Below are 55,755 nucleotides of genomic sequence, written 5' to 3'. Positions count from 1 at the left end.
TCTTGGCCCAAAGGACATTTTTAGAAAACAATGTGCCCATCGGGATAGTATTGTCAAAAAACCGGTCAGGGTTTCTTGAAACCGGCGCAGGGGTCGTCGCGCGGGGTAACATCGGTGACGATCCATCGATCAAACGGCGGGGTGTCGTCTGGCTCGCCTTCGATTTGCCCGAGGCTGAAAACCGGCAAATCCGGGGCTGCTACCGCCAATGCCGCAGGAACGCCACGTAGCCTGTCGGCATGGCCCGAACCTGTTATCACCACCACCGGCCCGCCGGTTTCCTGCAATGCGGTCAGGGCCGTACGTGCAAATGCCGCATCGCGCAGCCTTTGTGCCTCAACCATTCCCGATAGCATTTCCGCCGGAAGCGCGTCGCAATGGGCGCGCAACTGGTCAGCCTCACGCGCGGCTTGCTCGGTTGCGGATAGAGGTTGGGCAAGACCGAACTTTGCGGCATCATCGCCGAACACAGCCGCCGCGCCGACCTTGACCGCGCGGCGCACCTCGTCGTGATCTAGCGCCGCGCCATAAAGCCGTGCCCCGCCTGACGCGGCAAAAATCGGGTGATACATTGCGTAATCGGGCCAGCCCGTCCCTGCCCAGCCCAGCGCCGCCTCCATCGCGGCTTTGTCTTTGCGGTCCACATCTTTGGCCGAAGCTGCCTGCGCCGGGGTCAGCATTTCAAACACGATTGCTTTGGGGGCCCAGCGCGCGACAAGGTCTGCTTGGGTCAGGTGATGTGTCGGGTTGTCATGGATTTCGCCCAAGATCACAATTCGCGCAGGCGAGACTGCGGGCAATTCCGCTACTGAAACCTGTTGTGCAGCCGCATTTGCCCCGAGAGAGGTCATCATCGCCAGCAAGATCGCACCATATTTCATCACAAGAAATGATGCACCTCGCGGTTGCGGGTTTCAAGACTGCGGCGCAGCTTTACATAGGCCGCTGCTTCCAACTGCCGCACCCGCTCTTTCGACAACCCCAGTTCTGTGCCCAAAGACTCTAATGTGCGGCAGTCATCGCGCAGTTTGCGTTCGGCAATGATAAACCTTTCACGCGGGGTCAACCCGTTCATCGCGCTGACCAACCAATTGCGCAGATGTGCGCGGTCATGGCTGTCTTCGACCAGATCGGCGGCTTGCATGCCGTCATCCTCAAGGGCGTCAATCCATTCACGCCCCTCATCCTCGGATGATTGGGTCGCATTCAACGAATAGTCCGAGCCGCCAAGCCGCCCGTCCATCATTTCAACATCCTGCACCGGAACACCGATTTCGCTTGCGATCAGCGCGCGCAACTGATGGCCATCAAGTGCCTCGCCGCGCTGGCCAGCCTCGCGCTCTATCTTGGCCTGCACCCGACGCAGATTGAAAAACAGCGCCTTTTGGCTGCTGGTTGACCCCGTGCGCACCATCGACCAATTGCGCATCACATAGTCCTGAATGCTCGCTTTAATCCACCAAACGGCATAGGTTGAAAACCGCACGCCACGGTCGGGGTCAAACTTGTCTGCCGCCTTCATCAGGCCCAAAGACGCCTCTTGGATCAGATCATTCATTGGCGCGCCATAGCGGCGGAATTTGGACGCCATGCTGATCGCCAGGCGCATATAGGCCGTGATCAACCGATGCAGTGCCGCCTCATCACGCCGGTCACGCCAGGCATAGGCCAGCCGCAATTCGGTTTCAGCATCCAGAAGTTCCGCCTTCATCGCTTGGCGCGACATGGTTTGGTCGCTATATCCAGCTTGTGCCATACTTAACCCCCAAGTGTTAACGCCGTTACAATATCTCTACGTATCCCCCCGCCGATTGGATCAATCCAAGTGACCAAAACCACGCTTTCCCCGCTTACAATCGTCACAGGTGGCGCAAAATCTGGCAAATCACGTTATGCAGAGGGGCTCGTTACTGCGACAAACCGCCCGCGCATTTACATTGCCACTGCGCGCATCTGGGATGATGAAATGCGCGTCAAAATCAACGCACATCGCACAGATCGCGGCACTGACTGGCAAACCATCGAGGCCCCGCGCGATGTCGCCAGTGCCCTCGGGCAGGCCCCTGCAAACAGCGTGGTGCTGCTGGATTGCGCGACGATGTGGCTGACCAATTGCCTGCTGGACGAAAGCGACCTGTCGGCCGAAACGGCAGGCCTGCTGACTGCACTGCGTACCTGTGCCGCCCCCGTGGTTGTCGTCACGAATGAACTTGGCTGGTCAATCGTTCCCGAAAACGCCCTTGCACGGCGGTTTCGCGATGCGCAGGGGCGGCTGAACCAGGAAATGGCCGCGCAAGCCGACCTTGTGGTCGCTGTCATCTCTGGCATTCCGCTGGCGCTGAAAGGAAGCTTGTGACGCGCTTTCACCTTGTCCGCCACGGGCCAACCCATGCCAAAACGCTGGTCGGTTGGTCTGACCTGCCTGCCGATCTGTCCGATACCGCAGCCATTGCCCGACTGGCCGCCCATTTGCCACTGGCGCCTGTCATCTCATCAACCCTGCTGCGTGCCACGACCACAGCCGATGCCATTGCGGGCACGCGCCCTCGCCTGCCGCATGACCCCGACCTGCGCGAAATTCACTTTGGCGATTGGGAGTTGCAGCATTTCACCGAAGTCCAGGACCAAGCCCACATTCGCCGCTTTTGGGAAGAACCGGGCACCATCGCCCCGCCGAATGGTGAAAGCTGGAAAACCGTTTGCGCCCGCGTCAACGCCGCGATGGGCCGCTTGCTGGACCATGACGACATCATCATCGTCGCCCATTTCGGCGCTATCCTGACGCAGGTCCAACGCGCCCTCGGCATCAGCGGGTATGAGGCCTTCAGCTATAAAATCGACAATCTCTCTGTAACCGAAATCACCTATGACGGTACATGGTCGGCCGGGCGCATCAATCACATTCCGTGATGAATACACGCACAAAGCTTTGTTTTTCTTGACCAACCCTGCGCGCTAAAACACCCTGAACCCAGACCGTTTTCAGCCACAACGCCCGTCCAAAGGATACCTATATGACCTATGACCTTGCCATCGGTGACCGCGCCTATTCCAGTTGGAGCCTGCGCGGCTGGCTGCTATTCAACGCCTTTGGCATCCCCGTCAAAACCCAAAAGGCGCGGCTTTATACTGATGAGCTGCCACAGCTTTTGGCGTATTTCCAACCTGCCCGTACTGTGCCGGTAATGCGCACACCTGACGGCGTTGTGGTGCCCGACAGCATTGCCATGGCCGAGGAACTGACCACCCGCCACCCCGAAGCAGGCCTTTTACCCCAAGATCCAAAGGCCCGCGCCGTGGCCCGTGTCTTGATGGCTGAAATGCACGCAGGCTTTACCGCATTGCGCACCCATTGCCCGATGAACCTGCGCGTCAGCTATACCGATTGCGCGGCCCCCGAGGCAGTCCTGGCCGATCTGGCGCGCCTTCAAACCCTTTGGGCGTGGGCGCGTTCCGAAACCGGAAGCAATACGCCGTGGCTTTGCGGCGATTACTGCGCCGCCGATGCGTTTTTTGCCCCTGTCGCGGGTCGTATCGCGGGCTATAACCTTACCGTTGGCCCCGAGGCCGCCGCCTATGTCGCGGCCCATCTTGCGCATCAACCCTTCCGCCAATGGCGCGCGATGGGCCATGCGGATGGCGCCGATCAAGACAATTACTTCCGCAGCTACCCTCGCCGCCCATGGCCCGGCCCCGCACCGCTCGCCGCCAAAGCTGTTGCGACCGGCCCCTCTATCAACGCCGCTTGCCCCTATTCTGATAAACCCGTCACGCATTTTATGGAACTGGACGGCCGCGTCTGGGGCTTTTGCAACGCTTTTTGCCGCGATAAAACTGTAGCCGACCCACAGGCATGGCCGAAATTCATGGCCCTCTGTAATTCTTAAGCCCGTTCACACTTCGTAAACCATTGCCCCGCTACAGCTTAACCAAGGTTAACAGGAGTTGGGGCAATGGTTGCGCGGGCCTATACAGTGGCGTTCGAAGGCGTCGAGGCGCGGATGGTTGAGGTGCAATGCGCCCTCGCCGCAGGCCTTCCGCAATTCGGCATCGTTGGTTTGCCTGACAAAGCCGTGTCCGAGGCCCGTGAACGCGTCCGCGCGGCCCTTGCGTCGATGTCCATCGCGCTGCCCTCCAAACGTATCACCGTTAACCTTTCGCCCGCCGATCTGCCCAAGGAAGGCTCGCATTTCGACCTTCCGATCGCTTTGGCGCTGCTCGCCGCCTTGGAAATCATCCCCCGTGATGCCGTTGAAAACACTGTGGCTTTGGGCGAGCTTTCTCTCGATGGCCGCCTCGTTCCCGTCATAGGCGCCCTTCCCGCCGCCATGGCCGCCGCCGAGCAAGACCGCAGCCTCTTATGCCCCCGCGCCTGCGGCCCCGAAGCTGCATGGGTCGGCGCGACCCAAGTCCTCGGCGCCGCCACTTTGGATGAAGTCGTGCGCCATTTCACCGGACAGGCCCCGATTACCCCGGCCGAGGCGGGCGAGGTTCAGCCCCAAACCCACAGCCGCGACTTTGCCGATGTCAAAGGCCAGGAACGCGCCAAACGCGCGCTCGAAATCGCAGCGGCCGGTCGCCACCACTTGCTGATGGTTGGCTCGCCTGGTTCAGGTAAATCCATGCTCGCGGCCCGTCTGCCCGGCATTTTGCCTCCACTTTCGGCTGCTGAAGCGCTTGAAACCTCAATGATTCACTCGCTCGCGGGCCTTTTGTCCGAAGGCGGCATCTCGCGCCAACGCCCATTTTGCGAACCACATCACACCGCCTCAATGGCCGCTATCGTGGGCGGCGGGCGTGGCGCGAAACCGGGGCAAATCAGCCTTGCCCATAATGGCGTCCTGTTTATGGACGAATTTCCCGAATTTCCCCGCACCGTGCTGGAAACCCTGCGACAGCCAATAGAAACCGGCGAAGTCGTGGTCGCCCGCGCCAATGCGCATATCCGCTATCCTTGCCGTTTCTTGCTGATTGCAGCCGCCAACCCGTGCAAATGTGGCTATCTGGCCGAACCTGCCCGCGCCTGCGCCCGTGTTCCCGTATGCGGTGAGGATTACCTCGGCCGCATCTCGGGCCCGCTGATGGACCGCTTCGATCTGCGGGTCGAGGTGCCGCCTGTGGCCTATTCCGACCTCGATTTACCCAATGCTGGCGAATCTTCCGCGACTATCGCTGCGCGCGTGGCTACCGCCCGCGCCGTGCAATCCAAACGCTATGCGGCGTCAATCGGCGTACGGGTGAATGCCGAAGCCGAGGGCGCATTGCTTGATACTTTCGCGACCCCCGACAGTGATGGAAAAGCCCTGCTTGCCCGCGTCGCAGAACGTTTCGGCCTTTCAGCGCGCGGGTATCACCGCGTGCTACGCGTCGCCCGCACCATCGCCGACCTAGACCATTCCGCCGAGGTTCGCAGCCGGCACATCGCCGAGGCCGTCAGCTTTCGCCTGTCAATCGGGCAAACAGACACATAGGGGAAGCGTCCTATCGCTGCCGGAAAATTTACCAGTCAACGTCAGATAGGCCATTTGCCACGGCCTATTCACGACAGCCTGAACCAACACAGCCACATACTGATTAGAAAAGGCCAGCCCGCCATCTATTGTACCTACGACTCGCACGGCACCGACAAATCGTAGAGCTCGAGTTCGGTTTTCAAAGTTGACCAGCAAAGCCAAAGCAGCGCCGACTAGTTGTTACCCGGTCATTGAAGGCCAGCAGACAAGTATCCGCGTCATCAGGCCTAAAGGCCAAGTTCCATCGAGCTTGGCCCCGCCAACCAAGGGCAGATCAACTTTTGGCCCGCTTTGCCTCAATCACTTCCCAGATTTTTGCCGCAGTATTGGTACCGTCGAATCGCTCCAATTCCTGTATTCCCGTCGGCGACGTGACGTTAATCTCGGTCAACCAATCGCCGATCACATCGATGCCCACAAAAATCTGGCCATTGTCGCGCAAGGTTGGCCCAATCCGCGCACAAATTTCGCGGTCCCGCGCGGTCAATTCCACTTTCTCGGCCCGCCCGCCGACATGCATATTCGACCGCGTCTCACCCGGCTGCGGCACGCGGTTGATTGCGCCTACCGGCTCGCCATTCACCAAGATCACCCGTTTGTCACCTTTGGAAACGGCAGGTAAGAATTTCTGTGCGATCAAAGGCTCACGATTTATCCCCGAGAACAATTCATGCAGGGATGACAGGTTCCGGTCATCCGGCCCCAAGCGAAACACCCCCGCCCCACCATTGCCATAGAGAGGCTTCAAGATAATATCGCCATGCTCGGCCTTGAACGCACGGATCATAGCCAAATCCCGCGCAATCAATGTCGGCGGCGTCAAATCGGGGAACCGCAAAACCAACAGCTTTTCGGGGAAATTGCGCACCCAAAATGGATCATTCACCACCAAAGTCTTGGGGTGGATCATGTCCAATACATGCGTTGTCGTGATATAGCCCATGTCAAAGGGTGGGTCCTGGCGCAGCCACACAACATCAAAATCGGCCAGATCGACCTCGATCTCGTCTCCGAAACTGACGTGATTGCCTTTCTCACGCCGCAACTCGATCGGGAAACCACGCGCTACAACACGCCCCTCACGATATGCCAACTTGTCCGGCGTGTAATAAAACAGCGAATGCCCCCGCGCTTGCGCCTCAATGGCGATCCGAAAGGTACTATCCGCATCAATATTCACTGATCCAATCGGATCCATCTGCAAGGCGACTTTAAGGCTCATAGTGCATCCCTTTTTGTAACGCCCCTACTTGCCGCATGGCTCGCCACCTTGCAATCCATCATCACGAATTGTTTTCACCCCTGAAACGCATTCTCCAACACTTCAATACGCCCGTATGCATCAACCAAGGCAACATCAAACCGGCATTCCGTAGCCTGCCCCGCCGGCTCACCTGCCAAAAACTCGGAAGCAGCACCATAAATCCGCGCCATTTGCCGCGATGTCAGCCTTGCCGCCGCTTTGGCATGCGTTGCAGCTTTTTTCACTTCGACAAAAACAACTGCCGCCCCATCGCGCATGACCAAATCAATTTCACCTGAAACGCCCCGCCACCGCGCCGCCGCCAAAATCTGGCCCACATCAAAATAGCGCCGTGCCACTGCATCTTCAGCAGCAAGCCCTGCATGATAAGATACCAATCCACTCATTCCTTATCCTCTTCCTTACTCAGCCGCAACGCAAGCTGGTACAGCTCGCGCCTGGGCAAATTCAGCTCTAGCGCCACGTCGGCCGCAGCATCTTTTACCGTTTTTACGGCCAACGCCGTCCGCAACCGGTCTTCCACGCTGTCGGCATCCAACTGTTGCGGGACGGCCCGCCCAACAAGCACAACAATTTCGCCTTTCACCGCCCGGCCATCAAAAGCACGTTGCACATCGCCCAAACGGCCGCGCGTCACCTCTTCGAAACGTTTGGTCAATTCGCGGCACACCACCGCCTCGCGTTCTTCCCCCCAAATTTGCACCATTTCATCTAACAGGCGGTTAACGCGTTTCGGTGATTCGTAAATAATAAGCGTCGCCTGCACCTCTCCCAGCTCTTTCAGCATTCTTGCGCGCGCACCGGCTTGGTTTGGCGCAAATCCGGCAAACAAAAACCGGTCGCTCGGCAGGCCCGAAACAGTCAATGCCGCCAACACGGCCGAGGCCCCGGGTGCCGCCAAAACCGGCAATCCTTCTGCAATGGCCGCACGCCCCAGCTGAAACCCCGGATCGGCCACCAAGGGCGTACCGGCCTCGGACGCGTAAGCCACGGATTTCCCTTCACTCAGCGCGCGCAGCAGCTTGGGCCGCATCATTTCGCCATTATGATCATGATAAGCAAAGACATGCCGATCACCCAGCGCGACGCCATGTATTTCCATCAGATGTTTCAGCGTCCGTGTATCTTCAGCAGCAAGCACATCGGCTTTGGCCAAAATATCCAAGCCCCGCAAGGTGATATCGCGCGCCGCGCCAATCGGCGTCGAGACAAAATACAACCCCGGCGCCAGCGGCCTTGGGTCAGGCCGGAACGCGCCGACCTTGTAAACGCCGCCTTCTGCATCATTTTGTTCAGAACACATCTGCCCAGCCCCTTCAAAAGTTTACTTCATTCCCCGAACCGCATAGGGTTGTCTTGTTTGCTGTACCACCGGAATGAGGGACCCGCATGTTGTCGTTTTTAAGTTCTGCCCGCAAGTCACTGAAAGCTGCGGTACTTACTGTTTCCGCCTTGGCTGTGGCCGCCTGTCAGCCCGTTGGTGTCGCCTCTGGCCCCTCAATTGATACCTCGGCCCCGGTGCCAGTTGCGCTGTTGGTTCCCAGCGGGTCCGGTTCGGCAGGTGATGACGTCCTCGCGCGGTCGTTGGAAAACGCTGCCAGACTGGCGATAGCTGATCTCGGCAATGTGAAAATCGATCTGCGTGTTTACAGCACAGCGGGTAAACCCGCAGGCGCGCAAGCGGCCGCAATCAGGGCGGTTGATGAAGGCGCAGGAATTATCCTCGGCCCGGTATTTGCGCAAAACGCCAATGCGGCAGGCGTGGCCGTTGCCTCGCGTGGAGTCAACGTGCTGTCCTTTTCCAACAACACCGACATTGCAGGCGGCAACGTCTTTGTGCTTGGCCCAACCTTTCAAAACACAGCCAACCGGCTTTCGACCTTTGCAGTCGGGCAAGGTAAACGCAACATTCTGGTTGTGAATGACCGCACCCCTGCCGGCGAAGTCGGCCGCGTGGCAATCGAACGCGGTGTCGCCAATGCAGGCGGCTCGATCGTGGGCCGCGTGGGCTATGAGTTCTCGCAAAACGGTATCGTCAATGCGGCCCCCGAAATTGCAGCGCAGGTCCGCAGCTCGGGTGCACAAGCCGTTTTCATGACCGCCGATACCGCCGGCGCGTTGCCGCTGCTTACGCAGCTTTTGCGTGACAACCGCATTGATCCCTCGGTCGCCCAGTTCATCGGCCTGACCCGTTGGGATATCCCGACCGCAACAACCGCTTTGCCTGGCGTTCAGGGCGGCTGGTTCGCGATGCCCGACCCTGCCCTGTATCAACAATTCCAGAGCCGCTACCAAGCCGCCTATGGCGAACAACCGCACCCGATCGCGGGCCTTGCCTATGACGGTATTGCTGCAATCGGTGCCTTGGTCAAACAAGGCAATTCCGGCGCCCTTACGGCACAGGCCTTGACCCAAAGCTCTGGCTTTGTTGGCGTCAGCGGCATTTTCCGCCTGCGCGGTGATGGCAGCAATGAACGTGGCTTGGCTGTTGCACAAATCCGCGACAATCAGGTGGTCATCATTGATGCCGCCCCCCGCAGCTTTGGCGGTGCCGGGTTCTGACCCGGCCCACCACTTCGCCCACCACCCAAACGGATACATCCTATGCCCCGCACCAAAGCGGCCCAAGCCATACCCGCCGGATCTTCGGCGGGTATCCCCTTTCCCAGTCTGCCTGACCTAGGCTTTGATGACCTGATCCTGCCGCCCGCGCAGATCATCGATGCCCAAGCCCTGTTTGATCGCATCAAGGCCGATATCACCAATGTTCAGCAAAGCGCCGGACGCGAGGCCCGCGCCATCGCCGTCCAGCATCTGGCCGAGGCCCGCGCCGCTGCCAACGCACGGCTGGAAAAGGCGTTTGGTGAAAGCCCGCATGCCGCGCGTGGCCTGATCCGTGCCAATGCCTGGCTAACCGACCGCATCGTTTGCACGGCTTTGCAAGTCGCCACCACTTTTCTGCATCCATTGCCAAACCCGACCGAATCCGAGCGCATCGCGGTTGTCGCCGTCGGCGGTTATGGCCGGGCCGAAATGGCCCCACAATCCGACGTCGATCTGCTGTTCCTGACCCCTTACAAGGTCACGCCCTGGGCCGAGTCGGTTATTGAGTCGATGCTCTACATGCTGTGGGACTTGAAACTGAAAGTCGGCCATTCCACCCGCACCGTGCGTGATTGCATCCGCCTTGCCCGCGAAGACATCACTATCCGCACCGCCTTGCTGGAACGCCGCTTTCTGGCAGGCGAAGAGCCACTCGCCCAAGACCTGCGCACGCGCCTTTGGTCCGACCTCTTTCGCAAAACCGGCCCCGAATTTATCGAGGCCAAACTGGCAGAACGTGCCGAGCGGCACAAGCGACAGGGCGGCCAGCGTTACGTTCTGGAACCCAATGTCAAAGAGGGCAAAGGCGGCTTGCGCGATCTGCAAACCCTGTATTGGATCGGCAAATACCTGCACGAAGTCCGCACCGCCTCGGGCCTTGTTCAGGCAGGTTTGTTGACCCAGGACGAGTACGACATCTTTGCCACCGCCGAAAATTTCCTCTGGGATGTGCGCTGCCATTTGCACTACATCACCAATCGCGCGATGGATCAGCTTACCTTTGACCTGCAAGTCGAGGTCGCGGCCCGCATGGGTTACACCGATACTACCGGCCGCCGCGCCGTTGAATATTTCATGCAGGATTACTTTCGACACGCCACCCGCGTGGGCGAATTGACCCGCATCTTCCTGACACAGCTAGAGGCGCGTCACGCCAAATCCGAACCCGCGCTGATCGGCCTGTTCCGCCGCCGCAAAAAGCTGAAATACGGCTTTGCACTGGAACAAGGCCGCATCGTTTTTGGCAGTGGCGGGGATTTGAAATCCGAACCGCTGAACCTTATCCGCGTCTTTGAAGAGGCCCTGCGCACCGGCTATCTGATCCACCCCGTCGCCATGCGCGCCATCGCCGCCAATCTGCATCTGATTGACGATGACTTGCGCGCCGACCGCGAAACCCAGCGCATTTTCCTCGACTTGCTGCTAAAACACGGCAACCCCGAACGCAGCCTGCGCCGGATGAACGAATTGGGCGTGCTATCGGCCATCATCCCCGAGTTTGAGCCGATCGTGGCGATGATGCAGTTCAACGTCTATCACCACTACACGGTGGATGAGCACACAATCCAATGTATCTCGACCCTTGCGCAGATTGAACGGGGCGAACTGATCGAAGAGCTGCCCGTCGCGTCAAACATCCTAAAGGAAGGCGTGAACCGCAAGGTTATTTTCATCGCCCTGTTGCTGCATGATATCGGCAAAGGCCGCCCCGAAGACCATTCTATCCTGGGCGCGCAAATCGCCCGCAAAGTGGCACCGCGCCTTGGGCTGACCCCCGACGAATGCGAAACCGTCGAATGGCTGGTGCGCAACCACCTGCTGATGTCGGACGTGGCGCAAAAGCGTGATCTGTCCGACCCGCGCACCGTGCGCGATTTTGCCAAAATGGTGAAAACCCGCAAACGGCTGGATCTGCTCTGTGTGCTGACGGTTTGCGATATTCGCGGCGTTGGTCCGGGAACATGGAACAACTGGAAGGCCATGCTGCTGCGCCAGCTGTACCGCGACACCACGACGGCGCTGGAAGGCGGCTTGGAAACCCTGAACCGCGAACACCGCGCCGATGCCGCCAAAAAGCTGCTGCGCGACCGGCTTTCCACATGGGATGCCAAAGCCGTGCGCGCCGAGCTTGGCCGCCATTACCCCGCCTATTGGCAAGGCCTGCCGACCGAAACCCAAGCGGTCTTTGCGACCCTGCTGCAAGACATCTCGTCTGATGAAATCCGCATTGACCTGCACCCCGATGCCGACCGCGATGCCACCCGCGCCGCCTTTGCGCTGGCCGACCACCCCGGCATTTTCTCGCGTCTTGCCGGGGCTTTGGCACTGGTCGGGGCGAACGTGGTTGATGCCCGCACCTATACTTCCAAAGACGGCTGGGCCACCGCCGTCTTTTGGCTGCAAGACAGCGAGGGCCACCCCTATGAGGCCTCTCGCCTGCCGCGCCTGCGCAGCATGATCGAGAAAACGCTGAAAGGCGAAGTCGTCGCCCGTGACGCGCTGAAAGACCGCGACAAGGTGAAGAAACGCGAACGCGAGTTCCGCTTTCCCACCCATATCACCTTTGATAACGAAGGCTCTGAAATCTATACGATTGTCGAGGTTGATACCCGCGACCGGCCCGGCCTGCTCTATGACCTCACGCGCACGCTGGCGGCCAATAACATCTATATCGCCTCGGCTGTGATCGCGACCTTCGGGGCGCAAGTGGTTGACAGTTTCTACGTCAAAGACATGTTTGGCCTGAAACTGCACACCATCGGCAAGCAAGACGCGCTAGAGCGCAAATTGCGCCAAGCCATCATCGATGGTGTCGAAAGGGCAAAAACATGAAGCCTATCAGACTGGTCTCCGGCTTCCTGACTGTGGGGGGCTGGACGCTGGCCAGCCGCGGCGTGGGCTTTGTCCGCGATGTGATGATGGCGGCCTATCTGGGCACCGGCCCTATGGCCGAGGCGTTTTTGATTGCCTTCTCCCTGCCCAATATGTTTCGCCGCTTTTTCGCCGAGGGCGCGTTCAACATGGCCTTTGTGCCGCTGTTTGCCAAAAAGCTAGAGGCAAACGACGACCCGCACGGCTTTGCCCGCGATGCGTTTTCGGCTTTGGGTGCAATTTTGATCGTGTTTACGATTGTGGGAACCATTGCCATGCCTGCGCTGGTCTGGGCAATGGCATCGGGCTTTGTCGGCGATGCGCGGTTTGATCTGGCCGTGGAATACGGGCGCATCAGCTTTGTCTACATCCTGTTCATCTCGCTGGTGGCGCTGCTTTCTGGGGTGCTGACCACACTTGGCCGCTTTACCGAGGCCTCGTTTGTGCCGGTCCTGCTGAACCTGATCTTTATCGCGGCCATGCTGGTCGCGGGGTATCTGGGCTGGGATATGGGGATAACGCTGGCATGGACCGTGCCGGTAACGGGTATTGCTCAGTTCGCTTTCGCATGGATCTGGGCGCGCAACGCAGGCTTTACCCTGACGCCGCGCTGGCCCCGTATCACGCCCGAACTGAAACGCCTTGCCATCATCGCAGCGCCCGCCGTGCTGTCGGGCGGTGTGGTGCAGATCAACCTGCTGGTCGGGCGGCAAGTTGCGTCCTTTACCGAAGGCGCCGTCGCCTGGCTCAGCTATGCCGACCGGCTGTACCAACTGCCCTTGGGCGTTGTGGGCATCGCGATTGGCACCGTTCTGCTGCCCGACCTGTCACGCCGCCTGCGCGCGGGGGATGAGGATGGCGGCCAGAACAGCTATAACCGTGGCACCGAATTTGCGCTGGCACTAACGCTGCCCTCGGCCGTGGCGCTGATCGTGATTGCACAACCGCTGATTTCCGTGCTGTTCGAACGCGGCGCCTTTGACGCGTCCGACACAAGCCCGACCGCATTGGCACTGGCAATTTATGGCATCGGCCTGCCTGCATTCGTGCTGCAAAAAGTTCTGCAACCCCTGTATTACGCCCGCGAAGACAGCCGCCGCCCCTTCAACTTTGCCGTGATCTCAATGGTCGTGAATTTGGCGATTGCGGTTGGCCTATTGCCGATTATCGGCTTTGCCGCTGCTGCATGGGCAACCACCCTTTCGGGCTGGGTTATGGCGCTGCAACTGTGGCTTGGCGCGCGCAAAATGGGCAAAGCCGCGCAAATTGACGCCCGCCTGCGCCGTCGCACGCCGCGCATCTTTGCCGCCGCACTTCTGATGGGCGCTACACTTTACGGCATGTCTTGGTTGCTCGATCCGGCCTTGCACACAGAGGGCTGGCGCTACGGTGCGCTGTTGCTCCTCATTGTCACGGGTGCTGTCAGCTATTTCGGCCTTGGCGCAGCGATCGGCGCGTTTCGAATGTCGGATTTCACCGGCTCCCTGCGCCGCAATCGCAGCTAAGGGGCAGCTCCCGCCATTCGTTGACGCATCCGCGTCGCCTCAATGTTGGGCCCGGCCGCAAACCTAACGGTTTGCGGCGACTGCTCTGCCAAGCCCACCCGCATCATCTATCCAAAAATATCCCCGCCGGAGGCACCAGCATCGGCCAATAAAAACACCTTCAAAAAAATGTTTTAACCAATATCCACATGAGTTCTTCGTAGCGCAAAGAAACAAGGCGGCAAAGGTTTCCCCCTCACCGCCTCTCATCACCTATACCGCTATGCCACTACGGCCCTTAGGCCGGGTCGGCGATCACATCTTGCCGCTGCTGGCCCAAGCCTTCGATCGACAGCTCGATCACATCGCCCGCCTTCAAATATTGCGGCGGCTTCATGCCCATGCCAACGCCGGGCGGCGTACCGGTCGAGATCACATCGCCCGGATGCAGCGTCATGAACTGGCTAAGATATGCGACTACATGCGCCACCCCGTAGACCATGGTCTTGGTAGACCCGTTCTGCATCTTCTTGCCATTTACCGTCAGCCACATGCTCAGGTTTTGCGGATCAGCCACCTCATCGCGCGTCACCAGATACGGGCCGATCTGGCCAAAGTTGTCGCAAGACTTGCCTTTGGTCCATTGCCCCGCGCGTTCGGTCTGAAAGGCGCGCTCGGACACATCGTTTGAAACACAATAGCCCGCGACATAGTTCATCGCATCGGCCTCGGTCACATATTTGCACTTGGTGCCGATAATCACACCCAGCTCAACCTCCCAATCGGTCTTTTCCGACCCGCGCGGGATAATGACCGGATCATTCGGCCCACAAATTGCACTGGTGGCCTTCATGAAAATCACCGGCTCGGGCGGCACGGCCATACCGCTTTCGGCGGCGTGGTCGGCATAGTTAAGTCCGATGCAAATGAACTTGCCCGTGCCCGCAACACAAGCCCCCAAGCGCGTACCGGCGGCAACCTCTGGCAGCGTCGCAGGGTCAATCTTTGCCAAATTCGCCAAAGCCGCATCCGATAGCGCACTGCCGCCAATATCATCCACATGGACCGACAGATCGCGGATCGTACCATCCGACGCCAGAATACCCGGTTTTTCCTGCCCCAATGGGCCGTGACGCAACAATTTCATCGTGGTTCCTTTTTGGTTAAACGTTCGACCAGCCGCCATCAATCACATGGGCCGCCCCGGTTGTCAGACTGCTATCATCCGATGCCAGATAGACAACCAAATTTGCAATTTCTTCGGGTGTGCCAAGCTTACCCATCGGTTGGCGTGCGATAAACGAGGCGCGGCCAGCAGCGTAATCGCCGCCCCCCAGATCACGCATCCGCTGTTCAAGCGACGGGCTGTCGATCGTACCCGGGCAAATCGCGTTGCAGCGGATACCTTGGGTGATGAAATCGGCAGCAATCGCTTTGGTCATCCCGATCACCGCTGCTTTGGTCGCGCCATAAACATAGCGGTTCGGCGCAGCGATAATCGACGAGGCCACAGATGACATATTGATGATAGACCCGCCGCCATTCGCCAGCATCGCTGGCAAAAACGCCCGCGTCACGCGGTGCATCGATGTCATGTTCAAATCGACACTAAAGGCCCAATCGTCCTCATCACAGTCCAGAATTGTTCCGTGCGCCACAAAGCCCGCGCAGTTGAACAGCGCATTAATCGTTCCCACGCGCGCGGCCATCGCCGTTACCGCTGCAGGGTCGCGCACATCCAGCAGATGCGTTTCAACCCCTTCTTTGGCCAGCGTTGCCAAAGTGTCAGGATTGATATCCGTCGCAATCACCTCTGCGCCTTCCCGCGCCATGGCAATCGCTGCCGCACGGCCAATCCCCTGCCCTGCCGCTGTCACAAATGCCCGTTTTCCCGAAAGTCTACCCATCAACCCTCTCCCCCAAGACTGATCTGCCGCCAAAGTACCATACCAGTTATTAGGGCCATGATTTCGCCCCCCATGTCAACCGAAACTGCGCGCTTTGGTCAGAAATATTTGCCAAATCACCCCAATCGCACCGCAAGTCGCAATGCGCCATCAATGGCCTGGCCTTTCGGCGCAACAATTGCAGCTTGCACAGCTTCTGGCAAAAACGGCGCGTAATGCGGGCCAACGCCGCCCGACAGGCACAAAACATCAGGCGCAGCAAAGCCCATAACTGAAAGCGCCCGCGTCAAATACGCAGCCCCTTGCTGCATCAGCGCCACACCAACGGCATCCCCCGCCTGCGCTGCCGCCACAACATCAGGGGCAAAACCCGCATAATCGACAGACCGCGCCGTCGCAGCAAAGGCCACCAAGCCACGCGGATCACGGCCAAACCCTGCAAAGCACGCCTCGGTCAACGGTGAAAAGGCCTCTATCCCGTCATGCGCCAGCAAGACCCGTTGCAACAAAAGCCGCCCCAGCCATGCCCCCGAGGCATCATCAGACAGTTGAAACCCCCAACCACCAATACGCCACGCCTGCCCGCCGCGCTGCCCTGCCACAATCGTGCCAGTACCCAGTGCCAGCAAAACGCCGTCTGCCCCCGCCAAAGCGCCCTCAACCGCGATGGTCCGATCCTCGGTCACGCAGATTTGAACAAAGGGGAATTCAGCAGCAACGCGGGCTGCATCTTGGGGCGATTGCACATCGGCAAGGCCAAAATGCGCCACACCACGCAGCACCTCGGGCAGGCCAAGCCCCAGCTGTGCTGCGGCCCGCGCCAGTGCATCGCGCAGATTGGCAACCGCCTGATCAAAATCCGACGTCACATTTGCCGGGCCGCCGATGGCCTGCGCCAAAACGCGGCCTTGGCCATCAGCAATGACCAACCGGCAACCGGTGCCGCCGCCATCACAGCCAATGACAAAAGGCGCCATGCCTATTTCTTGGCTTCCAATGCCGCCAAACGTGCCGAGAGCGCCTCGTTTTCCTCACGCGCTTTTTGTGCCATCGCGCGGACAGCATCAAATTCCTCGCGCGTGACGAAATCACGCCCGGCAAGCCAGCGGTCAACCATGCTGCTCATCGCGGTTTCGGCCTCGGTTTTCGCACCTTGGGCAACGCCCATCGCATTGGTCATCAATTGCGACATATCGTCAAAGAACTTGTTACGTGTTTGCATCGGGGCCTCCTATGGCTGCCGCTCATCAAACGGCTGATCGAGATTACCCCCCTTATATGGCGATCTCACGCCGCAGGGGCAAGCGGCTGCGGCGAATTGGTTGACATCGCGCCTGCCGCGCCCGAAAACCCCCTCCAACTGCCTCGCATAAGGACCAAGCCATGCACGGCTACCTCCCCTTTCCCAATATCTCGCCCGAGCTGTTTTCGATCAGCATCGGCAGCATGACTTTTGCACTGCGCTGGTATGCGCTGGCCTATATCGCAGGTTTGCTGATCGGCTGGCGCTTGGTGCTGAACGCAATCGCCACGCCGCGGCTTTGGGCAGACAGCGCCCCGATGACCGCCGAACAAGTGGAACGCCTGCTGACTTGGGTGATCATGGGGGTGATTTTGGGTGGCCGGTTCGGGTTCGTGCTGTTCTACCAGCCCGGCTATTATCTGGCGCACCCGCTAGAGGTGCTCATGGTCTGGCAAGGCGGCATGTCGTTTCATGGCGGGTTCTTGGGTGTGGTTGTGGCCGCATACCTGTTTTTCCGCTCTGAAAAAATCCCTTTGCTGCCCGCCGCCGACCTGCTTGCCCTTGCCGCCCCGCCCGGCCTGCTGTTGGGCCGCATCGCCAATTTCATCAACGCCGAGCTGTGGGGCCGCCCAACCAACATGCCTTGGGCCGTGGCCTTTCCGGGCGAGGCTGCGCAATATTGCCCAGATGTGACGGGCATTTGCGCCCGCCATCCCAGCCAGATCTATGAGGCAGGGTTAGAGGGGCTACTGCTGGGTGCAGTGTTGCTCTGGCTGGTCTATCGCCGCAACTGGCTGCACCGCCCCGGTCAGGTAATGGGGCTGTTTTTTGCGGGCTATGGCGCTGCGCGGTTCTGTGTCGAGTTTTTCCGCCAACCCGATGCGCAATTCGTGACCGAGGGCAACCCGCTCGGCCTTGCGTTCCATGCGGGCGGCTACGGGTTGACGATGGGGCAAGCCCTGTCCCTGCCGATGATCTATGTCGGGCTGGTGCTGATTTGGTGGGCGCGTCGTGGCAAATCCTGAAACCCCATTGGACTCCCTGCTCAAGGCGCAAATCGCCGCCCAAGGCCCGATTACGCTGGCCGAGTTTATGGCGACCTGCCTGTTGCACCCTGAACATGGCTATTACACCACGCGCGACCCGCTGGGCCGTGCAGGCGACTTTATCACCGCACCCGAAATCAGCCAGATGTTCGGCGAATTGCTGGGGCTTTGCCTTGCCCAGGCTTGGGTAGACCAAGGCGCGCCGGACCGTTTCATTCTGGCCGAGCTTGGCCCCGGACGCGGCACTTTGATGGCCGATCTTTTGCGCGCCACGCATAAGGTGCCCGGCTTTCACGCCGCCGCCAACCTGCATTTGCTAGAGGCATCACCCAGCCTGCGCGCCCTGCAAAAACAAACACTTGCCGCCTATTCCGTCACGTGGACCGACAGCATTGACGCAGTGCCAGACGATGCCCCGCTGTTCCTGATCGCGAATGAGTTTTTTGACGCGCTGCCAATCCGGCAATTCACCCGCCACATCGACGGCTGGTGCGAAACCATCGTCGGCGTCGCGCAAGACCAGCTGGTCAAAGGCTATGCCGCGCCGGTCGCGCTGCCCGCGCTGGCGCACCGCCTCGATGATACCAAACCCGGCCAAGTGATCGAGACGCGCCCCGATGCCACGCCGATCATGGCACGTATCGGTGCGCAAATCAGCGCACACGGTGGGGCGGCGCTGATCATCGATTATGGCAACTGGCGCTCGAACGGCGACACGTTGCAAGCCATGCGCAACCACGCCTTTGCCGACCCGTTTGCAGCCCCCGGCCAGGCCGATCTGACCGCCCATGTCGATTTTGAGGCGCTCGCGCAGGCGGCCGCACCTGCCGTGGCAACAGGTCTGACCGATCAGGGCGCTTTGCTGGCACGCTTGGGTATTGGCGCCCGCGCCCAGCTTTTGTCGCGCAATCTTAGCGGCGCCGCGCTTGAAAATCATCTAGGGGCCACACAACGCTTGACCCGCGCCGAGGAAATGGGAAGCTTGTTCAAAGCGCTGGCCCTTTATGCCCCCCAACACCCAGCGCCCGCGGGGTTTGACTGATATGCTGGAAATCATCACCTCTGAGGCATTGCTGCCAACCCGACACGGGTTTTTCACCCGCAAAGGTGGGGCTTCATCGGGCATTTTTCACGGGCTGAATTGCGGCCCGGGCAGCACTGACCTGTCCGAGGCTGTCGATATTAACCGCGCCCGCGTGGCCGCCTATATGGATGTGCAGCCCAACCACTTGCAAACTGTGCATCAGGTGCATTCCCCCGATGTCGTCACCCTGACCGAACCGCTGATTATCCGCCCACAAGCCGATGCAATGGTGACGGCCGTGCCGGGCCTCGCGCTTGGCATCCTGACCGCCGATTGCCAACCGGTGCTGTTTTCCGACCCCGACGCAGGCGTGATTGGCGCGGCCCACGCGGGCTGGCGCGGGGTCAAAGATGGCGTGCTCGAGGCCACACTGGACGCGATGGAGGCACTGGGGGCCGACCGCGCCAACATCACCGCTGTCATTGGCCCCTGCATTTCCCAAGCCGCTTATGAGGTGGGACCGGAGTTTGTCGAAAGCTTTATCGATGACAACCCCGAAAACAGCCGCTTTTTTTCGGGCGGCAAGGGCGACCGCGCATTGTTCAATCTTCCGGTTTTCGGTCTGTCAAAACTGCGCAAAGCGGGCATAGGCCATGCTGAATGGTCAGGCCATTGCACCTATTCGGACCCCGAGCGCTTTTTTTCTTACCGCCGCACCACCCATTTGGGCGAGGCAGACTATGGTCGCCTGATTTCAGTGATCCGGCTGTAAACCAAAACCGGAATACGGCCAAATCGCGGCATATTTTGCCGCGCCGCAGCCGCAAATCCGTTGACGCCGCTTTGTGGGCCACCAATTCCACGTGCCCCAGCCAATAATTCACCCTTATTTTATGGCGCAATCGGGATTGCACAAAGCTGCCAAGGTTGACCCCAAACCAAGCGCTCTATTTTCCCAAAACCGGTGCCACCGTCAAATCCGTGCCCCAATGCTCAGGCATATTGCCCCGAACACAGACGAATACGCAGATGCAGGAGCAGATTATGACAAAACGCCGCTGGCTCAAATCCGTCATCGCCGCTAGCCAAGCGCCGACACCGGCTATGCCGTTTCAGCGTGCCAACCGGCGCAAGCCAACCATGCTCAAATCTGCGGCCTCTGGCCCGTCAACACAACAAGGTACACCCGTGAATCGTTAGACACCCCGCCAGATAGGCGCGGCAGCCCCCGTCATGCGCCATCGCCGATCACGTTCACGAAATCGTGGCCCAGATTAAAAATCCGGCCCCAATGCCTTCATAGTTTGGCCACATTTCTCACGTTAAAAGTACGCTCAATTTATGTTCGGGCATGGTCGCCCAATTCAAAGTAAATACGAGTTTAACTTTGACACTCAGCAACAATTTTGTCACTCTGTGCGTGTGACACAATTGATTGTGGCGCAAGACGGAAGTTCGGGCGGATCATGTGGTAAGACCGAAGGGCAATCGTGCCCAATGCACCCTTACCGCCCAAACAGCCAGGTTTCAAAAAGGCGGCCCTGATATACTCCTCTGGTGTATCGCGAAGGGGCCGCTCCTTTTGTGTCTGAAACTGATTTCAGATTTAGCAGCCAGTTTCCGGGCTGAAAATCCGCAAACGGCCTAAGCGTCGCGATTCAGCCGTGCTTCCAAAACTTCAAATGGCACGCCCGGCTCATCCTTGGCCCCACGGATCACAAGGCTGGTTTTCACACTTGCCACATTTTCGGCCTTCAGCAATTCACCAGTCAAAAAGCTTTGAAACGTCGAAAGATCAGGTGCCACGCATTTAAGAATAAAGTCGATCTCGCCGTTCAGCATGTGGCATTCGCGCACCAAAGGCCAGGCGCGGCACCGCGCTTCAAAAGAAGACAGATCGCCTTCGGCTTGGCTATGCAGCCGCACCATTGCAAAAACCTGCACTTCGAATCCCATTTCGCGCGCATCAATATCGGCGTGATAGCCTTTGATATAGCCCGCTTCCTCTAACGTGCGCACGCGGCGCAGGCAGGGCGGCGCCGAAATACCAACGCGTTTTGCCAATTCCACATTGGTCATCCGGCCGTCTGCCTGCAATTCTGCAAGGATCTGGCGGTCGATAGGATCCAGTTTCGAGCCAGCCATAACGTCAATTCCTTTTGTATCGCAAGTCATCTTGGCGGACCTTATGTTTTCCAGCCGGTTTGCGCAATAATGTTTCAACCTTGCGCAACAATTTATCATCCTCCACCCGGCCTCCTGTTGCCGTGGCACAAAGGGGTTTTCGCCCCCGCCCGCAGCGCCTATATGGAAAAGACAACAATTCCTTGGGGGCATAATGGCCGAGACACGTCACAGCAAAATTCTGATCATCGGCTCCGGCCCCGCAGGCTATACCGCCGCCGTTTACGCCGCACGTGCGATGACAAACCCGATTCTGGTCCAAGGCTTGCAACCGGGTGGCCAGCTGACCATCACCACCGAAGTCGAAAACTGGCCCGGCGACAGCCATGTCCAAGGCCCCGACCTGATGGTGCGGATGGAAGAACATGCAAAGGCGATGGGCGCCGAGGTGATCTCGGATTACATCTCCAGCCTGGATCTGTCCAAACGCCCGTTTACGGCACAAGCCGATAGCGGCACCACATTCACCGCAGATGCCGTGATTTTGGCGACAGGCGCACAAGCCAAATGGCTGGGACTGCCGTCTGAGGAAAAGTTCAAAGGTTTTGGCGTTTCGGCCTGTGCCACCTGCGACGGTTTTTTCTATCGCGGCAAAGAGGTTGTGGTAATCGGTGGCGGCAATACGGCTGTTGAGGAAGCGCTGTTCCTGACCAATTTTGCCACCAAAGTAACCCTGATCCACCGCCGCGACAGCCTGCGCGCCGAAAAGATCATGCAAGACCGGCTGTTCAAGAACCCCAAGGTGCAAGTGCTTTGGAACCACTCGGTTGAGGAAGTTCTGGGCGATACCTCGCCACTGGGCGTCACAGCGGTGCGGGCCAAGAATGTAGAAACCGGCGAGACTACCGATGTGCCTTGCGCCGGTTTCTTTGTTGCCATCGGCCACGCGCCGGCCTCAGAGCTGGTTAAGGATCAGCTCGAGTTGCACAATGGCGGCTATGTTAAGGTAAAACCGGGCAGCACGCTGACCTCTATTCCCGGCGTTTTTGCTGCGGGCGATTTGACCGACCACGTTTACCGTCAGGCTGTCACCTCGGCCGGAATGGGCTGCATGGCGGCGCTTGATGCCGAACGGTTCCTGGCCGAGCAAGACGAAGCCTAAAGAAAAAGGCCGGACCCAATTGGTGCCCGGCCTTTTAACCAAATTTTAGTGAACACTCACAGGCGCCAGATCATGGTCGCGCGCCAAATCGAATGCCATCCGCTTGTTGGCAACCAAGGCCAAACGCTCGCCATTGCCGCGATGCACCGCGAAAATCTGGGTCAGGCCCTCGGCTTGATCTTGCAACTCAGACGGCAAATCTGCCACCTCGACCGGGCGCACATAGACAATGCGGTCAGCAGTTTCGGTCATTTTGTCAAAAGGTGTTGTCATAAATCGTACTCCTTACCGACGATCAATAGGAATGGTTTGCACAACGACATCCGGCATGGCGCGACGTAATTCGATGTGCAGTAACCCATGTTCAAGCCCCGCACGCGCAACCTCGACCCCTTCGGCCAAGACGAAAGACCGCTGGAAAGCCCGCGCCGCGATACCCCGATGCAAGAAAAGACGCTCAGACTCATCCTCGGCCTGACGCCCGCGCACCACCAACTGACGATTCTCAACCGTGATGCCCAGATCATCTTCGCGAAATCCGGCCACGGCCAGTGTGATGCGATATTCGTTTTCAGACACAGCCTCGATATTAAACGGGGGGTACCCCTCAGCTGCAGTCTTGGCGGTGCGTTCGACCAGCCGTTCCAGCTGTTCAAAGCCCAAAAGATGGGGATGCGCCCCAAAGCTTAGTTTTGTCATCGACATGTCCTTTTCAAAGCGACAGTTCGGAGTGGCGGGCCCCGTAAGTGAGCACCCTTGTAATGTGAATATGGGGTGCAAAATCGAAGGCTGCAAGTGGCACGCCCCGGTTTGCACCGGCATATCCCACCGTAGTTTTCGCACATTTATTAAACTTCTTCGCTATAGTGCGATTCAAATGGAATAAGCGACTCGGTAACGACACATATATGAACGCCTCAAACGAACTGAAACACGATGATATCATGCGCATTCGGCTGGCGGTTTTGCAGCGCGAACATCGCGATCTGGATGAAGCAATTGTCGCGGTCGAGGCCAGCGTCAACCCGGACCAGTTGATGCTGCGGCGGCTGAAAAAGCAAAAGCTGGCGTTGAAGGAACGGATTGTGAAGATCGAGGATGAGCTGATCCCCGATATTATTGCCTGACGCAGGATAAGGCAGCGGGGGCGCTCGCGCCCCCCTTGGCCTGACGGCCAATTCCCCCCTGAGGATATTTGAGCCGAACAGAAAGCGGATTTGCGCGAATGGATTTCTGTGGTTTGGCTGGGTATTTGGGTGCCATTCCATCTTGCCCCCGCACTTGCCAACGCTATAGTGCCTGCTTTCTGAGGGCCTGAACAAGGAACCGGCTTATGGCTATCGACGTTGGGATCATTATGGGCAGTCAATCGGATTGGCCCACCATGAAAGAAGCCGCCGCGCTGTTGGATGAGCTTGGCATTCCTTATGAGGCGAAAATCGTTTCGGCCCATCGCACCCCTGACAGGCTGTGGTCTTATGGCAAATCGGCCGTTGATCGCGGGCTGAAGGTGATTATCGCAGGCGCAGGTGGGGCGGCGCATTTGCCTGGTATGATGGCCTCCAAAACCCGCATTCCAGTCGTTGGTGTGCCGGTGCAGACCCGTGCGCTTTCGGGGGTTGATAGCCTGTATTCCATTTTGCAGATGCCGCGCGGCTTTCCGGTGGCGACCATGGCAATCGGGTCGGCGGGGGCCGCGAATGCGGCACTGATGGCGGCTGGCATATTGGCGCTGAATGACCCGGCTTTGGCGCAGCGGCTTGATACATGGCGCGATGCGCTGTCGGCCTCTATCCCCGAGGAGCCGAGCGATGACTGAAGTTTTGGCGCTTGGCGCGACGATCGGCATTCTTGGCGGTGGTCAGTTGGGCCGCATGCTTTCGGTTGCGGCAGCGCGGCTGGGCTATAGGACCCATATCTTCGAGCCGGGCGCGAACCCGCCTGCGGCTGATGTTGCGCATGCGGTCGCCACAGCCGGTTATGATGATGCGGCTGCGCTGACGGATTTTGCCTCGGCCGTTGACGTTATTACCTATGAGTTTGAAAACATTCCCACTTCGGCGCTGGATTTGCTGGAATCCTTGCGCCCTATTCGCCCCGGCAGGCGCGCTTTGGCGATCAGTCAGGACCGTATTGCCGAGAAAGATTTTTTGACCGGTTTGGGCCTGACCGTGGCCCCCTATGCCGCTGTGCAAACGGCGGCTGATCTGGATGCGGCGATTGCCAAGATCGGCTGCCCTGCCATTCTGAAAACCACCCGTCTGGGTTATGATGGCAAAGGGCAAGCGCGGATCATGGCGGCAACCGATGCGGCGGCGGCACTTGCGGCGATGAACGGTGCCGATGCGGTGCTTGAAGGGTTTATCGACTTTACACATGAAGTGTCGGTGATTGCAGCCCGCGGCATGGATGGCTCGGTTTCGGCCTATGATCCGGGCGAAAACGTGCATCACAGCGGCATTTTGCACAGCACGACCGTGCCTGCCAAGCTAACGCCAAGCCAGCGTACGGATGCGGTTTTGTTGGCCGCCCGCATTCTGAACGCTTTGGACTATGTTGGCGTGATGGGGGTGGAATTGTTCGTCACCGCACAAGGCCTGATCGTGAATGAAATCGCGCCACGTGTCCACAACTCGGGCCATTGGACGCAAAATGGCTGCACAGTTGATCAGTTCGAACAGCATATTCGCGCAGTTGTGGGCCTGCCTTTGGGGGATGGCACGCGTTTTGCCGATGTGACGATGGAGAACCTGATCGGCGCCGATATGGACCGGGTGCCTGCGATCCTGGCCGAGAAAAACGCCGCCCTGCATCTTTATGGCAAGCCCGAGGCGCGGCCGGGCCGCAAGATGGGCCATGTCAACCGCATCACGCGCGGCATCAGCTAGGGGTTACAGCGCCCGCACCATACGCAGGCGCCGGTGCTGTAGCGGATCATCGGGGGCGGGTTCGAACAGCTTTTCCACCACAAAGCCTTGGCGCTGCCAAAACGCAAAACCGCCCGGGTTTGCCTCTAGCACCGCCACCAACTGCCGCGTGGCCCCGCGTGCCCGCGCCAGTTGCGTAAGCTCTGTCAATATCCTTTGTCCCACCCCCTGCCCCCTTGCCGCAGGGTCCAACAGCAATAGCCCGATATAGGCATCATCCGCATTGGGATAGCCAAAGCCCATATCCGCAATGCCGTATAATTGCCCGTCCGCTTCGGCACCGCGTTTTGCCGATTGCGCGACATCACCCCCCGGCACAACATCAGCAAAGAACGCCTCAACCGTGGCCATGTCGGGCGCATGGCCATATTCAAGCTGGATATAATCGGCTGCACGCTTGCACAAATCGAACACTGCATCGCGATCATTGCACAAATTAATCGGCCGGATAGACATGTTTTCCAACATCAGGCCTATTTTACCAGCAATTCCAACGGGTCATACAGCAGCGAGTCACCCCATGCCGCCTGCACCAAACTATCAGGCTTGAACCGTATGCCTGCCATCTCGCTCTGGCTGAAAAACCGGCGCTCGGTGACGATGCCTTCGGGGTCGCACCAATCGGCATCCAATGCTCCTGCCGCGATGGTACAGCGGAAATACACATCCACCTGATGAAACCCCTGCTCGGGGGCGTGAAACTCGTTCACCAAGGCCGGCGCGCCAACAGCCACAGTCAGGCCGGTCTCCTCGTGCACTTCGCGGATCAGGTTATCGGGCAAGCTGGCACCAAGCTCTACCCCGCCCCCCGGCGCGCACCACAAATCCGAAATGCCGCCACCATAGGCATTAACCAACAACAGCCGATCTTGCTGCAAGATCAGCGCCCGAACGGCCAGACGAGGAGAACGCGTTTTCATTGCCAAAGCCTGCAACTGCCCAACGCAATTGTCCAGCGCCAAGCATTGCAATTCGCACGGCGTAGCCTAGGGTGCAGGCATGAAATTCCTCACCCTTATCGCCCTAATCGCAGCCCCGATACCAAGCCTCGCCAGCCCGGCCGATTGCGTGGTGCTGCTGCACGGGTTGGCCCGCAGCGAAACCTCGCTGTTGCCGATGGAAACCGCGCTCAAGGCGCAAGGGTTCACGGTTATCAACCAAGGCTATCCCTCAACAACCGCGCCCATCGTCACGCTGGTCGAAGAAAACGTCATCCCCGCTGTCGCCGCCTGTGGCCGTGCGCGCACGCATTTTGTCACACATTCCATGGGCGGCATCCTGACCCGCGCCTATCTGGCCCGCTACCGACCCGAAAACATGGGCCGCGTCGTGATGTTGGCGCCGCCCAACCACGGGTCGGAACTGGTTGATATCCTTGGCGACCTATCGCTGTTTCAATGGATCAACGGGCCAGCGGGGGCCGAGCTTGGCACCACCGCGACCTCTACGCCAAACCAGCTACCGCGCCCCGACTACCCGCTGGGTATCATCGCGGGCACGGTCAGCCTTAACCCCGCCGCCGCCCTGATGATCGACGGGCCCGATGATGGCAAAGTCTCGGTCGAAAGCACCAAACTTGATGGAATGACCGCCCATCTGACGCTACCGGTCAGCCATACATTTATGATGCTGAACCCTCAGGTCATCGCGCAAACCATTGTTTTCCTGCGCCAGGGAGCCTTTGCACCCGACCTGCCGCTGGCCTCGGCGGTTCAGATCACTCTCGGCCAAATCAAGCCTTAACTAACTGCGGCGCCCGCCAAAACTCGCCAATCCCACGCCCCCCAATACCACCACCGCCGCCACGCCAAAGCGCCAGGTCAACGGCTCACCCAGCAGCAGCGCACCCGCTACTGCCGCCAAAACCGGCACCGAAAGCTGCGCCACGCCGGCACGCGACGCGCCCAACTGCGGCACAACCGCATACCACAACGCATAGCCCATACCCGACATCACCGCCCCCGAAAGCGCTGCCAACAGCGTCGCCGCCAGTGTCAACGCCGCAAAATCAAGGCGCCACAGCGCCACAATCAGCATCACCGGCACCGCGAGGCAAAAATTCGCGGCCGTCGCCGCCAAAGGGTCACGTGCGCCCCGCCCCGCCAATGAATAAATCCCCCAGCCAATACCCGCCGCCGCCATCAACAACGCAGGCTGCACCGCTACCGCCTGCCCTGCTGGTGAAACCAGCCACACCAAACCGCCAAAGGCCAGCCCGGCCCCCAACCACCGCAGCAAGGGCACGTTTTCCCGCGCCAGAACAGCACCGCCGAACATGGTCACCTGCACCATCCCAAACAGTATCAGCGCACCAATGCCTGCCGCCAAATCCACATAAGCCAAGGAAAACCCGAACAAATACACCAACAAACCAATCACGCCCGGCGCGCGCCCGGCCCAACCCGGCCAAACCGTCCTACCGCGCAGCAACACCAAAAGCGCCAGAACCACCGCCCCCGACAACAGGCGCAACACGGCAAAATCCAACGGGTCCATCCCATATTGCGCTACCGCCATCCGGTTCAAAACCGAATTCGCCGCAAAAGCAGCCATCGCCAGCGCCGTCACCCAAAACAACCGCATTCCCGCTTCCTTGCCTCTGCAGCCCAACACGCCGCCCCAATTTCATCTTGGCACAAATACCTGAAAACACCTGCCCCGCAATCGGCCTCACAAACACTTGCGCGACAACCCATAACGAAAAAGAGCACCCGCAAAGGTGCCCTTTCCCAATTGTCCCGCAGAGGGGGTAGATCATTTCATGCAAAGCATGAAATTACATCATGCCGCCCATACCGCCCATGCCGCCCATGTCTGGCATGCCGCCACCGGCGCCGCCGTCTTTGGATGGCTTGTCAGCGATCATCGCTTCAGTGGTGATCAGCAAGCTTGCAACCGAAGCCGCGTCTTGCAGAGCTGTACGCACAACCTTAGCAGGGTCGATAACACCAAACTTGAACATGTCGCCATATTCGTCGGTCTGGGCGTTATAGCCGAACTTCGGATCGTTGGACTCGCGCACTTTGCCAGCCACAACCGAACCATCAACACCAGCGTTCTGTGCGATCTGGCGCAGCGGTGCTTCCAGTGCTTTGCGAACGATGTTGATGCCGTTGGTCTGGTCAGCGTTTGCGCCTTCCAGGCCCAGCAATGCTTTGCCAGCCTGAACCAGAGCAACACCGCCGCCAACAACAACGCCTTCTTGTACGGCCGCGCGGGTCGCGTTCAGGGCGTCATCAACGCGGTCTTTGCGCTCTTTCACTTCGATTTCCGACATGCCGCCAACGCGGATCACAGCAACACCGCCAGCCAGTTTGGCCACGCGCTCTTGCAGTTTTTCTTTGTCGTAGTCCGAAGTGGTTTCTTCGATCTGGGTGCGGATCTGGGCAACGCGTGCTTCGATCTCGGCCTTTTCGCCAGCGCCATCAACGATGGTGGTGGTGTCTTTGGTGATGGTCACTTTCTTGGCGCGGCCAAGCATGTCCATGCCAACGTTTTCCAGCTTCATGCCGAGGTCATCGGAGATAACCTGACCACCGGTCAAGATCGCGATGTCTTGCAACATGGCTTTACGACGATCGCCGAAACCAGGTGCTTTAACAGCCGCGATTTTCAGGCCGCCGCGCAGTTTGTTCACAACCAAAGTTGCAAGCGCTTCGCCTTCAACATCTTCGGAAATGATCAGCAAAGGCTTTTGCGACTGGATCACTTGCTCCAGCAAAGGCACCATTGGCTGCAACGAAGACAGTTTCTTTTCGTGCAACAGGATCATCACGTCTTCAAGGTCAGCAACCATCTTGTCTGGGTTGGTGACAAAGTATGGGCTCAGGTAACCACGGTCGAACTGCATGCCTTCGACAACTTCGGTTTCTGTTTCCAGACCCTTGTTTTCTTCAACGGTGATAACACCCTCGTTGCCGACTTTCTGCATCGCGTCCGCAATCTGACGGCCGATTTCAGCTTCGCCGTTGGCCGAGATTGTACCAACTTGCGCAACTTCTGCGCTGTCCGAAACCGGACGAGCAGCCGCTTTGATCGCTTCAACAACAGTCGCTGTTGCCAGATCGATGCCGCGCTTCAGGTCCATCGGGTTCATGCCAGCCGCAACCGACTTCAGACCTTCGATGATGATCGCTTGAGCCAACACGGTCGCAGTGGTGGTGCCGTCGCCAGCCTCATCATTGGTACGGGAAGCAACTTCCTTGACCATCTGCGCGCCCATGTTCTCGAACTTGTCCGAAAGTTCGATCTCTTTGGCAACCGAAACACCGTCTTTGGTGATGCGTGGTGCGCCGAAAGATTTTTCGATCACAACGTTGCGGCCTTTCGGGCCCAAAGTTACCTTTACCGCATTGGCAAGGGTGTTCACGCCGCGCAACATACGGTCACGGGCATCGGTATCAAATTTGACGTCCTTAGCAGCCATTTTGCTTGCTCCAGTTTGTCTTGAATTTCAATTGATTAGCGTATCACTTGTAGGGTGCGCTTCAGCGCACCGCCGGTCAAAGGCCTCAGCCGATGATCCCCATGATGTCGCTTTCTTTCATGATCAGAAGTTCTTTGCCTTCCAGCGTCACTTCTGTGCCCGACCATTTGCCGAACAACACGCGGTCGCCAACCTTTACAGCAGGGGCGATCAGCTCGCCGCTGTCTTTGCGTGCGCCCGCGCCTACGGCGATCACTTCGCCTTCGGCAGGTTTTTCTTTTGCGGTGTCGGGGATGATCAGGCCGCCCTTGGTTTTATCTTCGCCTTCGATGCGGCGAACCAACACTCGGTCATGCAGCGGTGTAAATGCCATCTGAGAACACTCCCTTAGGTTCCAGGTTAAAATCGATTAGCACTCAGTCACCCCGAGTGCTAACGACACTTACCTAGGCAGAGTCCCTCAACCTGTCAACACATCGCTGATTAAAAATTTTTCGTCATTTGCAAAGCCCGGCAGCCCATGGCAATTTTGCGCTTCACGCTGTTCCTTTCCCGCACAAGGCCCATCAAATGCTGCGCATTGCCCTCGCCCTTTCATTGCTTTTTGGCGTTTCCGCCGCCCGCGCCCAATGTATGGGCGAAAACCTGATCGACGCGCTACCGCCTGCCGATCAAACCGCCCTGCTCACTGCCGCCCATTCAGCGCCCTTTGCCACCGGCAACCTGTGGCAAGCCACGCGTGGCGATGAAACCCTTTATCTCACTGGCACCTTTCACCTTGATGATCCCCGCCATGACGCGATGATGGAACAGCTTTTGCCGCTTTTGGCCCAATCCAAAACCCTGCTGGTCGAGGCTGGCCCGAAAGAAGAGGCCGAATTGCAAGCAAAGCTCGCCTCTGACCCAACCGGCATGATGGAAATGGCAGGCTCTGGCCTGAAAGAGGCCCTGTCACCCGAGGATTGGCAGGCTCTTACCGCGGCCTTGCTGCAACGCGGCATCCCCTCCTCGCTGGCCGAAAAGCTGCGGCCTTGGTTTGTGTCGATGATGTTGGCCATTCCGCCTTGCGCCTTGCAGATGGCCGCCAAAGGCGGCGGGCTGGATAAGCGCCTCATCGATGCCGCAACCGAACGCGGCATTCCTGTTGCTGCGCTAGAGCCGTTCGACACCGCCCTCGGGCTGTTCGACGGACTGAGCCAAGAGGAAAAACTCTTGATGATCCGCAACGCCCTGCAGGTCGAACAAAACTCCGAGGATTTTCTGACCACCACAGCCGATGCCTTCTTTGCCGGTGAAAGCCGCCTGATCTGGGAATATTCGCGCCGCATCGCCAATGCCCTGCCCGGTGCCACGCCTGCCGCAACCGATGCCGATTTCGCCAAATCCGAAAAGGTGCTGATGGCCGATCGCAATGCCGCATGGATTCCGCATATCGAGGCCGCATTGAAAAACGGCCCCGCCCTTGCTGCCTTTGGCGCGCTGCATCTTTCGGGCGATCAAGGCGTGTTGGCCCTACTTCAGGCGCGCGGTTTCACCATCACCGCACTGGCCAATTAACCCGCGCGGGCCGCGTGACAAACCCGCCGCCCGCGCCTATAAAGCGGCAAATCGAACAGCACACAGGTTTGCAGCAATGACCACACTCGTATTCGGCCACAAATCCCCCGACACCGACAGCACGGGCTCGCCCATCATCTGGGCCTGGTACCTGACCGAGGTTCTCGGCACCCCCGCCAAACCTGTTCTGCTGGGCGAACCCAATACCGAAGCCGCCTTTGTGCTGAAACACTGGGACCTCGCAAAACCCGAAATCATCGCCGATGTTTCGGCCTCCGATACCTGCTGGATCGTCGACACCAACAACCCAGCCGAGCTGCCAGCCTCGATCAATGACGCAAATGTTGTGGGCATTATCGACCACCACCTGCTGGTCGGTGGCATCAAAACCAAAGCGCCGATTGACATCACAATCCGCCCTCTGGCCTGCACCGCCACCATCATGCATGACCTGATCGGTGATGCGCTGTCACGTGCACCGCGTGCCATCAAAGGCGCGATGCTGTCGTGCATCATCTCGGACACGCTGCAATTCCGCAGCCCGACCACCACGCCACATGACCGCGCTGTGGCCGAAAATCTGGCAGCCGATCTGGGTGTCGCTATCCCCGAGCTTGCAGACGCACTTTTCGCTGCAAAATCTGATGTTTCGGCCTTTTCCGATGCCGAACTGCTGCGCATGGACAGCAAGGAATACACCGTCGCGGGCAAGGATTTGCGCGTCTCGGTTCTGGAAACCACAGCCCCCGCCGTTGTGCTTGACCGCAAAGCCAGCCTGATGGCCTCGATGAGCACTGTCGCCGCCGAGGATGGCGCCGATCAGGTGTTGCTGTTCGTGGTCGATATCATCAAGGAAGAGGCGACCCTGCTGGTGCCCAACGACCTTGTAAAACAAATGGCCGAGGCGTCCTTTGGCGTCACCGTCACCGGCGATACGGTCGTTCTGCCCGGCGTGATGAGCCGCAAAAAGCAAATCATCCCCGCGCTGAAACTCTAAGCCATCCGCACCTTTGGTTTTTCGGCGAAGACCCTGATTTTTCGCCGAAAATCACCTCCCCCCGATACTGGACCCAATATGCCCCAAATCCTGACCAGCTTTGCTGAAATCGCCCCCAAATATCGCGCCCTGTTTTGCGATCTTTGGGGCTGCGTGCATGACGGCGTAAAGCCATTTCCGGCGGCCGTAGCAGCTTTGCAGGCGTTTCGCGCCCAAGGCGGTGTTGTTATCCTCGTATCAAACGCCCCCCGCCCGAAACCCAGCGTTTTGCAGCAACTTGACCGTATCGGCGTGCCCCGCGATGCCTATGATGAGGTGATAACCTCGGGCGACGCCACGCAATATGCCTATCTCTCGGGTGCGGTCGGAACTCGCGTGCACCACATCGGCCCTATGCCCAAAGATCAGGCCTTCTTTGATGAATTCGCCGATCCTGCACTGGCAAAAATGGCCGCCGCAAACCCGATCGAGCGCGTTCCCCTTGATCAGGCGACAGGTATCATCTGCACCGGTCCCAACGCGGAATTTGATGAAACCCCTGATGACTATCGCCCCGCGTTCCTCTATGCCAAAACCAACGGCCTGAAGATGCTTTGCGCCAACCCTGATATCGTCGTCGATTTCGGTGACAAACGCATCTATTGCGCTGGCGCTTTGGCCCAGCTTTATGAGGAAATGGGCGGCGAGGTGCTGTATTTCGGCAAACCCCACCCCCCTATCTATGACCTCGCACGCCGCCGCCTAACGGCCTTGGCCGGCGAAACCTTGGATGCCGACATCCTTTGCGTCGGCGATGGCATCAACACAGATGTGCTTGGCGCCATGCAAGAAAACCTCGACAGCCTGTTCCTGACCGAGGGGCTGTGCGTCGGCCAATTCGGCCCTGCCGACAATCTGGATGCCGCCGCTCTGGATGCCTGGCTTGCCACCGAACAGCGCAATCCGACCTATGTCATGGGCATCCTGCGCTAGTCCTACACGCAAGATTGTTGCAAATAAAGTAGTGCAATCGAAAATAAATTACCAACACGATTGCGCTGCACTGCGGCATTTGCTATGTTTTCCCGGTGATGCCTAATTGGGACAACATAGGGATTCGGTCATGCTTGATAATCAACCACGCGGAACCATCTGCATCGAAGATATTGAAATCGGCATGTCCCGCCATCTCTATAAAACCGTCACCGACCGCGACATCGAACTGTTTGCCGAGGTTTCGACCGACCGGAACCCCGTGCATCTGGATGATGCCTATGCCCAAGACACGATATTTGAAGGCCGCATCGCGCATGGAATGCTGACCGCCGGCCTGATTTCAGCGGTGATCGGCGAGCAACTTCCCGGCCATGGTGCGGTCTATCTGGGCCAAAGCCTGAAATTTATGGCCCCCGTCCGCCCCGGTGATCGCGTCTATGCCGAGGTGAAAGTCACTGCGATAGATATCGGTCGCCGCCGTGTTACCCTTGAAACCCATTGCACAGTGGGCGATACCGTGGTGCTAAAGGGCGAAGCACTGGTTTTGGCGCCAAGCCGCAAGTTTGATTGACATCGGGCATCGCCCGTAAGGACGGGCATGCAGGTTTATCAACATTGGCAAGGGATTTCCCCCGAACACCGCGGCGCATCCGTTGCGATGGGCAATTTTGACGGCGTTCACCTTGGCCACCAACACGTCATCTCGCTTGCAGCACAGCATGGCCCCTTGGGAATTGTGACGTTTGAACCCCACCCCCGCAGCTATTTCGCCCCGCACTCCGCCCCGTTTCGCCTGATGAATGCCGAGGCCCGCGCCAACCGCTTGGCCAAACTGGGCGTCCAAACCCTGTTCGAGCTGCCTTTTGACGCCACCCTCGCCAGCCTGTCACCGCAAGCCTTCGTGACGCAGGTTCTGGCCGATGGCCTTGGTGTGTCGCATGTCACCGTCGGCGCCGATTTCTGCTTTGGCCAAGGCCGCAAAGGCACCGCCGCCGATTTGAAAACCCTATGTGCCGAACAGGGCATCACGGTCCATCTTGCCGATCTTGTGCAGGTGGATAACACCGATATTTCCTCAACCCGCATCCGGCAGGCCTTGTCAGACGGCGACACCAGAACCGCCAGCCAAATGCTGGGCCATTGGCACCGCATCGATGGCGCGGTGATCCATGGCGAAAAGCGCGGGCGGCAACTGGGCTTTCCCACCGCCAATATGGATGTGACCGGCCTGCACCTGCCCCGAAATGGCGTTTACGCCGTTTATGCCGATGTGCTGACCGGCCCGCAAAAAGGCCATTACCTTGGCGCCGCCAACCTTGGCACCCGCCCGATGTTTGGCGAAAACCGCCCCAACCTTGAAACCTTTCTCTTTGATTTCAAAGGCGATCTTTATGGCCAGCACTTGTCCATCGCCTTTGTCGAATGGCTGCGTGGCGAGGAAAAGTTCGACAGCCTTGATGCCCTAGTCACCCAAATGCACGCCGATTGCGACCGCGCGCGCAACATTCTGCAGGCTGTAAAATGACCGAAAAACTGCCCCCTATCGCCGCCGCCACCGGCCTGCGCCCGCGCTATTGGGAAACTGTGCCGCTGAAAAAGATGTCAGGCGCAGAATGGGAGGCGCTGTGCGATGGCTGCGGCAAATGCTGCCTGAACAAGATCGAATATGAAGACAATGGCGAGGTTGCCTTTACCCGCGTCGCCTGCCGCCTGCTTGATGGCGATAGCTGCCGCTGCTCCAACTACGCGACCCGCCACAAATATGTGCCGGAATGCGTGCAGCTTACCCCCAAAAAGCTGGAACAAATCGCCTATTGGTTGCCCACCACCTGCGCCTATCGTTTGGTCCATGAAGGCAAACCCTTGGCCGATTGGCACCCCCTCATTTCCGGCGATCCGGAATCGGTGCACCTCGCAGATGCCTCTGTGCGCGGCTGGACCGTGCCGGAATCGCAGGTGGATGAGGAAGACTGGGAAAACTATATCATAGCGGAGCGTCCCTGATGTTTTTCGCCTCAGACAACGGCGCGCCCATCCCGCAGCCGATCATGGATGCCCTGACCCGCGCCAACACCGGCCAAACCCTGTCTTACGGGGCCGATGCACCGATGGCCCACTTGCGCAGCCAAATCCGCGACGTATTTGACGCGCCCGAGGCCGAGGTTCACCTTGTCACCACCGGCACCGCCGCCAATGCGCTGGCGCTGGCGCTTTACACCCCGCCTTTCGGCGCCGTTCTCTGCCACCGCCGCGCCCATATCGCCGAGGATGAATGCGGCGCGCCCGAGTTTTTCAGCGGCGGCGCCAAGCTGCTTTTGGCCGAAGGCGCGCATGGCAAAATGACGCCCGATACGCTGGCAGCCGCCTTGGCGCAAACCGACGGCTCGGTGCATTCGGTGCAGCCCTCAACCCTGTCCCTGACCAACGTGACCGAGGCCGGCACCACCTATTCGGTTGCCGAAACCACCGCCCTGACCGCGCTTGCCAAGTCGGCGGGCCTTGCCACGCATCTGGATGGCGCCCGCTTTGCCAACGCGCTGGCCGCCACCAACGCCAGCCCCGCCGATCTGACGTGGCGCGCAGGTGTTGATGTGCTGACGCTGGGTGGCACCAAAAACGGTCTCTTGGGGGCCGAGGCGATTGTCCTCTTTGATCCCGCCAAGTCATGGGAGCTGGAGCTGCGCCGCAAACGCGCGGGCCACCTCACCTCAAAAATGCGCTATGTCGCGGCACAGCTTGGGGCATGGTTTGAAAACGGCTATTGGCTGGAATTGGCCCGCCATTCCAACGCGATGGCCGCCCGCCTTGCCACAGGTCTAGGCGCGATTGACGGCGCAGAGCTGCTGCATCCGGTGCAGGCCAATATCGCCTTTGCCCGCCTGCCCGCTGCCGCCCATGCCCGCGCCAAAGCGGCTGGGGCGGTTTATTACGACATGGGCGACGGATTGTGCCGCCTTGTCACCGCATGGTGCACCACAGCGCAAGAGGTTGACGCGCTGCTAGACGCCTTTCGCGGCTAACAGCGCCCGCGCCTTACAGCTTGCCTGCCAGATACAGATCCAGGTCCTCTAGCCGGTCCTGGCCCCAAAACTTCTCGTCGCCAACCACATAGAACGGCGCACCGAACACCCCGCGCGAAACGGCCTCTTCCAGATTGGCGGCATAGGTCTCGGCCCCTGCCAACATCCCGCGATCGGCAAGCCCCGCATCAAACCCTGCCGCCGTCAGCGCCGCGCGGATCACCTCATCCTCGGCGATGTTCTTTTCTTCCGCCCAGCAGGCCCGCGTGATGGCATGGACCAAACCGCCCAAATCCCCACCACCCGCCGCCTGTGCCGCAATAATGGCATAGGATGACGGCGCGGGGTTGGTAGGGAAAAACATCGGCGCAGGGGTCATCGGCATCGCCAGTTTGGCCGCCTGCCGCCGCATTTCCTGCACGCGATAGGCCTTGCGGCTTTCATGCCGGTCCTTTGGCGCCTGCCCGCCGGTGCGGCCAAACAGCGCCACCACATCCAACGGCTTATACGCAATGCTTGCCCCATGCCTTGCGGCGATTTCTTCCAGCCGTGTGCCCGCCAAATAAGTGAACGGGGAAATAGTGGCAAAGTAGTAATCAATATGGGTCATTTTAGCGCCTCTCCGGCTGTCCAAGGTTTGCGCCGACCCTAGCCCGATGATAAGCGGTGTCAATGCCACCCGAATCCCTGCTGCCACTGCTCAAAGGACGAACCCATGGCCACCAGCAATGAACCCAAGTTAATCTCCGGCAATGCCAACATGCCCTTGGCAACCGCCATTGCGCGGCGCATGTCACTGCACCGTGGCATGAGCGTGGGATTGGTTGACGCACGGGTGGAACGGTTCAACGATGGCGAGATTTTCGTCGAAGTGTTCGAAAACGTCCGTGGCGAGGATATGTTCATCATCCAGCCCACCTCGAACCCTGCCAACGACAACCTGATGGAACTGCTGATCATGACCGACGCGCTGCGCCGTTCATCGGCCGCGCGCATCACCGCTGTGATCCCCTATTTCGGCTATGCCCGCCAAGATCGCCGCACCAAGGCCCGCACACCGATTTCATCGAAACTGGTGGCGAATATGATGGTCGAGGCCGGCATCGAACGCATCCTGACGCTCGATCTGCACGCAGCCCAGATTCAGGGTTTCTTCGATATTCCGGTTGATAACCTCTACGCCTCACCGATCTTTGCGCTCGACATCATGTCGCAATTCAAAGGCTCGATGGCGGATACAATGGTCGTGTCGCCCGACGTAGGCGGCGTGGCCCGTGCACGCGAATTGGCCAAACGCATCGGCGCCCCCCTGTCAATCGTTGATAAACGCCGCGAAAAGGCCGGTGAAGTGGCTGAAATGACGGTGATTGGTGATGTCACGGGCAAGAAATGCATTATCGTCGACGACATGTGCGATACGGCGGGCACCCTGTGCAAAGCCGCCGAAGTGCTGCTTGAAAACGGTGCGTCCGAGGTTCACGCCTATATCACCCACGGTGTGATGTCTGGCCCCGCAGTCGCCCGCGTGACCAATTCCGTGATGAAATCTTTGGTTATCACCGATTCCATCGCCGCCACAGATGCCGTCAAAAACTGCCCCAACATCCGCATCCTGCCAACCGCACCAATGTTTGCCCAGGCTATTTTGAACATCTGGAACGGCACATCCGTGTCCTCGCTGTTCGAAACTGAAACCCTTAGCCCGATTTACGAAGGCATGTACCGCAGCTAAAACGCCTGCGGTCCGTTGAATGTGCCCCCCTACAAACGGGGGGGCGCCTGCCTAATCCAGCACCCAATCATCCGCATCGCGCAGGCTGCCAATCGCGGTCCAATCCGCGCGGATACGGGCCACTCGTGTATCGCCCCAGGTGCGAAACACCAGATGAAACCCCTCGGCCGTCACTTCCTCGCTTGTAATATCGACCCGCGAATTGGTCGCGCGGTCCATATCCCACATCGAAATCGAAACCGTGACCACCGGCACGCCGACAAAAGCCTCCGAAAACGTCACAACATGGCGGCTTTCGCGCGGGCCATTCCCGGTCCACATCGCGCCGCCATCGGCAAAATCTGAAAACAACACAGGCGAGCCCTGCTCGATGCCCAAACTATGGGCCAAAAATCGCTTCATTCCAAATCGTCCCACTGCTTTAAATCCCAAAGCCCCGCGACAGAATAGATGCAGCCCAGAAAATCACTAGTCCAAATCACTAGCCCCAATCACGCGGCCAAACCCAAGGCCCCCCTGCCCGAATAAAAAAGGCCCCGAACAACGTCGGGGCCTTTTCAGAATTTTATCACGGGCTTAGTGCGCTTCGTGGTTCCGCAAAACCATCATATCCTGCACCAGCTTTTCCGCTGCATCCTTATCCTCGGGCAATGCCATAGCGGCCAGCTCGCGGGCTTGTTCGATCATGCCATCCAGCACAGTGCCAGACAGATCATCGACTGCAACAGCTTGCTCGGCCAGAACCGAAACACCTGCCGCCGTGATTTCGGCAAAACCGCCGGTCACAGCAAACGCCAATGTTTGATCGGCACCAACTGCCTTCAGAATGCCGGGGCGCAAGGTGGTGATGGTGGGGGAATGCCCCTCCATCGCCGTCATGTCGCCATCAGCGCCCGGAATCTGGACTTCGACCGCCTGAAACGAGGCAAGCCGCTTTTCCGGTGATACCAGGTCGAATTGCAAAGTCGCGGCCATGTCGCCCCCTTATGCCGCAGCTGCAGCAAGACGCTGCGCTTTGGCGATAACATCATCAATGTCGCCAACCATATAGAAGGCAGCTTCTGGCAGGTGGTCATATTCACCAGCAACCACAGCTTTGAACGAAGCGATGGTTTTTTCCAATGGCACCTGAACGCCGTCGGAACCGGTAAATACCTTTGCCACGTCGAAAGGCTGGCTCAGGAAACGCTCAATCTTACGCGCGCGGGCAACGGCCACTTTGTCGTCTTCCGACAATTCGTCCATACCCAAAATCGCGATGATATCCTGCAACGACTTATAGCGCTGCAAAGTCTGCTGAACAGATGTTGCCACCGCATAATGCTCTTCACCGATGATCAGCGGGTCAAGCAGACGCGAGGTCGAACCAAGCGGGTCCACAGCCGGGTAAATACCCTTTTCCGAGATCGAGCGGTCCAGAACGGTCGTCGCGTCCAAGTGGGCGAACGAGGTTGCAGGCGCAGGGTCGGTAAGGTCATCCGCAGGTACGTACACGGCCTGAACCGAGGTAATCGAACCGTTTTTGGTCGATGTAATACGTTCCTGCATGGCGCCCATGTCGGTTGCCAGTGTTGGCTGATAGCCCACAGCCGAAGGAATACGGCCAAGCAGAGCCGACACTTCCGAACCAGCTTGGGTAAAGCGGAAGATGTTGTCCACAAAGAACAAAACGTCCGAACCGGTGTCATCACGGAACTGTTCCGCCAGGGTCAGACCCGACAAAGCAACCCGCATACGCGCCCCTGGAGGCTCGTTCATCTGGCCATACACCAGCGCAATTTTCGACTTTTCCAGATCATCGGGAACGATAACGCCGGATTCGATCATCTCGTGGTAAAGGTCGTTGCCTTCACGGGTACGTTCACCCACGCCAGCAAACACCGACACGCCCGAGTGCACTTTGGCGATGTTGTTGATCAATTCCATGATCAAAACGGTTTTGCCAACGCCCGCGCCGCCGAACAGACCGATTTTACCACCTTTGGTGTAAGGTGCCAAAAGGTCGATAACCTTAATGCCGGTCACAAGAATTTCGGTCTCGGTCGACTGTTCGGCAAAGGTCGGTGCCTCACCGTGGATCGAGCGACGCTCTTTCGTGCTTACCGGGCCTTTTTCGTCAACCGGGTCGCCGGTTACGTTCATGATGCGGCCCAGTGTGGCCGAACCAACTGGAACCGAAATCGGCAGGCCTGTGTCGGAAACAGCTTCGCCACGAACCAAACCTTCGGTCGCGTCCATAGCAATCGCACGAACAGTGCTTTCGCCAAGGTGCTGCGCAACTTCAAGGATCAGTTTCTTGCCGTTGTTGGTTGTTTCAAGTGCGTTCAGGATGGCCGGAAGGTCACCCTCAAACTGCACGTCCACGACAGCGCCGATTACCTGCGTAATCTTACCGGCTGCTTTTGGTGCTTTCGCCATGTCAATACTCCGTTAAGCGGGTCAGAGCGCCTCAGCGCCCGAGATGATTTCAATAAGCTCTTTGGTGATCGCAGCCTGACGCGAGCGGTTGTAGATCGTCGTATACTTGTCGATCATATCGCCGGCGTTGCGGGTTGCGTTGTCCATCGCACTCATCCGGGCACCCTGTTCCGAGGCCCCGTTTTCAAGCAAAGCGGTAAAGACTTGCGTCGCTACACCGCGCGGCAACAGGTCGGCAAGGATGCCTTCCTCTGACGGCTCGTAATCGTACAAAGCAACTGCATCGCCTGCATCCGCCGCATCAAACTTTGCGGGAATTACCTGCTGCGCAGTTGGGACTTGGCTGATAACCGATTGGAAACGGTTAAAGAACAGCGTCGCCACGTCAAACTCACCCGCGTCAAAGCGTGTCAGAATGTCTTTGGCAATCGCCTGCGCTTGGGTATAGCCCACCCGCTTCACCTCAGACAGGTCAACGTGACCGATCATCAATGACGCGAAATCGCGCTTCAGCTGTTCCCGGCCTTTTTTGCCAACGGTCAAAATCTTGACCGTCTTACCTTTGCCCAGCAGTTCCTGCGCCTTCAACCGTGCCATCCGCACGATCGAAGAGTTGAAACCGCCACAAAGGCCGCGTTCAGCCGTCATCACCACCAGCAGATGCACCTTGTCCTCGCCGGTCCCGGCCAAAAGCCGGGGCGCCGAGGCAGAGGTGCCAACCGAGGCCGCAAGCCCCGCCATCACTGCTGTCATCCGCTCGGCATAGGGCCGACCAGCTTCGGCAGCTTCCTGCGCGCGGCGAAGTTTCGCCGCGGCAACCATCTGCATGGCTTTTGTAATCTTACGAGTATTTTTGATACTCGTGATCTTGTTTTTTAAGTCCTTTAGGCTCGGCATCTACCTACCCCTTTAGGCGAAATCTTTTGCGTATGCATTCAATGCGGCTTTGATCTTGTCCTCAAGCTCGCCCTTCACCTTACGGTCGTTGTTGGTGATATCCGCCAACAGATCCGCATGGTTAGAACGCAGGTGCTTCAGCAAGCCAGCCTCATAACGACCAACATCTTTTACCGCGATTTTATCAAGGTAGCCCTTGGTACCGGCAAAGATCACGCAGACAATTTCTGCGCCTGTCAGCGGTGCATACTGTGGCTGCTTCATCAATTCGGTCAAACGCGCACCACGGTTCAGCAACTGCTGGGTCGAGGCGTCAAGGTCGGAACCAAACTGCGCAAAGGCCGCCATTTCGCGGTACTGCGCCAATTCCAGCTTAACCGGACCAGCCACCGATTTCATCGCATCCGTCTGAGCAGACGACCCAACGCGCGACACCGACAGACCGGTGTTCACAGCGGGGCGGATGCCCTGATAGAACAGTTCGGTTTCAAGGAAGATCTGACCGTCGGTGATCGAAATCACGTTTGTCGGAATAAACGCCGAAACGTCGCCGCCTTGGGTTTCAATGATCGGCAGCGCGGTCAACGAACCCGAACCATGATCTTTGTTCAACTTCGACGAACGCTCCAACAGGCGCGAGTGAAGATAGAAAACGTCGCCAGGATAGGCTTCGCGGCCTGGTGGGCGGCGCAAAAGCAGCGACATCTGACGATAAGATACAGCCTGCTTGGACAAATCATCATAGATGATCAGCGCGTGGCGGCCATTGTCACGGAAGTGTTCGGCAATCGAGGTCGCGGCGTAAGGTGCCAGGAACTGCATCGGTGCCGGATCAGAAGCGGTCGCAGCCACAACAGTGGTGTATGCAATCGCGCCGGTTTCTTCCAGCTTCTTCACCAACTGCGCAACAGTCGAACGCTTTTGGCCGATAGCTACGTAAACGCAGTACAGCTTTTTGCTTTCGTCATCGCCAGCGGCTTTGTTGTAGGACGCCTGGTTCAGAATGGTGTCCAGCGCGATGGCTGTTTTACCTGTCTGACGGTCACCAATGATCAATTCGCGCTGGCCACGGCCAACGGGGATCATCGCGTCAACCGATTTCAGGCCGGTTGCCATTGGCTCATGCACCGACTGGCGCGGAATGATGCCGGGGGCCTTAACGTCTGCAATCGCACGCTTTTTCGCGCCGATCGGGCCTTTGCCGTCGATCGGGTTACCCAGACCGTCAACAACACGGCCCAGCAGCTCGTCACCAACTGGAACGTCCACGATCGACTTGGTGCGCTTGACAACGTCACCTTCTTTAATCGCGCGGTCATCGCCGAAAATAACGATACCGACGTTATCGACTTCGAGGTTAAGGGCCATACCGCGGATACCACCGGGGAATTCGACCATCTCACCTGCCTGAACCTTGTCCAGACCATGAACACGGGCGATACCATCGCCTACGCTCAATACGCGGCCAACTTCGGCCACTTCGGCTTCTTGGCCAAAGTTTTTGATCTGGTCCTTCAGGATCGCAGAAATTTCAGCTGCTTGGATACCCATTTATCCGACCTCTTTCATTGCATTCTGGAGAGCCGCGAGCTTTGCCTTAACCGACGTATCGATCATGGTAGAACCCAGCTTTACGATCAGACCACCGATGAGGGATTCATCGACAGCGGTTTTCAGTTTCACATCCTTGCCGACACTGGCTTTCAGTGTCGCGGCAAGGCTTTTCGCCTGTGCAGCGCTCAGCTTGACGGCCGAAGTCACCTCAGCGGTCACCTCGCCTTTTTCTTCGCTGATCTTGTCTTGCACAATCTTGGTCAGATGCGGCAACACAAACAGACGGCGTTTTGACGCCATCAATGCCAATGTATTGGCGCTCAGGGGTGAAAGCCCCATTTTCGCGGCAATTGCTGCAATCGCTTTTGCCTGATCCGCGCGGGTGTATACCGGCGAGGCGATCAAGGCATTCAGGTCGGCAGAGCTGCCCAAGGCCGCATCAAGGGCGTCAATGTCACCCTCCAGCGTCTTGATCGCTTTGCTTTCCTTCGCCAGCTCGAACAGAGCAGTGGCGTAGCGTGCAGCAATGCCGGAGGAGATCGAAGCTGATTCTGACACGTCATCCCTTCCGAAATTAGGCCCCGTTTCACGTCACATAAAACAAGGGCATCCTATGGCGCATACACATGCATGCGTCTGAATTTTGAAGGTGTGTAGCAGAGGCGGTTTTCTGCCGCAACCATGAAGAAATAGTAAATTGCCTGTGATCTGCGCTAACATGTCGCGCTGCATCTAAACAGCATCATCCCAACGCCGAAAACAAGTTCAATCTGTAGTTTTGCCCCGAAAGGCGCCGCCCCGCCTGCCCGAATATGAAAAACTTATGCCGGTTTCACAAAACAATGGCCCCAAGGGGCGGCATCATGATTCTGGTTTGGGCGCCCCTTTCGCTCTCGCAGTTCAGGTGCAACAATTTACCGGCTTCAAACTCAGGCAGCAGCCCTCTCGCCAATCGCGCAGCATGGGCCGCATGCGATGTGCATCACCGCCCGCACGGCGAATCAGCAGGCGCGCGTCCATGCCATGCGGTATGGTTCAGTCACCCGTCGGCGCTTTGCCCCGCAGCGCAGGTTCGGGCGCGCCTTGGCCCATGCCCTCCAGCACCCGCAACGGGCGGCGCACCACAGCCCCCAAGCCCCCCTGCACCGGCGCGCGCTGCTGCTTTGACACCTCGACGATCAGCACGCCACCGGTCAGCAAGGCCGAACACCGCCTGCCGTTGCGCTCAAAGAAATCGGATGTCCGCAGCCAGAACGGATGCCCCGAGGGCGGCCCAAACAGCGCCGATGTGCTGTGCTCGATCGTGAAGTCATGCTGCTTTAATTGCGTTTCCAGCTGGCGCATCGAAAAAGGGCGGCCAAAACCGAAAGGCGTTCCATCGCGCCGCGCCCACAGGCCCGAACGTGACGGCACGATAAACAGCGCCCGCCCGCCGGGGCCAAGCACCCGCGCGGCCTCTTCCAAGACAAAAGACGGCTGCTCCGATGTTTCAAGCCCGTGCATCATGATCAGCCGGTCCACAATTCCTGTGGCCAGCGGCCATGCGGTTTCTTCGCACAGCACCGCCACATTCGCCATGCCCGCAGGCCAGGGCATCACCCCTTGCGGCGCGGGCATCAACGCCAGCACCCGCCGCGCATCGGCCAGATAGGGCCGCATCAATGGCGCGGCAAAGCCAAAGCCGACAACCGTTTGTCCGGCGGCCGAAGGCCACATCCGCACCACCGTATCCCTGATCGCACGCTGCGCCACGCGGCCCAGTTTGGTCCGATAATAGAAATTGCGAAGATCCAGCACATCAAGATGCATTGCAGCCAAGGCCTTTTTCGGGCGAAGTTAACATAACAATACCGAAACCGAGGCAAAAGACCATGGCACTTGAAATCCTGACCATCCCCTGCCTGAAAGACAATTACGCATATCTCATCCACAACGCGGCCACGCAGGAAACCGCGCTGGTAGACATCCCCGAGGCCGCTCCCATCCTTGCGGCCCTTGCGGCCCGCGGCTGGCAGCTTACCGATGTCTTGTTAACACATCATCACTGGGACCATATCGACGGCCTGCCCGATCTTGTCGCAGGCTTGCCCGCGCGGCCAAAAATCTGGGGCGCCGCTGCCGATGCCCACCGCTTGCCCGCGCTGGATCATTCGCTAAAGGATGGCGAAACCGTCACGATCTGCGGCGAACGCGCCGATATTTTCGACCTCTCGGGCCATACGCTCGGCCATATCACCTTTCACTTTCCCACAACGCAGGCACTGTTTTCCGGTGACAGCCTTATGGTGATGGGCTGCGGCCGCCTGTTCGAAGGCACGCCCGCGCAAATGTGGACCAGCCTGCAAAAGCTGACGCCCCTGCCCGATGCCACCCGCCTGTTTTCCGGCCATGAATATACCGCCAGCAATATTCGTTTTGCACTGGCCCTTGAACCCGGCAATTCCGGCCTTATGTCTTTATCCGACAAGGTGGATAAACTGCGCGGCGCAAACATGCCGACGATCCCTACAACCTTGGCGCAAGAACGTCAGTTCAACCCGTTCCTCCGCGCCCCGAACCCCGACATGAAAGCCGCGATTGGCATGACAGGCGCGCTTGATGTCGATGTTTTTGCCGAAATCCGTGCCCGCAAGGACAAATTTTAACCCTATCCCCCCACCCTTCATCACTTTTTTCCACAGTTACGACAGAAACCTCAAATAATCGGAAAAAAGACTTGAAGCTGCCGAAATAAAACCGATCCTTAATAGTATGAGGCCATGGTCAAAGGGGTAACGCGCCCCAAAGGCCAGCAGAACACGAGGAGCACTATACCGTGCCATCATTTTCCACGACGCTTGAACAGGCAATCCATGGCGCTTTGGCTTTGGCCAACGCGCGCCGCCACGAACTTGCCACGCTGGAACATTTGCTTCTGGCATTGATTGATGAACCCGAGGCCTCGCGCGTCATGAAGGCGTGCTCGGTTGATCTGGATGAATTGCGCAAAACGCTTGTCGATTTCATTGATGATGACCTGTCCACGCTGGTCACCGATGTTGACGGGTCCGAGGCTGTGCCCACAGCCGCCTTCCAGCGCGTCATCCAGCGTGCCGCCATTCACGTTCAATCCTCTGGCCGTAACGAAGTTACCGGCGCCAACGTGCTGGTCGCCATCTTTGCCGAACGCGAATCCAACGCCGCCTACTTCCTGCAAGAACAAGATATGACCCGCTATGACGCGGTCAATTACATCGCCCACGGCGTCGCCAAAGACCCCGAGTTTGGCGAATCCCGGCCGATCACCGGCGCCGAAGAGCATATGGAAACCCCCAAGGGCGAGGCTGGCGAAGCCAAAGAATCGGCACTGTCCAAATACTGCGTCGATCTGAACGTCAAAGCCATCAAAGGCGATGTCGACCCCCTGATCGGGCGTGAGGCCGAGGTAGAGCGCTGCATCCAGGTCCTCTGCCGCCGCCGCAAAAACAACCCGCTTTTGGTGGGCGACCCCGGCGTAGGCAAAACCGCCATCGCCGAAGGTCTGGCATGGAAAATTGTCCGCCATGAAACCCCCGAAATCCTGTCCAAGGCCACGATTTACAGCCTTGATATGGGCGCATTGCTGGCCGGCACCCGCTACCGTGGCGATTTCGAAGAACGCCTGAAAGCCGTCATCAAAGAAACCGAGGAACACCCCGACGCAATTCTCTTTATTGACGAAATTCACACCATCATCGGTGCCGGCGCCACCTCGGGCGGTGCTATGGATGCCTCAAACCTGCTGAAACCCGCGCTTCAGGGCGGCAAACTGCGCACCATGGGCTCGACGACCTATAAAGAGTTCCGTCAGCACTTTGAAAAAGACCGCGCCCTCTCGCGTCGCTTCCAAAAGATCGACGTGAACGAACCTTCCGTGCCGGACGCGATCAAAATCCTGATGGGCCTTAAACCGCATTTTGAGGAACACCACGATCTGCGCTACACCGCCGATGCGATCAAAACGGCTGTTGAACTGGCGTCGCGCTATATCAACGACCGCAAGCTGCCCGACTCCGCAATCGACGTGATTGATGAGGCAGGCGCCGCACAGCATCTTGTAGCCGAATCCAAACGCCGCAAAACCATCGGCACCAAGGAAATTGAGGCTGTGGTCGCCAAGATCGCCCGCATCCCGCCGAAAAACGTCACCAAAGACGATGCCGAGGTGCTGCGCGATCTGGAAAAATCGCTAAAACGTGTGGTCTTTGGTCAGGACAAGGCGATCGAGGCGCTGGCCTCGTCGATCAAACTTGCACGCGCCGGCCTGCGCGAGCCTGAAAAACCGATCGGCAACTATCTGTTTGCCGGCCCCACAGGCGTCGGCAAAACCGAGGTGGCAAAGCAACTTGCCAATACATTGGGCTTGGAACTGCTGCGCTTTGACATGTCCGAATACATGGAAAAACACGCCGTTTCACGCCTGATCGGCGCCCCTCCGGGCTATGTCGGGTTTGATCAGGGCGGCATGTTGACCGATGGCGTTGACCAGCACCCGCATTGTGTGCTGTTGCTGGATGAAATGGAAAAGGCGCATCCGGATGTGTACAACATCCTGCTGCAAGTCATGGATCACGGCAAACTGACCGACCATAACGGCCGGACCGTCGATTTCCGCAATGTCATCCTCATCATGACCTCGAACGCCGGCGCGCAAGAAATGTCCAAATCCGCCATCGGCTTTGGCCGTGACCGGCGGACTGGCGAAGATACCGCCGCGGTAGAGCGTACCTTTACCCCCGAATTCCGCAACCGCCTTGACGCGGTGATCAGCTTTGCCCCCTTGGGCCGCGAAGTCATCCGCCAAGTGGTCGAAAAATTCGTCTTGCAACTCGAGGCGCAGCTTTTGGATCGCAATGTCCATATCGAGCTGTCCGAAGAGGCTGCGAACTGGCTGGGCGAAAAGGGCTATGATGATAAAATGGGTGCGCGTCCCCTTGGCCGCGTGATTCAGGAACACATCAAGAAGCCTCTGGCCGAAGAACTGCTCTTTGGCAAGTTGATGAAAGGCGGCGTGGTCAAGGTTGGCATCAAAGACGGCAGCCTCGACCTTAGCTATGAAGAGCCGGGCAAGCCGCGCATCACCGGCAAGAAAACCCCGCTGCTCACTGCCGAGTAACGGGGCAAAATGAAGGCCCTTACCATTCTGCTTTTGGCCCCTGCATCTGCGGGGGCCTTTTCTTTGACTTTTCCTGTCGATTGCACGCTGACAGAAACCTGTTTCATCCAGCAATATGTCGATCACGACCCCGGCCCGCAGGCCCGCGATTTTACCTGCGGCCCGCTCAGCTATGACGGCCACAAAGGCACCGATATCGCGGTTCCCACGCTTGCTGACATGGAAAAGGGTGTCACGGTTCGCGCGGCCGCTGCAGGTACGGTGCGCGCGACACGCGATGGCCTGCCAGATATAATGGCCAATGCGCCCGATGCGCCAGATATTAACGGCCAAGATTGCGGCAATGGCGTGGTTCTTGCCCATCCCGAGGGGTGGGAAACCCAGTATTGCCACCTCAAACGGGGCAGCATCAAAGTGCGGCAGGGTCAGAGCGTCAGCATCGGCACGCCGCTCGGCCAGATCGGCCTTTCCGGTAACACCGAATTCCCGCATCTTCACTTGTCCCTGCGCCACAATGGTCAGGTGGTTGACCCGTTTTCCCCGACCGATATCGCAAGTTGCGATGCCCCTGCGCCAAGCCTCTTTTCTCCGGCCCTGCCCTTTCAACCCGGCGGTCTGATTTCAGTCGGTTTCGGCCCAGCTATTCCCAGTTTTGATGCGGTAAAATCCGGCACTGCCGTCAACGCCCGCTTGCCCCAAACTGCTCCGGTTCTGGCGCTCTGGGCGCATCTCTTTGGCACCCGCGCTGGTGACAGGCTCATTTTCACACTCACCGGACCGGACGGCAAGATCTTGCATGAAACTGTCACCCTGTCCAAAACCCAGGCCCGCGCCATGCGCACCATCGGCAAACGCCGCCCGCCCAAGGGTTGGCCGAAAGGCAGCTACACGGGCATTGTCGCGCATCAGCGTGGCGTGGAAACGCTTGGCCAAAAAGCCGTTACCGTAGAAATCTTGCCCTAGCGCATGCGTTGAGATTTCTGCGTTCATCGCGCCAAACACGCTATTTCGCGGCGCAAAGACCCGTCCGCGCCAGCCTTTTCCACAGCAAACCAGACCGTGGGATGGCGGGTTACTAAAAGGTTAATTTTTTAAGAAATATTATTTTATTACAATGCGTTGCGGAAACGTCCGCACGCGGGCGATATGCGAATGCGGGCTCAGCGCTCGGTCAGTTTCAACTCGATCCGCCGGTTCTGCGCCCGCGCGGCCTCGGTGTCTCCTGCTGCTACAGGCTGCCATTCCCCGAACCCCGTGGCGGCCATCCGGTTCGGCGGAAAACCCAGATCATTTTGCATGAAACGTACCACCGAAAGGGCGCGGGCCTGGCTCAGCTCCCAGTTATCGGCAAAGGCTCCGGCCCCCGAAAGCGGGACATTATCGGTGTGGCCATCCACCCGGATAATCCAGTCAATCCCGGCTGGAATTTGCCCTGAAACCTCACGCAAAGTAGCGACAACACCCGCGATCTGGCTGCGACCTTCGGGGGCCAGATCGGCCGATCCGGGTTGAAACAAGACTTCGCTTGAAAATACAAACCGGTCGCCCACAATCCGAACGCCGTCCCGCCCGGCCAGAACGCTCCGCAGCTGGCCAAAGAATTCGGACCTGAAGGTTTCCAGCTTCTTCGTCTCGGCCTCCAATCGCTTGCGCTCGGCCTCCTCCAGCTCGGCCCGCTTCTTTTGCTCGGCCGCAACCTGCGCAAGCGCCGTATTCAGCTGCGTCCCCAAGGAATCGAGTCGAACATCGGCGGCCTGATCTTTGGCTGCAGCGGCATCCAGCAGGCCTTGCAAATCACCCAACTGGCCGCGCAATGCCGCGATTTGCTCGTTCAACAGCGCCACCCTGCGGGCATTATCTTCTGATTTGGTCTTTTCCTCGGCCAAAGCTGCGCGGGCTGTGGCAAGCAGCGCGTCCTTGCCCGTCAGATCATCGCCAGATTGGGCCGCCGCTGCCTGCGCTGCCGCCAACAAGGTCAGCGTTTCTTCGGCCCGTTTGCGCTGTTCTTCCAAGGCCAAAGTCATTGCCGTCAGCTCGGTTTCTGACGAGGCAAGTTTCGCCCGCAGTGCCTCTGCCGCTGCAAGATCGGCAAGCCGCGCCTCTTCTTCTGCGGTCAGCTTGGTCTCGACCCCTTCAAGCCGCGCCCGCAAAGCCTCGGCGGCGGCCCGTTCTGCCAACAAAGCGGCCTGCTCTTTGGTCAGAGAGGTCTCGGCCCCTTTCAACTGGTTTCGCAAGGCTTCGGCGGCGGCAAGCTCGGCCAACCGGTTTTTCTCGGCCTCGGACAGGCTGGCCTCTAGGGTGACCATGCGGTCCTTTAGGGACTGCACATCCTGGTTCGCACCTTGCGCCAGCAGCAACTCTTTTTGCAACCGCGCAACTTCGGCGGCCAACGCTTCGGCACGCGCATTTGTTTTTGTTTGCGCGTCAGTCGCGGCGCCTAGCCGTGCGGCCAGTGCGGCCAATTCCGCACCGCTATTTTTGGCTTTTCCTTCGGCCTCGGTCAGGCGGGCAAGGGTGTCGGCAAGGCTTGTCTGACCTTCTGACAGCTTGTTTTTCAAATCCGCGACCATCGCATCCAAAGCCTCGCGCCGGGCGGCGGCCAAACGGGCAGTCTCGGCTTGTGCGTCCACTTCGTCGCGGGCGCGGGCCAAGGCAAGGTTCAGTGCTTCTTGCTCGGAAATCAACCGGCTTTGCGCGGCCTCAAGGTCGCTTACGGTGGCAGTCAGGGTTTCAGCCTGCCCCCGTGCGGCATCACGCTCGGCAAGCAGACTTGCGACTTGTTGTTCAAAACTGCTAATCCGCGCGGTCGCGGCGTCAAGCTCGGTCTGGCGTGCGGTCAACTGGCTGGCAAGCGAGGCCGCCAGTGCCGCCTGGGTTTCGCCTTCGGCCTGCGCTGCTGACAGGCTTTTGCCCAGCTGCCCGACCTCGGCCGCCAAATTATCAGCGCGGTTTCGTTCAAGACCCAACGCATCGGCAAGGCCCGCAACTTGGGCGGTCAAGCTGTCCAACTCATGGTCTTGGGTGTCAATGGTTTCGCGCAGAACCGACTGCACGATCATAAAGATTGACAGCACAAACATCAGCACCAGCAAAAGTGCCGTCATCGCATCGACAAATCCCGGCCAGATCGAGCCGTTCATCTTTTGCCCGTTGCGACGGCTGAGCGCCATGGTCTAGCCCCGCCCTGCGGCACTGCGGGACAACTGCCGGACAGCATTGGTCAGGCCTGCGATATCTGCCCGCAGATCGGAAACGCTTTCTTGGCGGCCTGCTGAAATCTCTTCCAGAATTCGCAGCAATTGCACATCGATAGACCGCAAGCGCATCCGGTTTTCGGCCTCGGGGCTTTCCTCGTTCAGGTTTGCCAATACCAAGGCATAGCTGTCCTGGCCATCGGCGATGCGGGTTAGAACTTCGGTCTGCGTCATGGCTATTTGGGTAAGCTGCTCTTGGGTTTTGCTATCGGCCTGTACTTTCGACGACAATTCCTTGACCGCCTCGGCCAAACTGCCCAGCCGTTCGTCGGCCGAACTGCGCGCGGCGTCGGCCTTTACAATCAGTCCTTGCAGGGATTCCAACTGGCGGGCCACCTGTTCCAAAACGCCGCCGATCCCCGAATGATCCCCACCGTCGCCGTCGCCCGCGCCATCGCCGGTTGAAAAACCAAGGCGGGTGATTGACGACAGCCATTCCTCTAGCTCGCGGTAAAAACGATTCTGGCCGTGGCTTGCGAACAGTTCCAAAAGCCCGACGACCAGAGAGCCTGCCAGCCCCAAAAGCGAGGATGAGAACGCCGTTCCCATGCCGCCCAGCTGCGCCTCGAGCCCGCCCATCAGCTTGCCGAACACATCCATACCCGATTCACCCGGTTGCGGGGCAAGGTTGCGGATGGTTTCGACAACGGCCGGAACAGTGGTGGCAAGGCCGTAGAACGTGCCTAAAAGCCCAAGAAATATCAGCAGGTTAACAAGGTAACGGGTAATATCGCGGGCCTCGTCGATCCGCGTGGCAACGCTGTCCTGGATAGAGCGTGAGGACGAGGCCGAGATTTGCATCCGCGCCCCACGGCTGCGCAGCAATGCCGCCAGAGGGGCAAGCAATCGTGGCGCGTGAACCTGTTCTGCTGCCGGGTCGGGCTGTACAAAACCGACAATCCAGCGCACGGATTGCATCAGCTGCATGACTTGCCAAAAACAAGCCAACACGCCAAAAACAAAAACGAGAGCGATAAAACCGTTCAGCCAGACGTTGGCCAGAAATATCCCCGATAGCAGCCCCCAAGCCACAAAGGCCCCGAAGGCCACAAGCACAACCACGGCCAGCATCAAGACGATCTGACGGATCGGGTGGGTAAATGACAACTCAGCCTCTACTGTGGTCCTGTCCATGCGGCGCGCTCGACCCTTCTGGTTTATCTTGGTTTAACTTAGGCGTGTTAAAGCCCTGTGCCAACCATCATTTCGTACCTGTATCTTGCAAAACACTGACCCGCGCGCAAAGCCATTCCAGATCGGCATCGCCAATCCCCAATTGCGCCAGATGTGCCGAAGTATTGAACAAATATTCACAGTTGCGCCCCCGCCCGCCGATCGCTTGGGCAATGATCTGGGCCTGATCTTCAAGGGGCATGGTGCAATACTGGTCATGCGCGGGGTCGATGACATAGCACAGCGCAGTGACCTCGCCGCCATCATCCAACCGCAACGGCAGCCAATCCTCTAGATAGGCGGATGAGATCAATTCGCGTTCGCGCAGGGCATCGAGTGTTGCCTCTTCCGTGCCATCCTGGACGCGGAATGCCACACCGGCGCAATGGGCCGATGCTGCGCGATCAAGGGCGAGCACAAGGCCGGGGGCTGTTTCGGTGCCACGGTGATGAATAGAGCGCATGCAAAAGCTGCGGTGCCAGCCGTGCAGGGTCGCGACCCGCTGTTCGGCCACGGCGAAACCGGGGTTCCAGACCAATGATCCGTAACCGAATACCCAAAGTGGCTTTTGCATCTACTGGCCCTCCGCTCTTGGCCCTTGTAGACAGCATATGCGGCGAAATGAAAAGAGGGCGCAAGATGCGGTGGTTGACAGGCTTGGTTTTGGTGTTGGGCTGCCTTTGGGGCGGATATTGGTTTGTGGGCGAGCGCGGTTTTGAGACTGCAGCACGTGACTGGTTTGACGCGTTAGAGGCCAGCGGCAAGGTTGCCACCAACGCCGGGTTAGAGGTGCATGGCTTTCCCAACCGGTTTGACCTGACAGTCACGGAACCGCATCTGGCCGACCCCGCAACCGGGCTGGGCTGGCAAGCGCCGTTTTTTCAAGTGCTAAGCCTAAGTTACAAACCCTGGCACGTAATCGCGGCCTTTCCGCCCGAACAGCGCCTGACGCTGCCGCATGAGGGAATGACACTGCGGTCGGGCAAGTTGCAGGCAAGTGTGGTGGTCAAACCGCAACCCGCGCTGCCCTTGGACAGGTTTACCCTGATCGGCAATGCGATTGAGGCGGATGGCGATCGTGGGTGGGTCGTGACGGCCGAAAGCTTGCAATTCGCGACCCGGCTGGATGAAAGCCGCGTGAACCGGCATGAAATTGGCCTGAATGTAACCAACATTGTGCCAGATGCCGCCCTGATGGCCGTGTTTGCGGGCGCCTTACCATCGCAAGTCGGTTTGATCCGCGTAGATGCGCATATCGGATTTACGGGGCCGATTGACCGCCAAGCGCTGACCGCGCCACCACAGATAGCCAGCGTTGAACTGGACAATCTGCGCATTGAGTGGGGCCAAATGCAGGTGACGGCGCAAGGCAACGTAACCGCCGATGCCGCCGGTTTTGCCGAAGGAAATAGCGTGTTGCAGCTGAAAAATTGGCGCGTGGCGCTGGATGTGGCGCAGAGCATGGGGATTTTATCCCAGAATGACCGTAAGCTTTGGGAACAGGCTGCGATGTTTCTGGCAAAACAATCCGACAGCTTGGACCTGCCATTACAGTTCAAGAATGGTCGCAGTTTCATCGGGCCGCTTGCTGTTGGGCCGGCACCGCGCCTGCGCTAGGGCTATTTGCAGTAGGGTCCGCCACGATATTTGGCAGTGTCCAGATGCAAGTGGTTCTCATGATAGCCATCCGAGCCGGGGCCAAGCGTGGTGCCAAAAATACCGCAAGCACCTTTGTGGGCCTTGCGGATCGCCTTGCCGCGGTTGGATTTGTAGTCATCTAGCACCGTAACCTCGGTGCCATTTGCCAGTTTGAACCCTGCAATATCAATAGCTTTGCCACGACCATGTTCGCTGATCTTGGCGCCTTTGACATTGTTTTGACTGCGACAAACGAAATGGGCGGCAACATCCAGACCAACCACTTTGGTATTGCCAAAGGCCGGTTTGACCTTGGTCGTAACCCATTTGCGCAGGGCACGGGCGGTATTGCAGTCGATCGTAGCGGGCATCGAGAGTTTCACACCGTCAACCGCCGTAACACGTACTGGGGCATCGACGCCGCACCCGTTTTGAGCACCCTTTATAGCGGTGATCATTGTGCCTTCAATCGCGCGATCCTTGCACACAAGCCCGCCAGTGTTGGAATTGGGCTGTTTGTCGCCGCCGCCTTTCGGGCCAATCAGCTTGCTGACGATCCCTTTTGAAGGGGCGCTGGCCTGCGCGACAAAACCTTTCGGGCGTGGTTGAGGGCGGATGGACGAGGCTAAAATCAGGTTTGAGTTGTCAGGCGCCAGTTGGACCGGCACAGATTGTGACAGCACAGGGCGTGGCATTGGGCGGACCGAGCTGAACTCGGCCCAAGCTGGTGCGCAAATGCTGCACGACAGGCAGGCGGCGATAACCAGACGGTTCATGCTTTTGTTGCGGGTTTGGTTTGGCCCGCAGGCTGGCCGCCACGGCCGAAATCGGGGGCGTCTGTATCCTGGCCCGCCTGAATAATGCTGCGGCGGATGGCGCGGGTGCGGGTGAAATAATCGTGCAGATGTGCACCGTCGCCTTTGCGAATGGCACGCTGGAGGGCGAACAGTTCCTCGGTGAAACGGCCAAGAATTTCCAGCGTGGCGTCTTTGTTGGTCAGAAACACATCGCGCCACATCGTCGGGTCGCTGGCCGCGATACGGGTAAAATCGCGAAAGCCAGCGGCCGAGTATTTGATCACTTCGCTATCGGTCACGCGGCGCAGATCATCGGCCACACCGACCATCGTATAGGCGATCAGGTGCGGGGTGTGACTGGTCACGGCCAGCACCAGATCATGGTGCGGCGCGTCCATTTCTTCGACATTGGCACCCATACCTTCGCACAAGTGGCGCAGGCGAGTCACGGCTGCAGGGTCGCAGCCTTCGGGGGGCGTCAGCAGCCACCAGCGGTTTTCAAACAGCGTGGCAAAGCCCGAACGCGGGCCGGAGTGTTCAGTCCCTGCAAGCGGGTGGCCGGGGATAAAATGAACCCCCTGCGGGATATGCGGGGCAACCGCGTCAATCACTGCCTGCTTTACCGAGCCGACATCGGTGACGGTGGCGCCGGCCTTCAAATGCGGGCCAATTTCGATTGCGATGCTTTCCATCGCGCCCACCGGCACAGCCAAAACCACAAGGTCGGCCCCCGTAACCGCCTGCGCAGCGGTATCGAACACCGCATCACAAAAGCCCAATTCCATTGCGGCATCGCGTGTTGCGGCTGATTTTGCATGGCCAACAACCATTTTCGCCAGACCACGTTGCCGCATGGCATGCGCCATGGAAGACGCAATCAGCCCCATGCCGATCAGAGCGACTTTTTCATAGATCACAGCCATCAACGCTTGCCTTTGAACTGCGCCACGGCATGCGCCACACGACGGCACGCGCTTTCGTCGCCCACGGTAATGCGCAGGCAATGTGGCAGCT

Annotated in this window: 59 protein-coding genes (1 of these 59 running past the window's edge); 28 read left to right on the top strand and 31 right to left on the bottom strand. The window is 58.7% G+C overall.

From position 1 onward, the window contains the following. Positions 1-65: 65 nt before the first annotated feature. Together AKU79_RS18410 and AKU79_RS18405 are read right to left on the bottom strand one after the other, a co-directional pair. Complete coding sequence (locus AKU79_RS18410) at positions 66-881, bottom strand: ChaN family lipoprotein (RefSeq protein WP_050525048.1); 816 nt, start codon at positions 879-881, stop codon at positions 66-68. Beyond that, positions 881-1,756, bottom strand: coding sequence for an RNA polymerase factor sigma-32 (locus AKU79_RS18405; RefSeq protein ID WP_050525047.1), 876 nt, complete (start codon positions 1,754-1,756; stop codon positions 881-883). Before AKU79_RS18405 ends, AKU79_RS18410 begins: the two co-directional genes overlap by 1 nt. 69 nt (positions 1,757-1,825) lie before the next feature. Here AKU79_RS18405 and cobU point away from each other — a divergent pair, with 69 nt between their 5' ends. From cobU to AKU79_RS18385, 4 genes are all read left to right on the top strand, one after another. After that, positions 1,826-2,356 carry a bifunctional adenosylcobinamide kinase/adenosylcobinamide-phosphate guanylyltransferase gene (cobU, locus tag AKU79_RS18400; RefSeq protein WP_231580235.1) on the top strand — a complete coding sequence of 177 codons (531 nt, stop codon included), beginning with the start codon at positions 1,826-1,828 and terminating at the stop codon, positions 2,354-2,356. Next, positions 2,353-2,910, top strand: coding sequence for a histidine phosphatase family protein (locus AKU79_RS18395; RefSeq protein ID WP_050525045.1), 558 nt, complete (start codon positions 2,353-2,355; stop codon positions 2,908-2,910). Before cobU ends, AKU79_RS18395 begins: the two co-directional genes overlap by 4 nt. A gap of 104 nt (positions 2,911-3,014) precedes the next feature. Further along, positions 3,015-3,887 (top strand): glutathione S-transferase, encoded by an 873-nt coding sequence (locus tag AKU79_RS18390; RefSeq protein ID WP_050525044.1) that lies wholly within the window; start codon positions 3,015-3,017, stop codon positions 3,885-3,887. 66 nt (positions 3,888-3,953) lie between these two features. Beyond that, the gene (locus AKU79_RS18385; protein WP_050525043.1) at positions 3,954-5,471 is read left to right on the top strand and encodes a YifB family Mg chelatase-like AAA ATPase; all 1,518 of its coding nucleotides are present in this window, start codon (positions 3,954-3,956) and stop codon (positions 5,469-5,471) included. Between the two features lie 316 nt (positions 5,472-5,787). On the opposite strand, the gene gshB is transcribed toward AKU79_RS18385, so the two are convergent. The 3 genes from gshB to rsmI form a co-directional block, all read right to left on the bottom strand. Next, the gene (gshB, locus tag AKU79_RS18380) at positions 5,788-6,735 is read right to left on the bottom strand and encodes a glutathione synthase (protein ID WP_050525042.1); all 948 of its coding nucleotides are present in this window, start codon (positions 6,733-6,735) and stop codon (positions 5,788-5,790) included. Between the two features lie 74 nt (positions 6,736-6,809). Beyond that, the gene (locus AKU79_RS18375; RefSeq protein WP_050525041.1) at positions 6,810-7,163 is read right to left on the bottom strand and encodes a YraN family protein; all 354 of its coding nucleotides are present in this window, start codon (positions 7,161-7,163) and stop codon (positions 6,810-6,812) included. Continuing rightward, on the bottom strand, positions 7,160-8,080 hold the full coding sequence (rsmI, locus tag AKU79_RS18370; RefSeq protein WP_082224119.1) for a 16S rRNA (cytidine(1402)-2'-O)-methyltransferase: 921 nt from the start codon (positions 8,078-8,080) through the stop codon (positions 7,160-7,162). The genes AKU79_RS18375 and rsmI overlap by 4 nt, the downstream gene beginning before the upstream one ends. An 86-nt stretch (positions 8,081-8,166) precedes the next feature. On the opposite strand from rsmI, the gene AKU79_RS18365 reads away from it, so the two are divergent. From AKU79_RS18365 to murJ, 3 genes are read left to right on the top strand one after another with little or no spacing between them, the layout of a single operon-like run. Next, entirely contained in the window at positions 8,167-9,339 is a 1,173-nt protein-coding gene (locus tag AKU79_RS18365) for a penicillin-binding protein activator (RefSeq protein WP_050525040.1), read from the top strand. Positions 9,340-9,381: 42 nt separating this feature from the next. Then, entirely contained in the window at positions 9,382-12,213 is a 2,832-nt protein-coding gene (locus AKU79_RS18360) for a [protein-PII] uridylyltransferase (protein WP_050525039.1), read from the top strand. Then, on the top strand, positions 12,210-13,757 hold the full coding sequence (gene murJ, locus AKU79_RS18355) for a murein biosynthesis integral membrane protein MurJ (RefSeq protein ID WP_050525038.1): 1,548 nt from the start codon (positions 12,210-12,212) through the stop codon (positions 13,755-13,757). Before AKU79_RS18360 ends, murJ begins: the two co-directional genes overlap by 4 nt. 277 nt (positions 13,758-14,034) lie before the next feature. On the opposite strand, the gene AKU79_RS18350 is transcribed toward murJ, so the two are convergent. The 4 genes from AKU79_RS18350 to AKU79_RS18335 all read right to left on the bottom strand — a co-directional run bounded on the left by AKU79_RS18350 (position 14,035) and on the right by AKU79_RS18335 (position 16,865). Next, on the bottom strand, positions 14,035-14,883 hold the full coding sequence (locus tag AKU79_RS18350; RefSeq protein ID WP_050525037.1) for a fumarylacetoacetate hydrolase family protein: 849 nt from the start codon (positions 14,881-14,883) through the stop codon (positions 14,035-14,037). A gap of 16 nt (positions 14,884-14,899) precedes the next feature. Next, a complete protein-coding gene (locus AKU79_RS18345) occupies positions 14,900-15,646 on the bottom strand; it encodes an SDR family oxidoreductase (RefSeq protein WP_050525116.1) in 747 nt (248 codons plus the stop codon). Between the two features lie 113 nt (positions 15,647-15,759). Continuing rightward, entirely contained in the window at positions 15,760-16,620 is an 861-nt protein-coding gene (locus tag AKU79_RS18340) for a BadF/BadG/BcrA/BcrD ATPase family protein (protein ID WP_050525036.1), read from the bottom strand. 2 nt (positions 16,621-16,622) lie between these two features. Beyond that, positions 16,623-16,865 carry an accessory factor UbiK family protein gene (locus AKU79_RS18335; RefSeq protein ID WP_050525035.1) on the bottom strand — a complete coding sequence of 81 codons (243 nt, stop codon included), beginning with the start codon at positions 16,863-16,865 and terminating at the stop codon, positions 16,623-16,625. A gap of 161 nt (positions 16,866-17,026) precedes the next feature. Here AKU79_RS18335 and lgt point away from each other — a divergent pair, with 161 nt between their 5' ends. The 4 genes from lgt to AKU79_RS19405 all read left to right on the top strand — a co-directional run bounded on the left by lgt (position 17,027) and on the right by AKU79_RS19405 (position 20,156). After that, positions 17,027-17,911 carry a prolipoprotein diacylglyceryl transferase gene (lgt, locus tag AKU79_RS18330; protein ID WP_050525034.1) on the top strand — a complete coding sequence of 295 codons (885 nt, stop codon included), beginning with the start codon at positions 17,027-17,029 and terminating at the stop codon, positions 17,909-17,911. Beyond that, on the top strand, positions 17,898-18,974 hold the full coding sequence (locus AKU79_RS18325; protein ID WP_050525033.1) for a class I SAM-dependent methyltransferase: 1,077 nt from the start codon (positions 17,898-17,900) through the stop codon (positions 18,972-18,974). Before lgt ends, AKU79_RS18325 begins: the two co-directional genes overlap by 14 nt. A 1-nt stretch (position 18,975) precedes the next feature. Further along, complete coding sequence (pgeF, locus tag AKU79_RS18320; RefSeq protein WP_050525115.1) at positions 18,976-19,728, top strand: peptidoglycan editing factor PgeF; 753 nt, start codon at positions 18,976-18,978, stop codon at positions 19,726-19,728. Between the two features lie 272 nt (positions 19,729-20,000). Beyond that, on the top strand, positions 20,001-20,156 hold the full coding sequence (locus AKU79_RS19405) for a hypothetical protein (RefSeq protein ID WP_156209895.1): 156 nt from the start codon (positions 20,001-20,003) through the stop codon (positions 20,154-20,156). Positions 20,157-20,600: 444 nt separating this feature from the next. On the opposite strand, the gene AKU79_RS18315 is transcribed toward AKU79_RS19405, so the two are convergent. After that, positions 20,601-21,101, bottom strand: coding sequence for an Lrp/AsnC family transcriptional regulator (locus tag AKU79_RS18315; protein WP_050525114.1), 501 nt, complete (start codon positions 21,099-21,101; stop codon positions 20,601-20,603). A 193-nt stretch (positions 21,102-21,294) separates the two neighbouring features. Here AKU79_RS18315 and trxB point away from each other — a divergent pair, with 193 nt between their 5' ends. After that, positions 21,295-22,242: a thioredoxin-disulfide reductase gene (trxB, locus tag AKU79_RS18310; RefSeq protein WP_050525032.1), complete on the top strand. Its 948-nt coding sequence runs from the start codon at positions 21,295-21,297 to the stop codon at positions 22,240-22,242. A 45-nt stretch (positions 22,243-22,287) separates the two neighbouring features. On the opposite strand, the gene AKU79_RS18305 is transcribed toward trxB, so the two are convergent. Further along, complete coding sequence (locus AKU79_RS18305; RefSeq protein ID WP_050525031.1) at positions 22,288-22,515, bottom strand: DUF1150 family protein; 228 nt, start codon at positions 22,513-22,515, stop codon at positions 22,288-22,290. 12 nt (positions 22,516-22,527) lie between these two features. After that, positions 22,528-22,941: an Hsp20 family protein gene (locus tag AKU79_RS18300; RefSeq protein ID WP_050525113.1), complete on the bottom strand. Its 414-nt coding sequence runs from the start codon at positions 22,939-22,941 to the stop codon at positions 22,528-22,530. 209 nt (positions 22,942-23,150) lie between these two features. Between AKU79_RS18300 and AKU79_RS18295 the strand changes: the two genes are divergently transcribed. The 3 genes from AKU79_RS18295 to AKU79_RS18285 all read left to right on the top strand — a co-directional run bounded on the left by AKU79_RS18295 (position 23,151) and on the right by AKU79_RS18285 (position 25,130). Then, positions 23,151-23,369: a YdcH family protein gene (locus tag AKU79_RS18295; protein ID WP_050525030.1), complete on the top strand. Its 219-nt coding sequence runs from the start codon at positions 23,151-23,153 to the stop codon at positions 23,367-23,369. 206 nt (positions 23,370-23,575) lie between these two features. Beyond that, a complete protein-coding gene (gene purE / locus AKU79_RS18290) occupies positions 23,576-24,061 on the top strand; it encodes a 5-(carboxyamino)imidazole ribonucleotide mutase (RefSeq protein ID WP_050525029.1) in 486 nt (161 codons plus the stop codon). Then, positions 24,054-25,130 (top strand): 5-(carboxyamino)imidazole ribonucleotide synthase, encoded by a 1,077-nt coding sequence (locus tag AKU79_RS18285; protein ID WP_050525028.1) that lies wholly within the window; start codon positions 24,054-24,056, stop codon positions 25,128-25,130. The genes purE and AKU79_RS18285 overlap by 8 nt, the downstream gene beginning before the upstream one ends. A gap of 3 nt (positions 25,131-25,133) precedes the next feature. Here the strand turns inward: AKU79_RS18285 and AKU79_RS18280 are convergent, their stop codons facing one another. Both AKU79_RS18280 and AKU79_RS18275 read right to left on the bottom strand, forming a co-directional pair. Continuing rightward, complete coding sequence (locus AKU79_RS18280; RefSeq protein WP_197087407.1) at positions 25,134-25,604, bottom strand: GNAT family N-acetyltransferase; 471 nt, start codon at positions 25,602-25,604, stop codon at positions 25,134-25,136. A gap of 38 nt (positions 25,605-25,642) precedes the next feature. Beyond that, on the bottom strand, positions 25,643-26,089 hold the full coding sequence (locus AKU79_RS18275; protein ID WP_050525112.1) for an NUDIX domain-containing protein: 447 nt from the start codon (positions 26,087-26,089) through the stop codon (positions 25,643-25,645). A gap of 79 nt (positions 26,090-26,168) precedes the next feature. Here AKU79_RS18275 and AKU79_RS18270 point away from each other — a divergent pair, with 79 nt between their 5' ends. Then, complete coding sequence (locus tag AKU79_RS18270; RefSeq protein WP_050525026.1) at positions 26,169-26,912, top strand: alpha/beta fold hydrolase; 744 nt, start codon at positions 26,169-26,171, stop codon at positions 26,910-26,912. Here the strand turns inward: AKU79_RS18270 and AKU79_RS18265 are convergent, their stop codons facing one another. The 3 genes from AKU79_RS18265 to AKU79_RS18255 all read right to left on the bottom strand — a co-directional run bounded on the left by AKU79_RS18265 (position 26,913) and on the right by AKU79_RS18255 (position 29,968). Further along, positions 26,913-27,752, bottom strand: coding sequence for a DMT family transporter (locus AKU79_RS18265; protein WP_050525025.1), 840 nt, complete (start codon positions 27,750-27,752; stop codon positions 26,913-26,915). It lies immediately after the preceding gene. A 193-nt stretch (positions 27,753-27,945) separates the two neighbouring features. Then, entirely contained in the window at positions 27,946-29,595 is a 1,650-nt protein-coding gene (groL, locus tag AKU79_RS18260) for a chaperonin GroEL (RefSeq protein WP_050525024.1), read from the bottom strand. Positions 29,596-29,680: 85 nt separating this feature from the next. After that, complete coding sequence (locus AKU79_RS18255) at positions 29,681-29,968, bottom strand: co-chaperone GroES (protein ID WP_050525023.1); 288 nt, start codon at positions 29,966-29,968, stop codon at positions 29,681-29,683. 197 nt (positions 29,969-30,165) lie between these two features. Between AKU79_RS18255 and AKU79_RS18250 the strand changes: the two genes are divergently transcribed. The 7 genes from AKU79_RS18250 (at position 30,166) to AKU79_RS18220 (ending at position 36,144) form a co-directional block, all read left to right on the top strand. Further along, positions 30,166-31,152, top strand: coding sequence for a TraB/GumN family protein (locus tag AKU79_RS18250; RefSeq protein ID WP_050525022.1), 987 nt, complete (start codon positions 30,166-30,168; stop codon positions 31,150-31,152). 76 nt (positions 31,153-31,228) lie between these two features. Then, positions 31,229-32,149 (top strand): manganese-dependent inorganic pyrophosphatase, encoded by a 921-nt coding sequence (locus AKU79_RS18245; RefSeq protein ID WP_050525021.1) that lies wholly within the window; start codon positions 31,229-31,231, stop codon positions 32,147-32,149. Between the two features lie 78 nt (positions 32,150-32,227). Continuing rightward, a complete protein-coding gene (locus AKU79_RS18240) occupies positions 32,228-33,121 on the top strand; it encodes a TIGR01459 family HAD-type hydrolase (protein WP_050525020.1) in 894 nt (297 codons plus the stop codon). 130 nt (positions 33,122-33,251) lie between these two features. Continuing rightward, entirely contained in the window at positions 33,252-33,695 is a 444-nt protein-coding gene (locus AKU79_RS18235) for a MaoC family dehydratase (protein WP_050525019.1), read from the top strand. Positions 33,696-33,722: 27 nt separating this feature from the next. After that, entirely contained in the window at positions 33,723-34,649 is a 927-nt protein-coding gene (locus AKU79_RS18230) for a bifunctional riboflavin kinase/FAD synthetase (RefSeq protein WP_050525018.1), read from the top strand. Then, positions 34,646-35,128, top strand: a complete 483-nt coding sequence (locus tag AKU79_RS18225) for a YcgN family cysteine cluster protein (RefSeq protein ID WP_050525017.1) — start codon at positions 34,646-34,648, stop codon at positions 35,126-35,128. The genes AKU79_RS18230 and AKU79_RS18225 overlap by 4 nt, the downstream gene beginning before the upstream one ends. Beyond that, the gene (locus AKU79_RS18220) at positions 35,128-36,144 is read left to right on the top strand and encodes a threonine aldolase family protein (protein WP_050525016.1); all 1,017 of its coding nucleotides are present in this window, start codon (positions 35,128-35,130) and stop codon (positions 36,142-36,144) included. The genes AKU79_RS18225 and AKU79_RS18220 overlap by 1 nt, the downstream gene beginning before the upstream one ends. Positions 36,145-36,157: 13 nt before the next feature. On the opposite strand, the gene AKU79_RS18215 is transcribed toward AKU79_RS18220, so the two are convergent. After that, positions 36,158-36,754, bottom strand: a complete 597-nt coding sequence (locus AKU79_RS18215) for a 2-hydroxychromene-2-carboxylate isomerase (protein WP_050525015.1) — start codon at positions 36,752-36,754, stop codon at positions 36,158-36,160. A gap of 105 nt (positions 36,755-36,859) precedes the next feature. On the opposite strand from AKU79_RS18215, the gene AKU79_RS18210 reads away from it, so the two are divergent. Continuing rightward, positions 36,860-37,876, top strand: coding sequence for a ribose-phosphate pyrophosphokinase (locus AKU79_RS18210; RefSeq protein WP_050525014.1), 1,017 nt, complete (start codon positions 36,860-36,862; stop codon positions 37,874-37,876). 51 nt (positions 37,877-37,927) lie between these two features. Here AKU79_RS18210 and AKU79_RS18205 read toward each other — a convergent pair whose 3' ends face one another. From AKU79_RS18205 to AKU79_RS18175, 7 genes are all read right to left on the bottom strand, one after another. Further along, the gene (locus tag AKU79_RS18205) at positions 37,928-38,278 is read right to left on the bottom strand and encodes an H-type lectin domain-containing protein (RefSeq protein WP_050525013.1); all 351 of its coding nucleotides are present in this window, start codon (positions 38,276-38,278) and stop codon (positions 37,928-37,930) included. A 174-nt stretch (positions 38,279-38,452) separates the two neighbouring features. After that, positions 38,453-38,851, bottom strand: coding sequence for a F0F1 ATP synthase subunit epsilon (locus AKU79_RS18200; protein ID WP_050525012.1), 399 nt, complete (start codon positions 38,849-38,851; stop codon positions 38,453-38,455). A gap of 9 nt (positions 38,852-38,860) precedes the next feature. Next, a complete protein-coding gene (atpD, locus tag AKU79_RS18195) occupies positions 38,861-40,294 on the bottom strand; it encodes a F0F1 ATP synthase subunit beta (RefSeq protein ID WP_050525011.1) in 1,434 nt (477 codons plus the stop codon). A 21-nt stretch (positions 40,295-40,315) separates the two neighbouring features. Next, positions 40,316-41,191 (bottom strand): F0F1 ATP synthase subunit gamma, encoded by an 876-nt coding sequence (locus AKU79_RS18190; protein WP_050525010.1) that lies wholly within the window; start codon positions 41,189-41,191, stop codon positions 40,316-40,318. Positions 41,192-41,203: 12 nt separating this feature from the next. After that, entirely contained in the window at positions 41,204-42,742 is a 1,539-nt protein-coding gene (atpA, locus tag AKU79_RS18185; protein WP_050525009.1) for a F0F1 ATP synthase subunit alpha, read from the bottom strand. After that, a complete protein-coding gene (locus AKU79_RS18180; RefSeq protein WP_050525008.1) occupies positions 42,743-43,303 on the bottom strand; it encodes a F0F1 ATP synthase subunit delta in 561 nt (186 codons plus the stop codon). Positions 43,304-43,780: 477 nt separating this feature from the next. Beyond that, positions 43,781-44,554: a methyltransferase domain-containing protein gene (locus AKU79_RS18175; protein ID WP_050525007.1), complete on the bottom strand. Its 774-nt coding sequence runs from the start codon at positions 44,552-44,554 to the stop codon at positions 43,781-43,783. A 62-nt stretch (positions 44,555-44,616) separates the two neighbouring features. Here AKU79_RS18175 and gloB point away from each other — a divergent pair, with 62 nt between their 5' ends. From gloB to AKU79_RS18160, 3 genes are all read left to right on the top strand, one after another. Next, a complete protein-coding gene (gene gloB, locus AKU79_RS18170; RefSeq protein WP_050525006.1) occupies positions 44,617-45,390 on the top strand; it encodes a hydroxyacylglutathione hydrolase in 774 nt (257 codons plus the stop codon). Between the two features lie 170 nt (positions 45,391-45,560). After that, the gene (gene clpA, locus AKU79_RS18165; RefSeq protein WP_050525005.1) at positions 45,561-47,879 is read left to right on the top strand and encodes an ATP-dependent Clp protease ATP-binding subunit ClpA; all 2,319 of its coding nucleotides are present in this window, start codon (positions 45,561-45,563) and stop codon (positions 47,877-47,879) included. 9 nt (positions 47,880-47,888) lie between these two features. Then, the gene (locus AKU79_RS18160) at positions 47,889-48,842 is read left to right on the top strand and encodes a M23 family metallopeptidase (RefSeq protein WP_082224118.1); all 954 of its coding nucleotides are present in this window, start codon (positions 47,889-47,891) and stop codon (positions 48,840-48,842) included. Between the two features lie 197 nt (positions 48,843-49,039). Here AKU79_RS18160 and AKU79_RS18155 read toward each other — a convergent pair whose 3' ends face one another. The 3 genes from AKU79_RS18155 to AKU79_RS18145 form a co-directional block, all read right to left on the bottom strand. Beyond that, a complete protein-coding gene (locus tag AKU79_RS18155) occupies positions 49,040-51,049 on the bottom strand; it encodes a peptidoglycan -binding protein (protein WP_050525004.1) in 2,010 nt (669 codons plus the stop codon). A gap of 3 nt (positions 51,050-51,052) precedes the next feature. Next, positions 51,053-52,267 (bottom strand): hypothetical protein, encoded by a 1,215-nt coding sequence (locus AKU79_RS18150; RefSeq protein WP_050525003.1) that lies wholly within the window; start codon positions 52,265-52,267, stop codon positions 51,053-51,055. Between the two features lie 67 nt (positions 52,268-52,334). Further along, a complete protein-coding gene (locus tag AKU79_RS18145; protein WP_050525002.1) occupies positions 52,335-52,880 on the bottom strand; it encodes a gamma-glutamylcyclotransferase in 546 nt (181 codons plus the stop codon). Between the two features lie 65 nt (positions 52,881-52,945). On the opposite strand from AKU79_RS18145, the gene AKU79_RS18140 reads away from it, so the two are divergent. Continuing rightward, positions 52,946-53,923, top strand: coding sequence for a DUF2125 domain-containing protein (locus AKU79_RS18140; RefSeq protein ID WP_050525001.1), 978 nt, complete (start codon positions 52,946-52,948; stop codon positions 53,921-53,923). Positions 53,924-53,925: 2 nt separating this feature from the next. Here AKU79_RS18140 and AKU79_RS18135 read toward each other — a convergent pair whose 3' ends face one another. The 3 genes in view from AKU79_RS18135 to hisC are tightly spaced (each overlapping or abutting the next) and all read right to left on the bottom strand, a layout consistent with a single transcriptional unit that may run on beyond the window. Further along, entirely contained in the window at positions 53,926-54,720 is a 795-nt protein-coding gene (locus tag AKU79_RS18135; RefSeq protein ID WP_050525000.1) for an extensin-like domain-containing protein, read from the bottom strand. Beyond that, entirely contained in the window at positions 54,717-55,664 is a 948-nt protein-coding gene (locus AKU79_RS18130; protein ID WP_050524999.1) for a prephenate/arogenate dehydrogenase family protein, read from the bottom strand. The genes AKU79_RS18135 and AKU79_RS18130 overlap by 4 nt, the downstream gene beginning before the upstream one ends. After that, positions 55,664-55,755, bottom strand: partial view of a histidinol-phosphate transaminase gene (gene hisC, locus AKU79_RS18125; protein WP_050524998.1) — the 3' portion only. Its footprint extends 994 nt past the window's final position; 92 of the gene's 1,086 nt are visible here — the last part of the coding sequence; the start codon falls outside the window, past its right edge; it ends in the stop codon at positions 55,664-55,666. Before hisC ends, AKU79_RS18130 begins: the two co-directional genes overlap by 1 nt.

Origin of the sequence: Pseudorhodobacter wandonensis (genome assembly GCF_001202035.1) — a bacterium.
In the GTDB taxonomy this organism is placed as follows: Bacteria; Pseudomonadota; Alphaproteobacteria; order Rhodobacterales; family Rhodobacteraceae; genus Pseudorhodobacter; species Pseudorhodobacter wandonensis.
This window is presented reverse-complemented; position numbering and strand designations above follow the sequence as displayed.

Bases quoted from the DNA above. Each gene is read 5' to 3' on its own strand.
- AKU79_RS18350 (WP_050525037.1), bottom strand. From the start codon at position 14,883: ATGAAATTGTTGCGTCACGGCCCATTGGGGCAGGAAAAACCGGGTATT.
- AKU79_RS18175 (WP_050525007.1), bottom strand. From the start codon at position 44,554: ATGCATCTTGATGTGCTGGATCTTCGCAATTTCTATTATCGGACCAAA.
- AKU79_RS18205 (WP_050525013.1), bottom strand. From the start codon at position 38,278: ATGAAGCGATTTTTGGCCCATAGTTTGGGCATCGAGCAGGGCTCGCCT.
- lgt (WP_050525034.1), top strand. From the start codon at position 17,027: ATGCACGGCTACCTCCCCTTTCCCAATATCTCGCCCGAGCTGTTTTCG.
- AKU79_RS18200 (WP_050525012.1), bottom strand. From the start codon at position 38,851: ATGGCCGCGACTTTGCAATTCGACCTGGTATCACCGGAAAAGCGGCTT.
- murJ (WP_050525038.1), top strand. From the start codon at position 12,210: ATGAAGCCTATCAGACTGGTCTCCGGCTTCCTGACTGTGGGGGGCTGG.
- AKU79_RS18315 (WP_050525114.1), bottom strand. From the start codon at position 21,101: ATGGCTGGCTCGAAACTGGATCCTATCGACCGCCAGATCCTTGCAGAA.
- AKU79_RS18405 (WP_050525047.1), bottom strand. From the start codon at position 1,756: ATGGCACAAGCTGGATATAGCGACCAAACCATGTCGCGCCAAGCGATG.
- pgeF (WP_050525115.1), top strand. From the start codon at position 18,976: ATGCTGGAAATCATCACCTCTGAGGCATTGCTGCCAACCCGACACGGG.
- AKU79_RS18255 (WP_050525023.1), bottom strand. From the start codon at position 29,968: ATGGCATTTACACCGCTGCATGACCGAGTGTTGGTTCGCCGCATCGAA.
- AKU79_RS18220 (WP_050525016.1), top strand. From the start codon at position 35,128: ATGTTTTTCGCCTCAGACAACGGCGCGCCCATCCCGCAGCCGATCATG.
- AKU79_RS18150 (WP_050525003.1), bottom strand. From the start codon at position 52,267: ATGGACAGGACCACAGTAGAGGCTGAGTTGTCATTTACCCACCCGATC.
- AKU79_RS18235 (WP_050525019.1), top strand. From the start codon at position 33,252: ATGCTTGATAATCAACCACGCGGAACCATCTGCATCGAAGATATTGAA.
- AKU79_RS18390 (WP_050525044.1), top strand. From the start codon at position 3,015: ATGACCTATGACCTTGCCATCGGTGACCGCGCCTATTCCAGTTGGAGC.
- atpD (WP_050525011.1), bottom strand. From the start codon at position 40,294: ATGGCGAAAGCACCAAAAGCAGCCGGTAAGATTACGCAGGTAATCGGC.
- AKU79_RS18130 (WP_050524999.1), bottom strand. From the start codon at position 55,664: ATGGCTGTGATCTATGAAAAAGTCGCTCTGATCGGCATGGGGCTGATT.
- AKU79_RS18225 (WP_050525017.1), top strand. From the start codon at position 34,646: ATGACCGAAAAACTGCCCCCTATCGCCGCCGCCACCGGCCTGCGCCCG.
- AKU79_RS18140 (WP_050525001.1), top strand. From the start codon at position 52,946: ATGCGGTGGTTGACAGGCTTGGTTTTGGTGTTGGGCTGCCTTTGGGGC.
- gloB (WP_050525006.1), top strand. From the start codon at position 44,617: ATGGCACTTGAAATCCTGACCATCCCCTGCCTGAAAGACAATTACGCA.
- gshB (WP_050525042.1), bottom strand. From the start codon at position 6,735: ATGAGCCTTAAAGTCGCCTTGCAGATGGATCCGATTGGATCAGTGAAT.
- AKU79_RS18145 (WP_050525002.1), bottom strand. From the start codon at position 52,880: ATGCAAAAGCCACTTTGGGTATTCGGTTACGGATCATTGGTCTGGAAC.
- AKU79_RS18245 (WP_050525021.1), top strand. From the start codon at position 31,229: ATGACCACACTCGTATTCGGCCACAAATCCCCCGACACCGACAGCACG.
- rsmI (WP_082224119.1), bottom strand. From the start codon at position 8,080: ATGTGTTCTGAACAAAATGATGCAGAAGGCGGCGTTTACAAGGTCGGC.
- AKU79_RS18240 (WP_050525020.1), top strand. From the start codon at position 32,228: ATGCCCCAAATCCTGACCAGCTTTGCTGAAATCGCCCCCAAATATCGC.
- AKU79_RS18300 (WP_050525113.1), bottom strand. From the start codon at position 22,941: ATGACAAAACTAAGCTTTGGGGCGCATCCCCATCTTTTGGGCTTTGAA.
- atpA (WP_050525009.1), bottom strand. From the start codon at position 42,742: ATGGGTATCCAAGCAGCTGAAATTTCTGCGATCCTGAAGGACCAGATC.
- AKU79_RS18250 (WP_050525022.1), top strand. From the start codon at position 30,166: ATGCTGCGCATTGCCCTCGCCCTTTCATTGCTTTTTGGCGTTTCCGCC.
- AKU79_RS18160 (WP_082224118.1), top strand. From the start codon at position 47,889: ATGAAGGCCCTTACCATTCTGCTTTTGGCCCCTGCATCTGCGGGGGCC.
- AKU79_RS18410 (WP_050525048.1), bottom strand. From the start codon at position 881: ATGAAATATGGTGCGATCTTGCTGGCGATGATGACCTCTCTCGGGGCA.
- AKU79_RS18210 (WP_050525014.1), top strand. From the start codon at position 36,860: ATGGCCACCAGCAATGAACCCAAGTTAATCTCCGGCAATGCCAACATG.
- purE (WP_050525029.1), top strand. From the start codon at position 23,576: ATGGCTATCGACGTTGGGATCATTATGGGCAGTCAATCGGATTGGCCC.
- AKU79_RS18305 (WP_050525031.1), bottom strand. From the start codon at position 22,515: ATGACAACACCTTTTGACAAAATGACCGAAACTGCTGACCGCATTGTC.
- AKU79_RS18270 (WP_050525026.1), top strand. From the start codon at position 26,169: ATGAAATTCCTCACCCTTATCGCCCTAATCGCAGCCCCGATACCAAGC.
- AKU79_RS18340 (WP_050525036.1), bottom strand. From the start codon at position 16,620: ATGGCGCCTTTTGTCATTGGCTGTGATGGCGGCGGCACCGGTTGCCGG.
- groL (WP_050525024.1), bottom strand. From the start codon at position 29,595: ATGGCTGCTAAGGACGTCAAATTTGATACCGATGCCCGTGACCGTATG.
- AKU79_RS18190 (WP_050525010.1), bottom strand. From the start codon at position 41,191: ATGCCGAGCCTAAAGGACTTAAAAAACAAGATCACGAGTATCAAAAAT.
- AKU79_RS18335 (WP_050525035.1), bottom strand. From the start codon at position 16,865: ATGCAAACACGTAACAAGTTCTTTGACGATATGTCGCAATTGATGACC.
- AKU79_RS18135 (WP_050525000.1), bottom strand. From the start codon at position 54,720: ATGAACCGTCTGGTTATCGCCGCCTGCCTGTCGTGCAGCATTTGCGCA.
- AKU79_RS18360 (WP_050525039.1), top strand. From the start codon at position 9,382: ATGCCCCGCACCAAAGCGGCCCAAGCCATACCCGCCGGATCTTCGGCG.
- AKU79_RS18365 (WP_050525040.1), top strand. From the start codon at position 8,167: ATGTTGTCGTTTTTAAGTTCTGCCCGCAAGTCACTGAAAGCTGCGGTA.
- AKU79_RS18155 (WP_050525004.1), bottom strand. From the start codon at position 51,049: ATGGCGCTCAGCCGTCGCAACGGGCAAAAGATGAACGGCTCGATCTGG.
- trxB (WP_050525032.1), top strand. From the start codon at position 21,295: ATGGCCGAGACACGTCACAGCAAAATTCTGATCATCGGCTCCGGCCCC.
- AKU79_RS18265 (WP_050525025.1), bottom strand. From the start codon at position 27,752: ATGCGGTTGTTTTGGGTGACGGCGCTGGCGATGGCTGCTTTTGCGGCG.
- AKU79_RS18275 (WP_050525112.1), bottom strand. From the start codon at position 26,089: ATGAAAACGCGTTCTCCTCGTCTGGCCGTTCGGGCGCTGATCTTGCAG.
- AKU79_RS19405 (WP_156209895.1), top strand. From the start codon at position 20,001: ATGACAAAACGCCGCTGGCTCAAATCCGTCATCGCCGCTAGCCAAGCG.
- AKU79_RS18295 (WP_050525030.1), top strand. From the start codon at position 23,151: ATGAACGCCTCAAACGAACTGAAACACGATGATATCATGCGCATTCGG.
- AKU79_RS18215 (WP_050525015.1), bottom strand. From the start codon at position 36,754: ATGACCCATATTGATTACTACTTTGCCACTATTTCCCCGTTCACTTAT.
- AKU79_RS18385 (WP_050525043.1), top strand. From the start codon at position 3,954: ATGGTTGCGCGGGCCTATACAGTGGCGTTCGAAGGCGTCGAGGCGCGG.
- AKU79_RS18285 (WP_050525028.1), top strand. From the start codon at position 24,054: ATGACTGAAGTTTTGGCGCTTGGCGCGACGATCGGCATTCTTGGCGGT.
- AKU79_RS18375 (WP_050525041.1), bottom strand. From the start codon at position 7,163: ATGAGTGGATTGGTATCTTATCATGCAGGGCTTGCTGCTGAAGATGCA.
- AKU79_RS18230 (WP_050525018.1), top strand. From the start codon at position 33,723: ATGCAGGTTTATCAACATTGGCAAGGGATTTCCCCCGAACACCGCGGC.